Genomic DNA, 47,933 nt, shown 5'->3' on the forward strand with positions numbered 1-47,933 from the left:
CCATTCCAAGACCCAGCATACAGGAGGCGCTTTTTTCTTTCAAAGCTCAAATTTCTTCATTACAGGAATGGCTCCTCAATGGTGACAAGCTCTGGTACTGTGACTGTAGTTGTTGTCGTTACCGCTCTCATATATTCAAAGCGAATGGCAATATGTGAATCCTGAGTGTTATCGGGATAATCAGCGAGATTATCGCCTAAGATTGCTTGTTCCGAGTGATCGCCTTGTGCATCTGGTAATTTCCAACCACCATTTGTTGTCTCAATTTTGTTCGCCCACATTTCAGTGATTCCATCATAGCCTGAAAGTCCATTTAACCTTACACCAGTAATATTGTTCCCCGGGGTATAACCTTGTACGGGCCCATAAGCAGTCGTTTTGAATCCGTACCGGTAAATCTCAAACAGATATTTTTCTGTTGGTGAATCAGGTGGGCTCCATTCCACGGACATAGGTAAAGAGGTGAGCGGAATCGTAAGTTCATTCAAGCCTGTACTTCTCTCGTATATGGTAATACTGGTAGCCTTGGAAAGATCGATAACCTCTGGCACATATGTCGTTTCTGTTTTGGTAACAGTTTTCATGACCTCAATCGTTTTTGTGACCTTGCCGGAATCCGGCACATTCAATAACTTGATACCGTTAAACTCTGTATTGTTCGCTATTTCATCAATGGCTTTTTTGATCTGTTCGACCTCTTCCTGAATGCTTTGCCTATCTTCTTTTGTCAGCGTATCATTTGCGGCTTGTATTGCAAGCTCTCTCAATCGTTGTAGATTAGGATTGTGTATCTCAGCGAGGCCACCCTCTGCAGTTTGAATAAGTGAAATACCGTCCTGTATGTTTCGTTGCGCCTGATCCAGTCCCCTGATATGCGCCCTCATCTTCTCGGAGATCGCCAATCCTGCGGCATCATCAGCCGACTTGTTGATACGAAGCCCTGACGATAACTTTTCCAGCGTACTGGCTGTATTTTTATTGTTTTTCTGGAGTCTGTTCAACGCGTTCATTGCAGGTATATTCGACTTGATTATCATCTCTTACACCCTCTGCCCCCCTACTTGAACCAGAATCTTCCGATCATTGCCGCCTGCGGCGACACGATAACAGAACATCCCATGAAGTCGCCCGGTTTCTCACTCAAGAATCAGCGCCGATAATTTTTACACTCATGCATTGGGCTAAAGTTCGTATAAAAGACAGCTTTCTGGCGCAGTACCACAGTCAATGGAGTTTTCACCCAATACCGCCCATGTGACTTATATTTATCTTATCTTTCGAGTAATTGTAACCCTACATAATTAATTTTTTTAACATCAGAGCTATATCGTGTTGTACCATGATACCTCTGACTTCTAGTCAACGTTGCATCTTTAGCAGTATGGTTCCGACAATGTTAGGCATGACCATTTCTCCCAAGCATTGTCCATCGAATTAACCAAATACCGATTGCATATCTCCGTCACTACGTAAATCAGGTATAAATCTTGAATCCATAACCGATGCCCTCATCCCGCAAATCATCCCCATGAGGGCTATTGAAGGATAACAGATCATTCTGTTTCGGCTTGATCTTGAAGATTTTTTTATAGTATTCCTTCATGTTCGTGAACAGTGCTCGTACCTCGATGGAACTGTTACCCATGTAACCATTTGGATTGTAACAGTAAAACTCTTTTGGATTCCTGATGTCTGCGGGCATTGAATAGGGGAAGTAGTGATCTCCTCTGTAATAGACAGGTTCATCATTCGGTGATAAAAGTCTCTTCTTGCTAAAAATTCTTAGCTTTTTGACAGCGCCATGCCTGTCCCACTCATAGGAGATTCCCTCAAAATATCCTTCTCCTGCACCTTCGTTGAAAAACTTTTCTGCCCTGAACGAAATCTCAATAATTCCTGAATAACCTTCCATCGTAGCTGTCACCGCGTAATAACCATATTGATGATAACCATGTATCCCCATATCATCTGTCCTACTCTGATAAATGACAGAAAGACTGCTCTCCGGTTTCCGGTTTCTATTGATTGATAGCAGGCCCAGGCTCCTCAGTATTTCTTGTTGAAAATGAGGCAATGATTTTGTATCTACGCCCGCTTCAATCAGTAGTCTCAGTATAGCGACATTGTTTTTATCAAATGCAGATTTGATAACTGAATCACCGATCATGTCTTTGGAATTGGGATCGGCACCTGCGTTAAGAAGAAGCTTGACGATATTCTCCGATTCTTTTATGACAGCCCACCTCAGAGCAGTGTAATCATACTGCCCTTTATAGTTCGGGTCTGCTCCAGCACCGAGCAACTCTCTAACTTTGTTTTCGTCCTTTGCCTTTGTGGCAAGAATCAACTCTTCTCCAAGTGACATTTCTGATAGCACTCCAATCATGGGAAAAATTAGTTCTACGATACTAATAATAACCATAAAACGGATATTTTGAATACCCTTATTGCATTCTATCAATTCCGATAGGCTTGCATTAAAGGGGTGGTAATGATTGAATCCCATTGAAATCGGCAAGCGAATACAGGAGTTACGGAAAAAGAAATATCGTAACCGCGCTGAGTTTGCGGAAGCCTTGCAGACTTCAGAAGGTAATGTAAAACGGATAGAAAACGGACTGGGCCTGCCCAGTATTGATTTATTGGTAAGAGCCTCTATCCTGTTAAATACACCTACAGATGTTATTCTGTTTGGAGATGATACTTCACCTACAGAAGAGGACTGGGAGAGCTTGAATCGAATTTATCGAACGCTTAGTGAAACCGGACGCAAAACCCTGAACAATATTGGGCAAGAACTTCTGTCGCTGGAATACAGCCTGAAACACGGCAGGGAGTAAAAATCTTCCGGATTCCGAAAGCCTATACAAGCAAAAAACTGCATATATTTTTCCCCGGTTCCACAACACAAAATTAAAGGGGGGTGCCAGCCGTTTCATGCCCCACCCGGTTACACATGGACTGTGATCTACTGTTCGTCAGTAGATTGCAGTCCTTTTTTTGTTTAATTGCTCAATTGAGCGTGACAGTGAGCAGGGAAGGTGAAAGGCTTCCCAAATAGTGAGTAGGTGAATCAAAGATGATCAAGCAGTGTCGTTTTGAATAAAGGCTGGGTTGCAGTCTGTTGCTTGTCTTCGCTTATTGTTGTAAACAAATTCTTGCAAAATCGGAGGGAGTCTGTATGAAAGTTAAAATCTATGTTGCCAATCTGGCGAAGTACAACGAAGGGATATTGGTTGGCGAGTGGCTGACTCTGCCGATGAGGTAGTAAGTTTGTTGGAGAGCGGTGACTACAGTGTGTCTTTAGATGTGAACAGTTTATACGATGTCGCGGCGAATATGGTAGATGAATGTTACTTTGGCCCGATTCCCCCATCCCTAGCCAGCTACATCGATTATGAACAAATTGCGAGAGATTTGAAGATGGACGGATAGTATATGCACCATGAACTAAGGATTGCAATTCGTCCTCACTCATAATCTCCTGAAGAAGAAGCTTTTCTCTTCTCCAATTAAATCTGATATATCGTGCCTGCTTGCGTCAAAGCGGGTTATTTGTGTTGCCATTAAACCGCTAAAGGGCGTATGCCAGCAATGGAAGGAGGTGAAGTCACTTATGAGAGAGTTGCTAATAAATCTGGAATTGAAACTTGCCGATCTGCTCATTCAGGAGAAGATGCTACGCAACTGTGACACCAATCATCCAATCAATGCTCGTAATCTTGAGCAGATACGTAGTCGCATCAAGTCTTTGAAGATCCAGATTGATATGATTGACGTTTTGCGGTCGGTCGAACGCGAAGTTAGCAAGAAAGGAGTTGAGAGGCATGGAACAGAGCAAACAGAGCTTATCAGATGAGTTGGTGGTGCTTCTGAATCGTTTGGCCCTGAACGGTGACATTCACATTGCCGGGCACGTTCTGTACGCTTACGTCAGCCGCTTCTGGAGGCTTGAGAGGGATGTTGCCAAACAATACGTCATTCAGTATTTTCAGGAGAACCATCCCAAGCAGTTACAGTGGTATTTGAAAAACAGGAAGAAAATCAAATCATAGGCTCTTTTGCAGAACGATGCAGAAGGGCCATTTTTTATGCCCGAAAGGAGGTGAGGATGATGGAGAAGCATGTTGATTTGTGTGAGAAGAGAAAGTGGTTGCTGGCGGCGTTAAAGCATTTACGAGGTATCAAGCAGATGCGTCCCACTTGGGGGCGGCTTTATGCCAACACTCTCGTCAAGCTGGTGCTCGTTGAGATGAAGCTGGAGCAGTTAGAACAACAAAAAGGATGTGAACCAAGATAGGAATCACACCCAATTAACTTTGCTGATTGTATTGTACAGGATATCGCTTTACCAGCACAAGGAGGGTTTACCGCCCTCCTTATTTTCATTTCACGGAGGTAATGTATGACAGATAAATGCACCGCTCAAACAACTCTGGCGACCGTTCTGGCACATCTCATTGACGAGAAGCCGGAAGGAAGAGTCATCCATAACTTGCTTGCCTGCTTCCCTACCCTGCAAGAACTGCTGGACGCAACAGAAGAAGAACTGACAGCCATTTCGGGCATAGGGCCAGTCAAGGCCTACAAACTCATATCATCTCTGGATTTGGCACGTACCATATGCTCAATAACGTCGCGTCCATCTGTTGTCCGGTCTGCAAGAGATGTTTTTAATCATCTCAAGGTAGAGATGCAGTATTTACCCAAAGAGTATTTTGTCGTGATCGGCTTGGATAACAAGAGGCGCATTTTGTTTTCGGAAGTGGTCGCGATTGGATCACTGGATGCGGCCATCATCCATCCACGCGAGGCATTCCGCCCGGTATTGAAGAGAAATGCGGAAGCGGTGATCTTTGTCCATAATCATCCATCTGGCGATTCCTTTCCATCCCGAGAGGATATTGAAATAACCAAAAGACTGCAACAATCTGGAGAGATTCTAGGTATTCGGGTCGTCGACCACATAATTATAGGGTTCGAGAGATATTTCTCCTTGGCCGAACAAGGCTATCTATAACGCACAGGGGGTAGACAATATGAGAAAGCATCCATTAACGAGAAAGGCGCTCCATCAACATATCCTCAAAGAAGCTCAGCTTGTTGATGCCTTGGATACACTGATGACGCAGGTTTCCCGTCCCCAACCGCTTACTACGCTTGCCGACGAGGATATCCAACGTATCGCAGGCAGTAACGCTACTGCGACGAAACAATTGCGGGCTACCCTGCAACTGGCTCATCTGCTTGCTGTTCCACAAAGACGACAGCATTTTACTGTTCGCCTCCCCAGAGATGTTGTCCAGTATTGCCGGGACAGCATTAGGAGTTGTGGCGAGAGAAACACGTTCCTGATCGGTTTAAATACCAAGAACATGATCACGACAACAGAGTGTGTTCCCGAAGAGACGATGCAGAGCCTTACTACCTATCAGCGTGCCATATTCCGTCATCTGATCATTCATAAGTGTGCATCCGGTATTTTGATACACATGCGCAGTGCTGGAGATATTCATCCATCTCAGGAGGAGATTAGCTTATCCAAGCAGATTGCTGATGTAGGAGATACTGTCGGGATATCCATATTAGACGTAATTGAAGTGACCGAAACAGATTATTTAAGCTACAAGGAACGTGGATGGCTTTAGAATTGTCGTGTACGTTGAGAGCCAGCAATTCCAAGCGCTGGCTCTTTTCTCTTTTAGTCAGGTAGCGAGAATCTTATTATACCATTTTCCCCCGCTCTTGATTTAACATAGTTTTAGGCAAATTCATATGTAATCTGGAGGCATTATGAAATACATCGGAAAACTAAACAAACTCAATCAAAAAATCGTACAGATGAACCTCACCCCGGGAAGTAACTGCTTTAAGCTTTCAGAGCGCCCCTTTATGTTCCCGAGGAAAGTCATAAGCGATTTTTACCCTGATTTCCCTGACCATCCTCAGCTTGATAACACTACATTCAAGGTCTATCTGTATCTTTGTATGTCATGTAATGGTCTGACCGGTAATGTGAATTTATCCAGCAAACAAAAGATCGCCGAAATATTAAAAGTTCCTCCATACTCATCATATATCGATTGGTCTCTTGATTGGCTAGAAACCAATCACTTTATCCGTGATATCAGAACAAAAGATAAAGCGCGATTCCGAGCGCAGATAATGTCTGCTCCAGATTATTTGCCAGAGCTTAACACGTTCTACAGTTGTAAAGACGTCCCACGGAATCCTACTTCAATGAAGAACCACAATTACGGCTATATCTTGGTTCCTGCATCGGCTATTACAGACAAGATGTTAGATCAATCTTTAACAAGGACTGGATGGGATGAAAGAAAACTAAAAATCTTCCTTCTCATGTATCAATATAACTGGCTTCGTTATTATGGCGGCATTGATCCAGACATTATGCATATCACACAGAACGGAGAGTTAGAGCTTGATACACGTTTCTGCTACGACGTAAAAAGCACACCCTACAATACATTCCAAACAGTTCAATCGTTCATCAATGCTGACCTATTCAAACCTGTAAGATGTGTATTTCGGAAAAAGGATGGTGAACAATTCTTTGTCGGGGACGTTGGAAGGGTTACCCCTCAGAAGAATGACCACGAAATCATCATACTACGCCCTCAAGTTTTAATTGCAAAGCAAGTTGAGAAGCTAGTTGAATTACTCGGTAAAGGAAGCGTCGTTATATGAAAACACATCGTAAACTCTTCACAGATATCGCAACTATATTTAATCCATTTGGGAACGACGAGAAAGTACGCTTAACCTATGATTCAGTTTCTTACTATTGCATCCATGAGGAGCCGCGAGAGCTTCCTCATGACACATACTATGAGCCTGATGAAGATGAGGAAATACAACGCCAACAGAGTGTTCTTATGATGGCCTTTCAGGAAAAAGTGGCTATGCTACTTAGAGCCAAGTCAAAATCAGTGGGAATCCTTCTTCCCTTGCCGAAAGGAAAATACCGAGTGGACATCACAGTAACCACTCCTCGATATGCAGATGAGATTCCTTTGCTCCTTGTAATGAAATCGGTATTGGACGGCATCAACAAAGAGATCATCGAGAACGACCGGGAAATCTACGAATGCAACATCAGATACGATCAAAAACCAGTATATTCGAAATCTACGAAGCCCACATCTGATGAATCATTGAAGATTGAAATCTATGACATGGTTTCACTGGGGGCCCCGAAAATTGAAGTTAGCGGCGACTTTTATATCGTTCCAAAGCAATCACCGATACTGAGGGATGGCGGCGACAGGCTCATTATCACCGACTCTGATCGTCATTCTGATATCTTGGATTGTCAACACTAAATCAGACAATTTTTATAAGGGCTTCTTGGCGATACTGAACAGGCGTCATATAGCCTAAGGTGCCATGAATACGATGCTTGTTAAACCAGTTCACGTAATCGGATAATTCCAGCTCCAGATGACGAAGACTCTGGAAGTTCATCTGATTCACAAACTCTGTTTTCATGATCTTGTAGGTGGCTTCTGCCACAGCGTTGTCGTACGGACAGCCCTTCATACTTAGTGATCGGCCGATTCCAAACGTCTCCAAAAGCTCATCCATCTTTTGATTGTTGAACTCGCTACCACGGTCAGTATGAAACCACTGAATTTGGCGTAAATCACCTTGTACCGTCGCAAAAGCGCGGGAAATCAGTGCAGCGTCCTTGTTCGGACCTGCACTATGCCCAATAATTTCTCGATTGAATAAATCGACCAACACACAAATGTAATGCCATCGGTTCTGGACCTTCACATACGTTAGATCGCTGACGACGAAGCGTTTTGCCTCCTCCTGATCGAATTCTCGATCCAGAACATTTCCCGTCGTTGCTTCATTACAAGCGGTTTTATGGGGCTTATATTGAGCCACGGTATAGGTGGAAACGAGTCCTTGCTCTTTCATGATCCGACCAATCCGTCGTCTGGAGACGACGAGTCCGCGTTCCTGGAGCTTAACTTTGATCTTTCGTGTCCCGTAGGCCTTACGATTCTTTTGGAAAATCTCCACAATCGCTTCGGTTACTTCATCTTCCTTTGCTCGTTCTTTCGCTTCATAGTAGAACGTACTTCTTGCGATTTGCAGGACGTCGCACATTGCTGATACCGAGTATTTATCACGATTATTCTTTATGATAGCTACTTTCGTCCCATGATCAGCGCGGCTTGCTTTAAAATATCGACCTCCATTTTCAGGCGTTGGTTTTCTTTTCGCAAAGTAATCAATTCCTCTTCTTCTGATGAACGATTGTCCTTTTCCTTGAAAGAACCGGTTGTCTGTGCTTGCTTGATCCAGCGGTCCAGGGCAGAAGCTGTGAGGTCATATTCCTCCACAATTGCCGCTCTTGTTTTTCCGTTTTCATACAGCTTCACCATTTGAGTTTTAAACTCGGTTGTGAACGTGCGACGTTGTTTTTTAGGCATTGTAGAGATCCGCTCCTTAACATGATAGGTTTATTCTACAAGCCCTTATTTTTTCTGTCCAACTTAGTGTAGCCGATCCATCTCGGCGCGCCTCAAACGTAAGATGAAGATAGCGACATGTAAGAGCTACTCCATTGACATGTGCTTTACAGGCAACACCGATGACAAGGATATCGACAACATGGCACTCATCTATTACCCGATACTAGGAGACCTTGGTATCAATGAAGCACAGGTTCACTCTCTGCATCTTGAGAAACACAAGAGTACGACTTCTCCAAGTATCGAGACACACGTTAAGTGCAAGACCCCGTAATTGCACAAACCCTTGATATTACTACGTTTTCCCTACCCATTCATAGTACTAGAAGCTAACATATAGAGAGACCGTTCTATCAAGGGTTCATAGACTCTTAGTATATCTTCACCAATGCTAGATTCGCCATCCACCGTACTGACATTTTCGCAGTACGGTTATTTCTATTGAAGGGAGCATCCACAATGAATGTTATTACGTACCTTCGTGTCTCATCGAAACAGCAATCCGAACGCGAGCTATCCATCCCCGCTCAAAGAGAAGCCATCCAACGATACGCAGATCAGAAAGGATGGAGCATCGTCGAAGAGTTCGTCGATGAAAGCAAATCTGCAAAGACCGCAGATCGACCAGCTTTCCAGCGAATGATCGCCAAAGCAAAGCAACCGCAGAAAAACTTTCAAGCCATTCTCGTCCACAAGTTCGACCGTTTCAGCCGCAGTCGTGAAGATCATATCATCTACAAAGCCCTGCTCAAGAAGCAGGGTATTTTTGTATACTCTGTAACTGAACAAACAGAACCGGACACACCACACGGCGTTTTGCTGGAAGGCATGCTGGAGGTCATCTCTGAATTCTACAACCTGAATCTGAAGAACGAGACGATGAAGGGAATGAAAGAAAACGCATCTCGGGGATTTCACTGCGGAGGACGCATTCCATACGGATATCGTGCCGTCGTCGTAGACGGACATGTTACGCTGATCCCCGGCGAACGACATGAAGTGGAAGCTGTACAACTCATCTTCAAGTTGGCGGCGGAAGGAATGGGCGGCAAAAAAATTGCACGGATACTCAATGAATACAATCTGCAACATGCAATTGATCGTCGCTGGAGTCCATCGACCGTCCTCTCCATCCTTGACAATCAGGTGTATCTTGGACATCGCATCTGGAACAAGCGAACCAAAGGCATGACGCAGTTTAAGGATGCAGACGAATGGATCGTCACTCCCGGCAGTCATCCTCCCATCGTCAGCCAACAACAATGGGACGCCGCGCATTCAGAATTGCAACTGCGCAAGAAAAGTAAATAGCTTCATCATCACTCGTTTTCAAGAGGCAGGTATCGCTCATATCGGGCATACCTGCCTTTTTTGTTTTTCAACACTTACACCAAAACCCAAAGGAGATGTATCCACATGAAAGTTGTCATCTACGCTCGCGTATCCTCCGATCATCAAGCGGAAAAAGAGTTGTCCATCCCCGCTCAACTGAAGGCGATCCACAAATTCTGCCAAGAGAAAGGTTGGCTGGTCGTCGGTGAATATCTCGAAAAAGGCAAATCAGCGAAGACAGATGAGCGCCCTGAGTTCCAGAAGATGATTGCGATGGCGAAACGTCCGAATCGTCATTTCGATGCCATCGTCGTCCATAAGTTTGATCGTTTCTCACGCAAACGTGAAGATCACATCATCTACAAGGCATTACTGCAAAAACATGGAGTAAAAGTCATATCCGCAACGGAACAGACCGATCCAGAGACTCCACATGGCATGTTACTCGAAGGCATGCTAGAGGTCATTTCAGAGTTCTACAACGTCAACCTCGCCGCTGAAGTGAAAAAAGGCATGTCCCAGAACGCCAAGCTAGGCTACAGCAACGGCGGCAATGCCCCATATGGCTATCGTACAGAACACATCGCCCTTGGAGCCAACAAAACGAAATCAGTTTGGGTACTCGGCCCCCGAGAGGAAGTAGATACCGTCAGATGGATTTTCAATCAGTACGCTCATGAGGGTCTGGGTTACAAAGCAATCGCTACCCTGCTCAACCAAAAAGGCGTGCCAACGCTGAAAGGCGGCAAATGGTCAGCAAGCACCATCCGCGCAATCATCTTCAATGAATCCTATATCGGACGCAGAGTATGGAACAAGCAAGACTACCAGACAAAGGGCAAGAAGTGGAAGGATCGCTCTGAGTGGATCATCACGGAGAATGCCCATCCTTCGATCATCACCAAAGAACTGTTTGACAGATGCCAAGAGCTGGCGAAGAAACGCCACAATGGCGGTGGGCAGGCTCATAATCCATTTCAGATCAAACCACACTCCCCTTTCTGGTTGCGCGGCATCATGTACTGTGACAGATGCGGAAGCAAGATGGTCGGCAACTCCAATTCTTCACGGCAAAAAGGAGGTGGACAACGATACTACACATGCGGAGGTTATCAACGGCACGGGAAGGAGTATTGCAGTTATGTCGGATGGAGAAAAGAGCGTGTCGAGGAGATTGTATCAGCCAAGCTGAGAAATGCTCTCCTCCGCCTGTCGCTTGAAGACAATCATCTGGAGGAAGAAATCAGACGATACCACGAAGATCAACACAAACATGTCTACATGCAGATATCCTCACTCGAAACAGAGATCAGCTTTTTGCAGAAGCGTATCGAGACGATGGAACAGGATATCCAATCTGGAAGAGGCAAGCCATACTACGCTGACATGATCAGTGAGATGAAACAGGAGCTAGCAGACAAACAGAATGAGTACACCGCTCTTTCCGGTTCTGTGCAGTCCTTCGCTCTCCCAGAGCAATACATCGACTCCGTAAAATACGATGTACAGACGCTGATTGCTCTGTTGGACAGCGAAGTATCCAATCCTGAGAGCATCCATCAACTGGTCGCCAAATACGTCAGCAGGGTTTTCATTCAGCGAGAAACCAAGGTGATCCACATCGTCATGCAGTTCAAATCAGGCGATGCCATACTGTATGAAAAGACCGTCGTAGCTGAATACACGTCGTAACCATTGCGCTAACCGACTCGAATAGAACACGAGGTTCCTCGCTATACATTGGCATGCCGCTCATAAACGCAGTCATATCAGCAATGCTGAAACCGTCCTGTATAGCGAGGATACCAAAAACACAAAAAAAACACCCTCATCAGGTGGTATCCTCGCATATGTATGGTGGAGGCGGGGGGATTCGAACCCCCGTCCGAAAACAGCGATACATGAGCATCTCCGAGCGCAGTCACTCGTTTAGAGTTTCGGTGACAGATTCGCGGAGTGACGCGCTGACCTGGCACCTAGCCTGATTGGTCTTCTTCCTTTGGCTCCAGGCGGAAGCCTCCGGCGTAGCCCGTTAAAGTTGAGCCCTATCCACGGCACACGGGCCGATGCAGTGGGAGAGCCTCACTGGTTATTAAGCAGCGAGAGAAAGTTGTTTGTTGCCAGTTAATGGCGTTTGCGTTGGTGACGAGGTCCGCAACCCCCCGGCTCGCTTCTCATGCTCTACCATCCCCGTCGAATCCAGAACGCCCCCATGGTATAAGGTGAGAAAAAGCCTAGGTGAAGAGCCATTGATCCGCACCTAGACTGTTGTGTACAAAATGGTGTATTGCTTGCTGCCTATTTAATATAGCACAAGCGGCAGGCAAAACTCAACGTCGATTGCTGCCAGGCCTGCCAAAGCAAACCAGTTAGGCAGCGCTCAGGCCTTTTGGCGTTCGCGCAGGGCGCGCTCGACTTCGCGGGCAGCGTCCTTTTTCTTGAGGTCTTCGCGCTTGTCGTAGTTCTTCTTCCCTTTGACGAGTGCGAGCTCGACTTTGGCCCAGCCGCCTTTCAAATAAATGCTCAGCGGGACCAGCGAGTAGCCTCTTTCGCGAATCAGGCCGTTCAGCTTGAGGATTTCCAGCCGTCTCATCAACAGCTTGCGGGTACGCTCCGGCTCGTGGTTGAAACGGTTGCCCTGCTCGTACGGGCTGATGTGCACGTTGTACAGAAGCAGCTCGCCGTTTTGTACGCGAGCGAAGCTGTCCTTAAGCTGGACACGCGCGGCACGCACCGACTTGATCTCCGTACCGGTCAGGGCAATCCCTGCTTCGAATACTTGCTCGATGTGGTAATCGTGGCGCGCTTTTCGGTTTTGGGCGACTGTCTTGGTTCCGGCTTTATCTTTTGACATGGAGATCACCTCGCTTGTACGTACTGCGTTTCGTAACAGTTAGTCTAGCAAATTTTGCCCGCTGTGGCAAGACATTTGCCGGGTAACTGCCGCGTTTGCCGCATCTGCCCGATCGCAAACAGGAAACAGTCTCCCTGTTCAAGCTCGTCCCTGCCTGCTTGCCAGGGCCTCCCCTGTACGGAAAGCCCCCTTACACAACCGTTTAATTAACGCCGCTTCCGTTTCGCCTGGCTGACTACATTCTTGCGGCTTTTCTTTTTGGAGCGGACAAAATCTTCCCAGAAGCCCTTCTGCTGCTCTCCTTGGGCCTCTTCTCCACCCTGCCCAATCGGCAGGACGTCTTTGTTTCCAGTTGCTGGACCGGAAGCTGGGCCGCGCGAAGCTTTGCTCCCTTCGCCTTTGCGGCGATCCTTGTACTTCTGGCGGATTTCCGCCGGGTGCTTTTTGGCCTTTTGGCGATCTGGCCGCTCGGGACGGCCACCGCGGGAGCGATCCTGCTTGCCGCGAGTCGGCTTGCGACCTGTGCCCCGGCCGTCGATGACGCGCGGCGTGCGCTCGCGGCTGCCGCGGAATCCGGCTGCCTTGGTCATGCCGACGATCTCGAAGTCGATGGTGCGCTCATCCACGTTGACGTTCGCCACGCGGACCTGCACTACATCCCCGATGCGGTACTGCTTGCCCGTCCGCTCGCCTACCAGCGCGTACATTTTTTCGTGGTAATGATAGTAGTCGTCGGTCAGGAAGCTGATATGCACCAGGCCCTCGATCGTGTTGGGCAGCTCCACAAACAGCCCGAACGAGGTCACACTGGAAATGACGCCCTCGAACTCCTCTCCGACGCGTTCCTTCATGAACTCGGCTTTTTTCAGGTCGTCTGTCTCGCGCTCGGCATCTACCGCCAGCCGCTCGCGCTGGGAGGCGTGCTCGGCGATAATCGGCATCTGCTCGGCCCAGTACGCCAGGCGCTTCTCCGACAGGTTGTTGCCCTGCTCGATCCACTCGCGAATGCGGCGGTGGACGATGAGGTCGGGGTAGCGGCGAATCGGCGACGTAAAGTGCGTGTAAAACTCGGTGGACAAGCCGTAGTGACCCAGACTTTCCGCGTCGTAGCGCGCTTGCTTCATGGAACGTAGCATGACCGTGCTGATGATAATCTCTTCCGGCGTGCCTTTTACCTCTTCCAAAAGCTGCTGCAGGGCGCGCGGGTGGACAGAGTTGCCCTTGCCGCGGATCGAGTAGCCGAAGTTGGTGATGAACTCCATGAAGGCCATCAGCTTTTCGGCGTTCGGGTCTTCGTGAATCCGGTACATAAACGGCTGCTTCATCCAGTGGAAATGCTCGGCCACTGTTTCGTTGGCCGCCAGCATAAATTCCTCAATGATCTGCTCCGCGATGGAGCGCGTGCGGAACCCGATGTCTGTCGGGGTGCCCTCATCGTTGACGTAAATTTTCGCTTCGCGGAAATCGAAGTCGATTGCGCCGCGCTGCATCCGTTTGGAACGCAACTTCAACGCCAGCTTCTCCATCTCCTGGAACATCGGGACGAGCTCGCTGTACTTCTCGATCAAGGCTTCGTCCTTGTCTTCCAGGATGCTGCGCACATCGGCATACGTCATGCGTTCGTTCGTGCGAATCACGCTGAGAAAAATATCGTACTTCACGAGTTGCGCGTTTTGGTCCATCTCCATGTCGCAGGAGATCGTCAGTCGGTCTACCTTTGGATTCAGACTGCATATCCCGTTGGACAAACGGTGCGGCAGCATCGGGATGACGCGGTCGACCAGATAGACGCTCGTGCCCCGGCGATACGCTTCGTTATCCAGAGCCGATTTTTCGCGGACGTAATAGCTGACGTCGGCAATATGCACACCGAGCCTGACATTGCCGTTTTCCAGCACTTCGAGCGAAACGGCGTCGTCCAGGTCCTTGGCGTCTGCTCCGTCGATGGTGACCATCATCCGGTCGCGCAGGTCGCGGCGTCCCTTGATCTCCTCTTCCGAAATCTCGTCCGGCGCCGCTTCTGCCTCGGCCAGCACATCCTCCGGAAATGCTTCCGGCAGGTTGAACTTGCGGATAATGGACAAAATGTCCACACCCGGATCGTTTTTATGCCCCAGAATTTCTACGATCTCTCCCTCGGGATTGACCCGTCCTTCCGGGTAGCGGACGATGTTGGCGACGACCTTGTGGCCGTCTACCGCTCCGTTATATGCGTTTTTCGGGATAAAAATATCTTTGCCGATCCGTTTCTCATCCGGAATCACAAACGCGTAGTACGTCTCATCCTTGAACGTCCCCACAACCTGGGTCATGCCCCGTTCGACGACGCGAATAATTCGCCCTTCCAGGCGATTGCCGCCCGCTTCCTTCTCGACACGCACGAGCACGGTGTCGCCGTGAATCGCTCCATTCATGTCGTTGGCGTGGACGTATATATCTTCCATGTCAGGCGTTTCCGGAATAATAAATCCGAAGCCTTTTGGATGGCTTTGCAGACGCCCGCGCACCAGGTTCATTTTTTCCGGCACGCCGTATCGGTTCGCACGCGTGCGAATTACCTCGCCGCTCGCTTCCAGTGCGTTCAGCGTTTTCACCAGCTCCTTGAAGGAAGCCGAGTCCTTGAGCTCAAACGCTTCCTCCAGCTCCTTCACCGTCATAGGGTGATAAGCTTGCTCCCGCATGAACGCGAGTATCTTTTCTTGATCTGTCATTCACAAACCTCCTTTTTTCGCGTGGCTCTACCGCGCTCCTCCATTTATCCATTACTATGTAGTATTCACCGTTCATCTACATCGCAATCGGAATAGCGAAAAAGACAGCAAGTCGCACTCGCTGTCTTTCGGCTATTCGTCTATTACGCTCCTGTTTTCAAGAAATATCCGAGCAAAATCGCAAAAATCATGAAAGCAACCGCAAACACAACGGTCAGTTTCCCTAAAAGTGCGTCAATCCCACGGGCTTTTTGCTTGCCCATCAGTTGCTCTGCACCGCCACCAATCGCTCCCGAAAGGCCGGCACTTTTTCCAGATTGCAGCAACACGACGATAATTAAGCCAATACTTGCGATCACAAGTAAAATTTTCGCAGCCAATGCCATCTTCATTCACCTCAAAACGGATTTCCAAGGCGGTAAAAAACCAATATAAACACTTTATCATACTTGTCAGGTAACAGCAACCCGCTATCCCTTCCATTATATATAAACCAAACTACCATGAAATAATATTTGCCTGTTTTACGCACAATATAAGCGACAATACTAGAAAAGATTGTTTACACAAAATTGGCAAATTGTGTACTTTCTTTGTCTGTTTGGCCGTCGCCTTGCAACTGTCAAGATTTTGCCGTAAAATTGCAGTTGAACCTTTATTATTTGCTTCGGGAGGTCTTTGTCAATGGCTGGGTCCAACAAAAAAGACATGAATCAAAACGACGTAATTGATTCCGCGAAGGCCTTTTTCACTTCGTTTGGTATCTTGTTTCTAGTTTTTCTCATTGCACTCGTAGGATCGATTATTTTCCCACCAAAACATGGAGAAGAAGCGCAAGGTGGCGGTGCACCTACTGCCAACATTGATGCTGAAGCTATTTTCAAGCAAAACTGTGCTTCCTGTCATGGACAAAATCTGGAGGGGATCGCTGGTCCGAACCTGACTAAAGTCGGGGCAACTCTCAGCGCTGAAGACATCGCCAAAATTATCAAAGAAGGTAAAGGCGGCATGCCTCCAGGAATGCTGAAAAAACAACCGGAAATTCAAGCGGTTGCACAATGGCTGTCGGAGCATAAATAAGTACATAGATAGCCTGTATTGGAGAAACACCGGAGACTCGTCCTCTTCGGTGTTTTCCCGTTGATGGGAGGATTTTTGCATGAGTACCGTCATGGAGATTGAAGCTTTGGGCAAAAAAGTCCTCTCGCCCTCCGGCCACTGGCTTTTCCACGACCTGAACGCGATCATCCCGGAACCTGCCATTATCGGAATCCTTGGAAAATCGGGGCAGGGAAAAAGCACGCTGCTGCGCATTCTCGGTCGTCTTTTGCCGCCAGACAGCGGTACGGTCCGGCTCGCGCAAAAAGAAATGACCCAGTGGGATAGCGGCGCCTGGCGCATGAAAGTGAGCTACGTCGCTCAGCAGGCGATCATGCTGCCGGGCACAGTGGAAGACAATTTGCGTACCGTAAGTGTGCTGCATCAGCGCTCATTCGATGAAAAGCTCGCTCGCGCCCTGTGCGAGCAGCTTCATTTGGAGCAGGTCGACTGGTCAAAGCCGGCCGACCAGCTTTCTGGCGGAGAAAAGCAACGGCTTGCCCTTATCCGCACCTTGCTACTGCAGCCGGACGTCCTTTTGCTGGACGAAGTGACGGCCTCGCTCGATACGGCCAGCAAACAGGCCACGGAGCAGTTGCTCGTCGATTTGCATGAGCAGTCAGGCACGACCATTCTCTGGGTCACGCATGATCTGGAGGAGGCCCGCAGCCGTTGTCAGCGCATCTGGTTTCTGGCGGAGCACCAACTACAGGCTGACCTGCCCAGCCACTCCTTTTTCCACGCGCCGCCCACGATACAAGCCCGCGACTTTTTGCAAAGCGCGCATGCGCACACAGCGAGAGAGGTGCACTCATGACCTATACATCCATCTGGATCGCCTTTGCCTTCGTATTGATCGCCCTCCTCCTCTCTCTATGGCAAAGGCTTGGGCTGGAAAAAGAAATCGCCATCGGCACGGTCCGTTCCACCTTGCAGTTGCTGGTCATCGGCTACGTGCTGCAGTTTGTTTTCCACGCGGACAGCCTGCTGTTCATCCTCTTGATTATCGCCATGATGATTGCGGTCGCCTCCTGGAACGCCGCCAGCAAAGGGAAAAAGCTGCGCGGCATTTTTTGGCGGATCGCGATTTCGCTTTCGATCACGGAGCTGGTCACCATGGGACTACTGGTAACACTCGGACTGGTCACGCCTACACCCCAGTACCTCATTCCCATGAGCGGCATGATTATCGGTAGCTCCATGATCGTTTGCAGCTTGTTCCTCTCCCATATGAACCGTGAAGTGGAAACTTCCCGTGGCGAGATCGAGACGCTGCTCTGCCTGGGTGCGACTCCCCGCCAGGCCGTTCAAGCGGTATTGAAGCGCGCCGTCAAAGCGAGCATGATCCCTACGTTTGACACGATGAAAACAATCGGGCTCGTTCAGCTTCCCGGAATGATGACCGGCATGATTATCGCTGGCGCAAGCCCGGTCGAAGCCGTCCGCTACCAAATTCTCATCATGCTCAGCTTCAGCTCCTCTGCCGCTGTCTCTGCTGTCCTCATCAGCATGCTGAGCTATCGGCTCTGGTTTACCCGCGACGCCATGCTTCACCACTAACTAAAAAAACGAATTTCCAGAAACTGTCGGTCATAATTCCGGCAGTTTTTTTCGTCTTTTGTAATGAAAGCGCACCTTGGTCGTCAAATTACAAGTAGAAAGCAAAAAGGTGGTTCAGCTATGGACAAAAACAACATCATTGAGCAATGGTTTCTGCGCTATAGCGACGACATCTACAAGTTTCTCGTCTACTATACCGGAAACAAAGACGTGGAAGATCTCGTCCAGGATGTATTCCTCAAGGCGCTGCGGTCACTGGAAACGTTTGAAGGCAGATCGCAACCGAAGACATGGCTGCTCACCATCGCCAGGCATACGGCAATCGACTTCGCCAGAAAACAACGATTTCGCAACTGGCTGCCGGACAAATGGCTCGCCAAAGTTCAATCCGAAGAAAGGACGCCAGAGGAGATTTTGCATTTGCACGACGAACAGCAAGCGCTGTACCATGCGCTGCGGCAAATGAAGCCCACCTATCGCGAGGTACTGATCCTTCGCGGGATCAAGGGACTATCCTCCAAGGAAACCGCTGAAATATTGGATTGGTCGGAAAGCAAGGTCAACGTCACCATGCATCGGGCCATGAAGGCGGTAAAAGAGCAGCTTTTGCAGGAAAGAAAGGGGATGGTAGGCGATGCGATTTAAAACAGATGAACAACTTTTAGAAGAAATGAAAGGACTGCCTGACATGAAAATGACCGAAGGAAAAAAACAAGCGATTTTGTCTACGATTCGTTCCACCGACGCGCATTCGCGCACTCAATCCGAACCGGTTGTGTCTGCCCGCCGCTTTTCCGGGCTGGGAAAAGGCTTGGCGATCTGCTCCGTGCTTGCCGCGACGATCTGGATGGGAGCAACCCTCATCAGCAACAATCAGCAGAGCGCACTGCCAGATCCGACCAACCAGACGCCCGGCTCGACATCTGCTTCGCCAGGGCCTGAAGCCGGCAAAGGAAATGCCGTAAACCCTGCACCTGTCACGCCACAATCCGAGCAGTTGCTGCCGCTGATCCGCACGGAAGCGGAAAAAGGCAAAGGGTTTACCGCACCGTACACCGTGGAAAACACCGTCTTCGACCAAGTCGAAAAAGACTGGGGCAAGCCAGACTATACCGATCAAGCCAACGGACTCACCTACTCCACCTATACGAAGCGCGGCGTCGTGTTCGGCTACAACAAAGGCATGCAGCTTGTCGACATCCGCACGACCGATCCCCGCTTGCATCAAATCCATTTGTCCGAAGTGGAAAAAGCGTGGGGCAAACCAAACCGCGTCAGCGAATTTGGCAATCAGACCATTTACACCTACGACGTGACGAGCAAATACCAGGTGAAGTTCATCTTCCAGGGCTTGAAGAGCGCAGGTGACACGAACCTCGTTCTCGTGAGATACAACGTCTACTACCCGCAAGGCAACAAAAACCTGATGCTGTACGGAAGCAACATCGACATGCTGCAAGACTTGCGCGAGCTGGCCAAAAACGGGCAGACGCTCGGCAGCGAGTATCGGGTAGAAAAAGACGTCTTTGACGAAATCGAAAAACAAATCGGCAAGCCTGATGTCGTCTCCTACGTCAACGGACTCACATACAATACGTACCAGAATCGCGGACTGGTCTTCGCCTTTAACAAAGGCATGCAAGTCGTCGATATTCGTTCCTACGACCCTCGCCTGCAAGCGATCACGCAAGCAGAGGTTTTGCAAGCATTGGGCAAGCCAAACAGCACCGCGACCGCAGCCGGGCAAACCATTTACACGTACAAGGTCACGCCGGACTACGAGTTGAAAATCGTCTTTTCCGGAACTGCGGGCAAACCGGAGAGCCTCTACATCGATCACGTGAACATTTACTACCCGCGCGGCACCGTCAACAACATGGCAGCGTAACCTCACAGACCGCAGCAGCGCATGCAAACAGGCAAAAAGACAGGAGCAACTCGCCCCTGTCTTTTTTGTCTCTGCGCTTATTTGCCGATGATGTAGCCTTCCAGCTCATCCAGCACTTTGTTTGCCGCGATGACACCGCCGGAAGTGTTCCAGATCGTGTCATCCACTTTGAACGCTTTGCCTGCTTTTACTACGTTCAGGTTTTTCCACAATGGATCGTTCGTCCATTCTTGCTCGATCTTGGACGCTTCGCCTTTTCCTGTCTCATACGTGAAGTAGAACATGATGTCGCCGTCCATCTCTGGAATGCGCTCTTTGGTTACTTCTGCTGCAAACTCTTCTTTGTCTTGGGAAGCTGGACGAGCCAGACCCAGGTCTTTGAAGATCGCGCCAGTGAAGGTGTCTTTATAGTAGATGCGAACTTTACCAGGCATGAAACGCACGACGGATACTTGCGTTTTCAGCTTGTCGCCCGCTTTTTCCTTGAACTCGGCTACACGTTTTTCCCAGTCAGCGATGATTTTTTCGCCTTCCGCCTTTTTGTTTACCGCTTCTGCATACAGGCTGAAGTTTGCTTTCCAGTCGCCGCGCGGCTCTTCTACGAAGACGGTTGGAGCGATAGCGGACAGTTGTTGGTAAATTTTTTCGTGACGGAATTTCATCCCGAGAATCAGGTCTGGCTTAAGAGCAGCGATTGCTTCCAGGTTTGGCTGACCTTCTGTCCCAACCAGCTTGGTGCCTTCCAGGAAGGACTTGGTGAAATCGTAGAATTGAGTCGGATCATGAGCGGCACCAACAGCACCTACTGGCTTCACGCCAAGTGCCATCAAGGTTTCTGTCCCTTGGTTGGTCAGCATGACTACGCGCTGTGGTGTACCTTTAATGATGGTTTCGCCCATCGCGTGTTTGACTGTATAAGATTGCTCGGAACCTGCGGAATTGCCTGTAGCTTGTTCAGCAGGTTGTTGTTCTGCAGGTTTTTGCTCAGTCGCCTGTTGATTGCCGCAACCAGTGACAATCAGCAAAAGCGCCATCAGCACGGCGAAGAACACTTTACCGCCTGCCGTACGGTATGTACGAGAAAACATGGTGCAAGGACCCCCTTACCTATTTGGCTAATTGAGAATGTAAATCAATAACACTGACTATCCTACCTTCATGCGAGGGTGATCGTCAAGTATAAATTGATAATGACTCTCAAAATCATTGACACATAGTCAGGCTGGCTCTACACTTACTATAGGGCAGGGTACGAAATGCCTACAGAACAACATGCATAGATAAGGATGTAGCCCTCATGAATGCTTTACTAGCAAGCCGTTTTCGCAAAATTCTAGGAGTGGCTATCGCCATTCTGCTGCTGGTTTACCTCAGCTATGCCAGTCTTGTGTTTGGCGTGATTGATACGAGCTGGCAAACAGCCATTGACGCCTATACCCATTTTAACGGAACAAACGAACATATTGTCATTAAAGAAGTTCGGGTGCCGCGCGTGCTGAATGCGCTGACGGTCGGCTTTTGTCTCGGCCTTGCAGGTACCCTGCTGCAATCGCTGACGAGAAACCCTGTGGCAGATGTTGAGCTGTTTGGACTGAACGCAGGCGCTTCTCTCTTTGTCGTTTTCGCCGTTACGTTTGTCGGAATCAGCTCGCTTACGGAGTTTACGTGGATTTCCTTTTTCGGAGCTGCCGTAGCCGGGTTCATCGTCTACCTGCTCGGCTCATTCGGCAGAGATGGCCTTACTCCCGTCAAGCTGGTGCTTGCAGGGGCAGCGATTACTGCCTTGGCTGCTTCCATCCGCCACGCGATGATGGTACTCAACGAAAAAGCTGCCGACGAGGTGCTTTTCTGGCTTGCTGGCTCTGTCGGCGGAAGAAAGCTGGAGTATTTGGCTACAGTCTTTCCATATATGATCTTCGCCTGGATCGCCGCTTTCCTGCTGGCCCGCCCCATTCAAACGCTGCTCATGGGCGACGATGTGGCAAAAGGTCTCGGCCAGCGCACTTTGCTCGTCAAGCTCTCAATCGGTGTCGTGATCGTCCTGCTCTCCGGCTGCGCAGTAGCTGTCGCTGGCCCGATCGGCTTCGTCGGACTGGTCACGCCGCATCTGGCCCGTTATCTTGTCGGAATCGAAACGCATTGGGTGCTGTTGTACAGCGGACTGCTCGGTTCGATCCTTTTGCTTTTGGCCGATATCGGCGCACGCTTTATCGCCATGCCTGCCGAAGTGCCAATTGGCGTCATGACCGCCCTGATCGGTGTTCCGTTCTTCATCTATGTCGCACGAAAGGGGCTGGATAAATAATGAAGCCATACCTGCCTCTGCGCTTTGGCAAACGGTTTTCTTTTCAGCTACATAAAAAAACGCTGCTGTATACAACCATCGCGCTGCTGCTTGCCCTGGCTGTGGCAGTCGTCAGTCTCGGAATGGGCGAGATGAAAATTGCGCCGCTGGATGTCGTCAAAGTCCTGCTCGGAATCGGTTCGGAAGAAAATGCGTTGGTTGTCCAGCAATTCCGGCTTCCGCGCATCCTGATTGCCGTCCTGGTGGGAGCAGCTTTGGCAGCGGCGGGCGCGATCATGCAAGGGATTATTCGCAACCCGCTCGCTTCGCCTGACGTGCTTGGCGTAGCCGGAGGCGCTTCGGTTGCCGCCGTAGGCTTTTTGCTTCTCTTTGAAACAGCGAGCATCAAATGGCTGCCTCCTACTGCCTTTTTGGGAGCAATGCTGACGACGTTTCTGCTGTACGCCCTGTCGTGGAAAAAAGGCGTCACGCCGCTGCGTCTCGTCATGATCGGTGTCGGAATCAAGATCGCTGCGGGTGCGCTTGTCACCATTTTGATTATGTTCAGCCCGTTTTTGCTGCAAAACAAAGCCTTGCTCTGGTTGACGGGAAGCATCTACGGCGTCGACTGGAACGATGTGTTCATGATCTTGCCGTGGGTCGTCATCCTGATTGCAGTCGCTGCCGTTCTCGCCCGCAGAGTCAACATCCAGCAGCTCGGCGACGATGTCGCGACGAGCCTGGGCAGCGCGCTGCAATGGGATCGTTTCCTTCTGCTCATGATCTGCGCCGCGTTGACCGGAACAGCCGTGTCCGTCGGAGGAGACATCAGCTTCGTCGCTTTGCTCGCGCCGCACATCGCCAAACAGCTAATCGGCCCGTCCTTTGGCGGTGCGCTCCCGCTGTCGGCGTTTCTCGGCGCCATCATCGTGCTCGCTGCCGATTTGATCGCGCGCACGGCCTTTTCCCCGATCGAGGTGCCTGTCGGGGTCTTCACCTCTGCGATCGGTGCTCCGTTTTTCATCTATTTGCTGTACAAAAACCGAAATCGCTAGCGAAAGGAGTTCTGCCCTCATGCAAGCTTTGGAAACCCGCAACCTCACCTTGTCCTACGGGGAACGCAACATCATCGAAGCACTCAACCTGAATATCCCGCGTGGAAAAATCACGGTTTTCATCGGCAGCAACGGCAGCGGCAAATCGACACTGCTGCGCTCGCTGGCTCGCCTGCTGAAGCCGAAGGAAGGAGCCATTTTGCTAGAGGGTGAATCAATCGCCAAGCGGTCTACGAAGGAAGTAGCAAAACGTCTGGCTATCCTCCCGCAAGGCCCAACCGCCCCGGAAGGCTTGACGATTCAGCAACTGGTCAAGCAGGGACGCTACCCTTATCAAAACTGGCTTCAGCAATGGTCAGAGGAAGACGAGCAAATGGTCGCAAAAGCACTGGCCGCTACCCAGCTTACCGAGCTGGCCAACCGCTCTGTCGACAGCCTCTCCGGAGGTCAGCGCCAGCGGGCCTGGATCGCCATGACACTGGCGCAAGGGACCGAAACGATTCTGCTCGACGAACCGACGACGTATCTGGACATGTCGCACCAGATTGAAATATTGGACCTGTTGTATGAGCTGAATGAAATGGAACAACGCACCATCGTCATGGTCCTCCACGACTTGAATCTCGCTTGCCGCTACGCGCACCATATCGTCGCCGTGCACAACCAGACAGTCGTGGCCGAGGGCGCGCCGGAAGAAATCCTGACGACCGACCTCGTGCGCACCGTGTTTGATATGGACTGCCAGATCACCCTGGACCCGCTGTACGGCACGCCGATGTGCATTCCTTACAGCAAGTGCCGGATTGGCTCTGGCAGCGTGAAGACAAAAGAAAAAGCAGTCGCGATGTCGTAAAACGGCAGCCGCTCCACAAGGACGGAACCTCTCGCACAGGTTCCGTCCTTTTTTATGCCAAAAGCAAAACAGAGCCGCAAATGCCTGTTGCCCGCATCACCTTGCATAAGGAAGCCAGCATAGGATCTTTCTGCACATGAAAAAAGCGGCCCTACGCATCACCTGCGCAGGTACCGCTTCTTTTGGCTGGCCGATGGCCTTATTTTTTCAGGTTGTAGAATGCAGCGCGTCCGCCAAAACGGGAAGTGTCAGCCAGTTCGTCCTCGATGCGCAGCAATTGGTTGTACTTCGCTACGCGGTCGGTACGGGAAGGCGCACCTGTCTTGATTTGTCCCGCATTGGTAGCTACCGCGATATCGGAGATGGTGGAGTCTTCGGTTTCGCCGGAGCGGTGGGAAATAACCGCTGTGTAGCCTGCGCGCTTCGCCATTTCGATCGCTTCAAACGTCTCTGTCAGGGTACCGATCTGGTTTACTTTTACCAGGATGGAGTTGCCTGTGGAAGACTCGATACCGCGCGCCAGACGCTCGGTGTTGGTCACGAACAGGTCGTCGCCCACGAGCTGTACTTTGCTGCCCAGCTTGTCAGTCAGCGCTTTCCAGCCATCCCAGTCGTCTTCGGACAAGCCGTCTTCGATGGAGATGATCGGGTATTTGCTTACCAGGTCTTCGTAGAACGCGATCATTTCTTCGGTTGTTTTCACAACGCCTTCACCTTCGAAGTGGTATTTGCCGTCTTTGAACATTTCGGTCGCTGCTACGTCCAGCGCGAGGAACACGTCTTTGCCCGGCTCGTAGCCAGCAGCCTTGATCGCATCCAGAATGGTCGTGATCGCTTCTTCGTTGGACTTCAGGTTTGGAGCGAAGCCGCCCTCATCGCCTACTGCTGTGCTCAGACCTTTGTCATGCAGCACTTTTTTCAGGGAGTGGAAAATTTCCGCGCCCATGCGCAGCGCTTCCTTGAAAGACTCTGCGCCTACTGGCATAACCATAAATTCCTGGATGTCTACTGTGTTGTCTGCGTGCTTGCCGCCGTTTAAGATGTTCATCATCGGAACTGGCAATGTTCTTGCGTTGAAGCCGCCCAAGTAGTTGTAGAGAGGCACTCCGAGGGAGTCAGCAGCAGCGCGTGCTACCGCCATGGAGACGCCGAGGATCGCGTTTGCGCCCAGCTTGCCTTTGTTGTGCGTGCCGTCGAGCTGGATCATCGCCATGTCGATGCCTACCTGATCCAGAGCATCCATGCCGATCAGCTCAGGAGCAATGATTTCGTTGACGTTTTCTACGGCTTTCAGTACGCCTTTGCCCAGGTAGCGGGCTTTGTCGCCATCGCGAAGCTCAACCGCTTCATAGGCACCTGTGGACGCTCCGGATGGAACTGCTGCGCGGCCCATCGAGCCGTCTTCGAGATATACTTCCACTTCCACGGTTGGATTACCGCGGGAGTCCATAATTTCGCGTGCATAAATGTCAGTAATCATTGCCATTTCTCGATCCATCTCCTTTTAGTATGCGAGGTGCCCCGCAAGTATTTGTATGGCATCTAGTCACCTATCAGTGTGTCCTAGAGCGGGCTATTTTGCAAGTAACGATTTGCCTGTCATTTCCACTGGCTGCTCGGCTCCCAGCAGGTCGAGCAAGGTCGGAGCCAGATCGGCCAAAATACCGTCTTCTCGCAGCTTCTCTCCTGCTTTGGTCACAATCACAGGCACGGGATACGTGCTGTGCGAGGTGATCGGACGCCCTTCCTCATCCAGCATCAGATCGGCGTTGCCGTGGTCGGCTGTAATGACAGCCACGCCTCCTTTGGCGAGAATCGCGTCAACTACGCGGCCCAGGCATGCGTCAACGGTTTCGACGGCCTTGATCGTCGGCTCCATTTTCCCGGAGTGGCCGACCATGTCGCAGTTGGCGAAGTTGAGAATGATCGCGTCGAAGTTCTCCGCTTCAATCTCTGCGACAACCGCATCTGTCAGCTCGGGAGCGCTCATTTCCGGCTGAAGGTCGTAGGTTGCCACTTTTGGCGAAGGAATCAGGATGCGGGTCTCGCCTGGGAACTCCTGCTCGCGCCCGCCGCTAAAGAAGAAAGTCACGTGCGGATATTTCTCCGTCTCGGCGATGCGCAGTTGCTTCAATCCGTGCTGCGAAAGCACTTCTCCCAATGTGTTGTCCAGGTTGGAAGGCTTGTAGGCCACATACCCGTTCACCGTCTCGGAAAAATGGGTCAGGCAGACAAAGTGCAGATCGCGCGGGCGTCCCTCGCCGCGATCAAAGCCGCGGAAGTCCTCGTTCGTAAATGCTTGCGAAATTTGGATCGCCCGGTCAGGACGGAAGTTGTAAAAGATGATCGAGTCGCCGCTTTCGATCTTCGCCACCGGCTTGTCGTCGTCGCCGACAATCACTGTCGGCATGACAAATTCGTCCATGATCGACTTTTCGTAGGACTCTTTGACCGCCTGGATCGGATCGCGGTAAGCGGGAGCATCCGCATACACCATGGCGCGATACGCTTTTTCGATGCGCTCCCAGCGTTTGTCCCGGTCCATCGCGTAGTAGCGGCCCTGCACCGTTGCGATTTTGCCTACGCCGATTTCCGCAATCTTCGCTTGCAGTTGCTCAATGTAGCCAACGGCGCTGTCCGGCGATACGTCGCGGCCGTCGAGAAAGCCGTGAATGTAGACGCGGTCAAAATCTTGCCGCTTGGCCAGCTCCAAAATCGCGTACAAATGCTCGATATGGCTGTGCACGCCGCCGTCGGACAATAGCCCGAACAGGTGGAGCTGCTTGTTGTTTTGCTTCGCGTGCTCGAAGGCAGCTACCAATGTTTCGTTTTCAAAAAAGGCGCCTTCGCGAATCGACTTGGTGATGCGGGTCAAATCTTGATAGACGACACGGCCTGCACCGATGTTCAGATGTCCTACCTCGGAGTTCCCCATTTGCCCTTCCGGCAATCCGACAGCCAGTCCACTCGCTTCCAGCGTCGCATGGGGGTATTCGTTCCAGAAACGGTCAAAGTTCGGTTTGTTCGCTTGCGCTACCGCGTTGCCGTACGTTTCGCTGCGCAAGGCAAAGCCATCCAGAATCAACAGCGCTACCGGCTTTGGTCTTTGTGCCATCTGTTTCTCCTCCTCCTATCGCTTGGCCGCACCTGCCACAAGCTGCAAGTAGCTGTCCGCTGCCAGGCTCGCTCCGCCGACCAGCGCACCGTCGATATCCGGCTGCGCCATGTAGCTGGCGATGTTTTCCGGCTTGACGCTGCCGCCGTACTGAATACGCACGGCTTCCGCTGTCGCCTGGCCGAAGCGCTCCGCGACCACGCTGCGGATCAACGAAATCGTCTCGTTGGCATCCTCGGCAGTCGAGGACTTGCCTGTGCCAATCGCCCAGATCGGTTCGTAGGCGATGATGCTTTTTCCCACCTGCTCGGCTGTCAGGCCCGCAAACGCCCCTTCCGTCTGCGTGCGCACAACTTGAGCAGTTTCGCCTGCTTCCCGCTGCTCCAGGCTTTCGCCGACACACACGATCGGCACCAGACCTGCTGCAAGCGCAGCTACGACTTTTTGATTCACGCTCTCATCTGTTTCATTGAAGTATTGGCGACGCTCGGAATGGCCGAGAATCACGTACTCCACGCCGATTTCCTTCAGCATCGCCGCGCTGATTTCCCCGGTGTATGCACCCTGCTCGGCAAAATGCATGTTTTGCGCGCCAACGGCAATATCTGTGCCGGCAAACGCCTCTTTCAAGGCAGCCAAAGCTGTAAATGGCGCGCAAATGACTTTTTGTACCCCGGAAGTGCTGTTGCCAGCCTTGGCTTCTTCCGCAAACGCCTTCGCCTCGGCAATCGTCTTGAACATCTTCCAGTTCCCCGCGATAATTGGTGTCCGCATGCAAACTCCCCCCGCTTCGCTCTTATTCGTGATCTGCCAGCACAGCTACGCCTGGCAGCTCCTTGCCTTCCATAAATTCCAGCGACGCCCCGCCACCTGTAGAAATGTGGGTCATCTGCTCGGCTACGCCCGCTTTTTCCACCGCAGCCACGGAGTCTCCGCCGCCGATGATGGTCGTACCCGCGCACGCTTCCATCGCTTTGGCGACGCCGATTGTGCCTTCTGCAAAAGCGTCCATTTCAAACACGCCCATCGGTCCGTTCCAAACGACCGTTTTGGACTCGACAATCACGCTACGGTATTGTTCCACTGTTTTTGGCCCGATATCGAGCGCCATCCAGCCATCCGGAATCGCATCGATGGAAACGACTTTTTTCTTCGCGTCAGCCGCAAAGCGGTCTGCCACGACGACGTCGACTGGCATCAAAAGCTCGACGCCGCGCTCTTTTGCCTGCTCCATCAAGCTACGAGCCAGATCGAGCTTGTCATCCTCGCACAGCGATGCGCCGATGCCATAGCCTTGTGCCTTGAGGAATGTATTTGCCATGCCGCCGCCGATAATCAAGTGGTCAACCTTGGTCAACAAGTTCTCAATCACAGCAATTTTATCTTTTACTTTTGCGCCGCCGACGATTGCCGTAAATGGACGCTCTGGCTTGGACAAGGCTCCGCCCAGGAAGCGAATTTCCTTTTCCATCAACAGCCCCGCTACAGCCGGTATGTATTGGGCAATTCCCGCTGTGGAAGCGTGTGCCCGGTGTGCTGCCCCAAAAGCGTCATTGACAAACAGATCGGCCAGCGCCGCAAAGCTTTTTGCCAGTTCCGGATCGTTCTTTTCTTCTCCCGCATGGAAGCGCACGTTTTCGAGCAGGATCACGTCTCCGTTTTCCATGCGCCCGACTGCCGCTTCTACGTCTGCCCCTATGGAATCATCCAGCTTGCGCACTTCCTTGTCCAAAAGCGAAGACAGGTGGGAAGCGACAGGAGTAAGACGCATCTCTTCCACTACTTGCCCCTTCGGACGGCCAAAATGGCTTGCCAGAATTACTTTGGCCCCTTTTTCCATCAGGAAACGGATAGTTGGCACAGCAGCGCGAATGCGAGTATCATCGGTAATTTTCCCGTCCTGCATCGGCACGTTAAAGTCGACACGGCAAAATACGCGCTTGCCTGCCAGCTCAACATCGCGGATAGATTTCTTGTTCATGAACGATCCTCCCAAATCATTGGCTTTTTATTCGGAAAAAACATATGGGAAAAGGGAGATTGCTCTCCCTTTTTCACAACAGTTCTATTTTACGTGTTACAAGCCGCGCTGTGCAACAAAATGACACAAGTCTACGACACGATTGGAATAACCCCACTCGTTATCGTACCAGGAAACGACTTTCACCATGTTTCCTTCCAGGACCATCGTGGACAGCGCATCGATTGTGGAGGACGCCGGGTTGCCGTTGTAGTCGGAAGAGACGAGCGGAGCTTCGGAGTAGCCCAGGATGTTTTTCATCGGACCCTCTGCCGCTTCCTTCAGCGCGTTGTTGATCTCTTCTACCGTAACATCGGTTTTCAGCTCGGCTACCAGGTCGACAACCGACACGTTTGGAGTCGGTACGCGCATCGCGAAGCCGTTCAGCTTGCCTTTCAGCTCAGGCAGCACGAGTGCCACTGCTTTTGCTGCCCCTGTGGAGGTAGGGATAATGTTTTCCGCAGCAGCGCGGGCACGGCGCAAGTCTTTGTGCGGCAGGTCGAGAATTTGCTGGTCGTTGGTGTAGGAATGCACGGTGGTCATCAGACCGCGCACGATTCCGAACTTGTCGTTCAGCACTTTGGCAAACGGCGCCAGGCAGTTGGTTGTGCAGGACGCGTTGGAGATGACGGTGTGCTTCGCCGGATCGTATTTGTCCTCGTTTACGCCCATGACGATCGTAATGTCTTCATTCGTAGCAGGAGCAGAAATGATGACTTTTTTCGCTCCGCCCTCCAGGTGCTTCGCCGCATCTTCGCGCTTGGTGAATCGGCCTGTAGACTCAACGACGATCTCTACTCCGTAGTCGGCCCATTTCAGTTGGGCAGGATCGCGTTCAGCGAGAACCTTGATTTCTTTTCCGCCCACGATCAGCGTGTTTTCGCCCGCTTCTACAGGCAGGTCCAGCACACCGTGCACGGAATCGTATTTGAGCAGATGAGCGAGCGTTTGCGCGTCAGTCAAATCGTTTACGGCTACGATTTCTACATTCGGATTGCTGAGTGCTGCGCGGAACACGTTGCGACCAATTCGTCCAAAACCGTTAATCCCTACTTTTACCATGAGAAAAAACCTCCTGCTCGTTAGCTAGCTTTATTCTTTGTGGCTATAAACCCACCTTCCGGCGAAAAGCCTCGGGTGGAGAGAATCGTGACAATCGGCAATACAATGCTGAAAAACACGAAGGGCAACGTCTGTACAGTAGGAACGCCGAGCGTCAAAGCCATCACCATCGACAGGCCGTTCCACGGGATCAGCACAGGCATGACAACCGTGGAGTCCAGCATCGTTTTGCCCAGCAGCTCGCGTCCGCCGGTCCATTGCGAGAACCGTTCGAGAAGCGTCGAGCCAAGCACCAGAATCGGAATGGTCTGGTTGCAACTGATAATGACGACCAAAAGTGACAACGCTGCCGCTTTTGCTACCAGTACGGTCGGATTTTTCGTATTGCCCATCAATTTGTCGACAATCGGAGTAAGTATGTTGGCCTGGTTCAAAATGCCGTTCAAAAAGCCTGCCAGGACAATCAGCAGCAGAACGTTCAAAATGGCAACCATCCCGCCGCCGTGCACAAGCTGATCGAGCGGTGTGCCCGAGTGCAGCTCGTATCCGTACAGCATGGCGGAAAAAAACGTCTTGGCGTCAAGCTGTCCGTGAATGCCCACCATGACGGCGCTGACCACGATTCCGTACAAAAGCGCGGTCACGGCCTTTACTCGCAGGGCGAAAGACCCGATCAGGACAATCAGCGGCAGCATGAGCAACCCATTTAGCGAAAAGTGGCTGGACAACAGCCCTTGATACAACGAAATCATCTCGCCGGAACCGGTCTGTGTGCGAAACAGATCCATGAGGAGAAACAGCACGGCGCATATGCCTGTCGCGAGCATGGCAGGACGCCTGGTTCGCCTGTCCTGTTCTTCTGTCATTCCGACATTGGACAGGACGAGCAGCCGGCTGCTGGAAATCGGCGAAAACCGCTCTCCCACCATCGCTCCGGAGATCAACGCGCCACCGACAATCGCTGGCGAAATGCCTGCCGCATGGGCAATCCCCATCAGCGACAGGCCGATGGTACTCAAGGTGCCAACAGAGGTCCCCAGCAGATAACTGACCGCTCCTGTCAGCAAAAAGGAGAGAACAAACAAATAGTCGACGTTGACGATGGACAACCCGTAGTAAATGATCGCGGGTATGGTTCCTCCCATCATCAAAAGCGGAATCAACACGCCCACCAAGAAGAGGATCATGAGAACCGGCTTCGTCTTCTTGACGCCTTCCCAGCCAAACGAGAATTGCTGCTTCAAGGAATAGCCCAGTTTGCTCACACTAACCAGTGTGACCAGGATCGCAAAAACAATCCCCAGCGCAATCGGAAAACCGAGTGACAAACTGAACACAATTCCTGCAATCATCGCCAGGATGGGCATAACCTGCGCCATAGACATACGATCAGCTTCCTTCCGTTACAATCGTGCGGACAACAAGGCTCTTGCAGCCCCTTCATCCGTAATGAGTACATTCTGACACGATTGTTTGGCAAAGGAAAGAATCGCTTTTGCCTTGCTTTCGCCCCCCGCTATGGAGAGTACCGTTTCAGCTTTGTGCACTTCCTCCAGTTGCAGCCCGATCGTCGGCATCCGGTGGACGATTTCGCCCGCTTCATTAAAGTAGTAGCCGAAGGACTCAGACACCGCCCCGGCTTCTGCCAAATCAGCGAGCTCCTCTTCCGAATAATTGCGGCGGCGAGCCATTGCGAGGGCGTCGCCGATGCCGTGCAGCACGATGCGCGTATCCCGCAAAAGCGAGAGCACATCTTGCACCTGCGGCTCCTTGAGCAGCGTCTGCAAGGCTTCCGGATGCAGGCGATCCGGCACGTGAAGCAGCCGGTAAGTAGCGCCAGTCTTTGCAGCCATGGCAGCGGCAAGCGAGTTGGCTTGCAGCTCCACTCTCTCGCCCAGGCCGCCGCGTGCGGGCACAAACTGCACATTTTTGAACGAAGCGGAAGGCGTCAAGTGGTTGGCTACGCTTGCGATGGAGGTGCCGCCTGTCACGGCGACAATATCTCCCTCCTGAACGACCTGCTTCAGCACTCTCGCTCCTACGCGCCCCAGCTCATCCTTGACCCACGGCGACTGGTCTGCGTCGCCCTGCACCACGATCACTTCCGGGATGCCGAGCTTCTTTTGCAGACCTTCTGCCAAGTCTGTAAGGCCAAACAGTTCGCCTACGAGCGGCTCCATGTCATCCAGCACCTGCTGCCCCTCTCCGCTCAGGTGCATCCCTGCGGCGGTAACCGTCAACAGCCCTGTCTCCTTCAACAGCTCGACTTCCGCCCGCAAAATACGCTCTGTCGTATTCATCGCTTGCGCAAGCCCTCTGCGTCCGATCGGCTGCAAGTGGTAGATCGACCGGAGCAGCATATACCTCTCGCGCAAGACCTGAGTCAGATCAGGCAGCAGCTTTTGCTGCAGTTCCAGTAATCGTCGCATGTGCTTACATCCTTGGCTGTAAAATTGATCGGGACATTTTTTGTCCCTGTATATACATTTTTTGTCCCGATTGGTGCAAAAAAAAGATCACTTGCTTCACCTTGAATGTAGCATATCGGCGAAAAACATGCAAGCTCCCCCTAGCCCAATCTTGGCAGGGGGAGCTTTTCTTCCATTCAACTGGTCAACTGGCGCTTCCGAAACTCAGCCCGCAGCTCCTCGATCGTCACTACATGCGTAATCGAACGGAACACTACTTCTCCGTCGATCGCCACTACCGGAATCACCAGCATCATTTCTTCGTGAAGCTGTGCGTCGCTCTCAATGTCCACGATGTGCAGTTGCAACGGAAACTCCTCCGCCAGACTGCGGATGGCAAGCTCCACATCGTCGCACAAATGGCATTTTTTCCGTCCGTACAGGACGACCTCAAGCTGCTTGTTGTTCATTGTCGTTTAAAACCTCTTTCGTTTTGCAGAGGACGGGATCAGCATTTCTTCGCGGTACTTGGCGACCGTGCGGCGAGAAATTTCGATTCCTTCCGCAAGCAGCATTTCCCCCAGCTTCTGGTCAGACAGCGGCGCCTTGCGATCCTCCTGCTCAATCAACGCCTTGATTCTGCGTTTGACGCTCTCCGAGGATGTCGCAGACCCGCTGGAAGTGGTGAGGGCGGAAGTAAAGAAGTATTTCAGCTCAAAAATGCCCCGCGGAGTCTGCACGTATTTGTTGCTGGTCGCACGGCTGATCGTCGATTCGTGCAAGCCGACCCGCTCGGCGATCTCCTTTTGCGTCATCGGCTTCAAGTAATGGATGCCGCGGTCGAAAAAGTCGCGCTGCATGTCCACGATCGCCTGGGTGACGCGCATCAGCGTCAGACGGCGCTGTTCCAGGCTTTTCGCCAGCCACATCGCAGCGTTAAGCTTGTCGTGGATAAACTGCTTCGCCTCTTCCTGGCTTTTTTGCTGACTAAGCATTTTCTCATAAAAGCTGTTGATTTTCAAACGCGGCGCCGCCACATCGTTGACGAGCACGACGTACTCGCTCCCGACCTTTTCCACCGTCACGTCCGGGATGACGTATCTCGTCTCCGCCTGGGAAAACTGGGCGCCGGGCCTTGGATTCAGCGTGCGGACCAAATCCGCCATCGTCTGCACTTCCTGCGGCGTGCAGCCCACTTTGTCGGCAATGCGCTGGTAGCGGTTGTCGGCGAGGTCTTGCAGATGGTTGCGCACGACCAGGACGATCTTTTCGTCGTCGAGGGCCAGGTGCTCCAACTGCAAGAGCAAACATTCCTCCAGACTACGCGCCGCCACGCCTACCGGATCAAAATGCTGCAACACCGACAGCACATCCTCAATCTCCGGCACGTCTACCCCGAGATTGCGGCTCGCTTCCTCCAGCGTAATTTCCAGATAGCCTTTTTCGTCCAAATTTCCGATCAAAAACAGTGCGATTCGCTTTTGCAGAGGCGAGAAGCCTTTTACATAGCCAAGCTGCCGCTCCAGATGCTCATACAAGTTTTCGTTGCCTTGCTGCACGTAATCCAGCGGGTTGTAAGTGCTTTCATTTTTTGCCGGAGAATAATCGCCTGTCGCGCGGTTTCCGACGATTTCCTTCCAGTCGATTTCCGGCGCCGGCTTTTCTGCTTTTGCCGTAGCCACTTCCGCTGCCACTTCCAGGTCAAATACAGGATTTTCGTTGGCCTGATCCTGCAAATAGGAGATCAGATCAACAGCAGAGTATTGCAATATAGTAATGGCCTGACGCAACTCCGGCGTCATCACAAGTTTCAGCGTCTGTTCCTGATACAAACCCAATCCCATGTTCATGAAGCTCGCCCCCTTCCCACTGCTTCTTGCGAATGTCTCTTTAATTTTCATTATATTCGTTCTCTCTTGCAATTTTCCTGCCAATTTTTGAAGAGCGTACACAAAAAATTGAGATTGCTTCCTGTTCACACTCATGAAAAAAAATCACACAAAATCTCGTTTTTCGTTTGCATTTTTCCCCGTGGATGACTTATAATTAATTAGTGTCACCCATTATATTGCACGCCTGTAGCTCAGTGGATAGAGCAATGGTCTCCGGAACCATGTGCGGGGGTTCGATTCCCTTCAGGCGTACCATACGAAAAAGACTGGATGCATTCCAGTCTTTTTTCTGTTTACAGCCCTGTTTTTCGCGCCAAAAAAGCCTGCGCAGCGCCATCCTCGCCGCAGGCTTGATTTTTTCCGCTCTACTGATCCAGCTCTTTGCTCGCCGCGTCTTTCCCCGGCAGCGGATCAATCTGCTCCGGTTTCCGGGAATAAGCTTTATTCGTAACCAAAATCGTGGCCCCGATGATAAGAACAAACGTCAGGACAAGAACGATGATAAACCCCGTGCTCATGCATACACCCCCGCCAGTTTTTGCTCCCTACATTATAGCCTATTTTTTCGGCGCTTTTGAACCTTCAACCGTTTACCAACGATAAAGTACCAGCCAATCCCACTATATTCTAATTTTGGCGATAGGAAAACACCGTCAACAACACGAATACTATCTCGACACGACTATCCAAATAATTGAACCGCAAGGCAGGATATTTATGACAGATCAGCTAAAGCCCACGTTTACGTGGAAAAAGAAGCATGTTCCGCGCCAGATGACGAGTCTCCTCTTTCCCGACCAGATTTTGAAAGCGTTTTTTCACTATACGACAGATGCCATCTCCATCAGCAACATGGACAACCGCATCGTGCTGGTCAATCAAGCGTTTGAGCAATATTACGGGTGGTCGCTGGAGGAGCTTGACGCTTCTCCGTACTGTTTTATCCCGGACGAGCTCGTCAACGAAACGAGACAACTGTTTGACGCCGTCAGGAGCATGGGCGTTCATTTGACCAACTACGAGACGGTGCGAAAGCGCAAAGACGGGACACTCGTAGAAGTTACGCTGTCCGCAACCCCCATCCGGGACGAAAATGGCACCATTATCGCGGCCTCCTGCGTCACGCGCGATATCTCCGACCGCAAGCGGATCGAAAAAGCGCTGCGCCAGACCGAAACCAAGTATCGGCTGTTGATTGACCATACCCAGGACCTTGTGACGATTTTCGACGAGACGCTGCAGCGGATATACGTCTCTCCATCCATCGAGCAGCAGCTCGGCTACTCGCCTGCCGAGCTCGTCTCTCCGGGCAGCCTGGAAATCACTCATCCCGAAGACTTCCCTCTGCTCCTGGCCAAACAGCGGGAAATTTTCCAAACCAAACAGCCCGTCTTCCTCGAGCTTCGTTCCCGGCATAAAAACGGCGCGTGGATCTCCTTCGAGACGCGCGGCATTCCCATGGTCCAGGAAGACGGGACCGTCAAAAACATCATGTTTGTGTCCCGCAACGTCACGGAACGCAAAGTTTCCGAGGCGGCTTTGTCCCGCATCAAAAAGGAAAGCAAAATCATTGCCGAGCATACCGACGATTTGATTTTGATTACCGACAAGCATGGCGAGATCGTGCACCTCTCGCCTTCCTATGAGCGGGTCACAGGGACGAGCCAGCACGCCGGGCCAATGTGCTTCCAATGCGTTCACCCGGAAGACGTCGAGCGTGTCCGCGAGCAATTTCACGATCTGGTCCGGACGCTGGAGCCTCGCACCTGCGAATTTCGCTACCGGAGCGCGCATGGCGACTGGATCGTTCTGGAGGCAAAAGGCGCGCCGATTTTGACCGACTGCGGCGAGTGCGACGGCTTTATCATCGTGTCCCGCGACATTACCGAGCGCCGCAACAACGAGCTGCTGCTCCGCCAGGCCGAGAAGCTCTCGGTGATCGGCGAGCTGGCCGCGGGCATCGCGCACGAGATTCGCAATCCGCTCACTTCGCTGAAAGGCTTTATCCAGCTTTTGAAGCCGACGCTGAGCGAGCAACAAATGTACGCGGACATCATGCTCTCGGAGCTGGACCGGATCAACTTCATCGTCAGCGAGCTGCTCGTGCTTTCCAAGCCGCACAACGTCCAGATCAAGTCGCTTTCCCTTGTCTCCTTGCTGGAAAACGTCTTGACCTTGCTGGCATCGGAATCGAACCTGAAAAACATTCCGATTCACACGTCTTTTGAGTATGCCCCCGTTATTTCCGGCGAAGAAAACCAGTTGAAGCAAGTGTTTATCAACATCGTCAAAAATGCGCTCGAAGCGATTGACGGACACGGCGAGATCATGCTTGCCACCAGCGCAAAGGCCGATCAGGAGGTACTGATTACGATCGCGGACAACGGCTGCGGAATACCGGAAGAGCTGATTCCGAAGCTGGGCGATCCTTTTTTCACTACAAAGGAAAACGGAACCGGCCTGGGCCTGATGATTAGCAGCAAAATCATCAAAGACCACGGAGGCCACCTGGAAATCGCCAGCAAACGCAATGAGGGCACGACTGTAAAAATTACGCTCCCGATTGCGCACGAGCAAAAAGGGCCATCCTAAAAAGGCGTCAAGCCAAACAGCGTGGAAGATGGAGGTGCCCTATGGACTTTACCAAAATGAGCACGAGCGAGTTCGTCGCCAAAATTCGCGAATCGCAGGCGAAAAATCTGAGAAGCCGCAAGCACCAAGGCTACGGCCACCCGGAAAAACGGCTGCCGAGCAAGCAAGGAATCTGGTAAGATCGCAAAAGCCCACCCAGGAGCGTCAAGCTCGCTTGGGTGGGCTTTTTGCTTTTCGCTTATTGCGGGTCTTGCTTGTTCAGGTTGCGATCTCGTTCGGACTTTTGCTTCTGGGTATCCTGGGTCTTGCTGCTGTGCCCTTGATTGCCGCCGTTTTTCGTATTGCGATTGTTTGACATGCGAATGCCTCCTTCTAGCTGGTCTTCGTGCCAAACGTAGTATGTCCCAAACGGCTCGTTCCTACCGACCGATTACTTCGCTTCGCCGATGTAAACTTTTTTCCCGTCTTCGTATTTGTACACGTAGACGGACGCGAACTCGTTGTCGCCTTTTTCGTTGAAGGTCACGTTTACGAATTTGCCTTTGTAGTCTTTTGTTTTGTGCACGGCTTCCAGCACTTGCTCACGGGTTGGCTTTTTGCCGCCGTTCGCTTTGATCGCTTCTTCCAGACCGTTGAGCATTACGCCCATGGAATCATAACCGAAAGATGTGAAGATCCCCACTTTGTTGCCAGTCGATTTTTCGAAGTCTTCGATCCATTTCTTGCCTTCTTCTGTAGCGCCTACGTCACCGACAGTCGAGGTGAAGACGACGTTGTTCGCATTTTCAGCGCCGGCGATTTTCACCAGGTCAGCGGAGTCGTAGCCGTCTCCACCCATGAAGATGCCTTTGAAGCCTTTTTCGCGCGCCTGCTTGACGATGATACCAGCATCGGAGTAGTAGCCGCCGAAGTAGATCATTTCCGGATTTTTCGACACGATCTGGTTGATGACCGCGCTGTAATCTTTCTCGCCTGCGGTTACGCCTTCGAAGCCGACGATTTGCACGCCGTCTGCTTCAAACTGCTTTTTCACTTCTTCCGCAAGACCTTGGCCGTAAGCAGCCTTGTCGTGCATGATGAACGCCGATTTTACACCGAGCTGGTTTTTCGCGTAGATGGCTGCCTTGGAGCCTTGCTGGTCATCACGCGCACAGATGCGGTGTACGATCTTTTTGCCTTGCTCAGTCAGGTCAGAACCTGTTGCGGATGGAGATACCATCACGAGCTTTTCTTGATCGTATTGGGCAGCGGCAGTAATCGAGGCACCAGTTGTTGCGTGGCCGACGACACCTACCACATCAGGGTTGGAAATCAACATTTGGGCGACGGCTACCCCTTGTTTCGGGTCAGCCTGGTCGTCTTGTGCGGAAAGCTGTACGTCAAAGCCGAGCGCCTTGAACGCCTCCTGCTTTTCCTTCAGGGCGTATTCCGCACCTGCTTTGGCTGTGCTTCCATAATCGGAATATTGGCCGGACATCGGACCGACTACGGCGATAACCAGCTTCTCCCCTGCTCCGCCGCCACTGGTGCTTCCGCCTCCGCTGTTCGATTGTGGGGCGCTGGATTGACCGCCGCCGCAACCTGCAAGCAATGTCCCCAGTGCTACCGTAGCAGCCAGAATTGACAGTGATTTCTGTTTTTTCATAGCAAAACATCCCCCTCTTTATTTACGAACAAACTATGATGCACTCTTTCATTGTAGGATATTTTAGAAAATTTGCAATAGAAATGATAATATTTCTCCTGTTTTATTGCCTTGGTTTATATTTCCGTGCAGTATATTTTCAGAAAATTAAATAAAAACAACCACATCCCGCAAGAGTGGTCGTTTTTATGGAAAAATATTATTACTCTTTGTATTTTTGGGAATACGCTTTGCACGTAACGTATATGGCCAATACTACAAAGCCAACCAGCATCGCTACACTGGCAAACGTGGTTCCTTGCATGAGTGTAAGTCCCCTCTCGATTGCGCCTGCTTTTTCTCTATTATACGAGAAGCGCGAAGGCAATCACAACGGAGGAATCATCCAAAAGGTTACGAATTGATCTCGGTTGTCAGCTTGTAGGTGAGTGTTTTCGCATCGTAAGTCACTTTGGCACCCAGCTCTTGTGCGATGTACACCAATGGTACCAGCACAGCTCCGGTAGTTGCACGCGGCGGGTTCGGCACGCGGATTTCCTTGCCGTTTTTGTAAGCAAACGTGCTGTTTTCATACATGCGCAGGCCGTACTTGTTATCTTTGGAAACCAGAAGCGATTTGGTCATGGTATCCCATGCTGCTGCGCCTCCGAGTGCCAATGCCAACGTACTTGCGTTTACATAAGCCACTCCGTTTTCAGTTACGATGTCTTGAGGAAACGGCAGCTCTTTGCCATTCAGCTCAACTTTGATTTTCAGTTGTTGCTGTGCAGGTGCCTGTTGGGCAAAAGCAGCAGTCGCTGCAACACTTCCTGTCAGCAAAGCGGCTGTAAGCATCAATGTGGAAAACTTGCGAAGCATACTAAACACCCCTCGATTTTTATGAAATGAATTCCAATTTTATCATTTTCGACACATATCTGCTTTTTCCTCTTTTTCATTCCATACTTTTCCTATGTTAACGAGACGCCAAATATGCCAAAACTATGGAAATCAGGCGTGCTATCCCGCGAACAAATGTTTTTGTGCACAACCTGTTGATAAAACTGTGGATAACTTTGTTTGAACGGAGGAAGCTCTCATGGCGAGCGATCGTTTTTTTCTGATTTACCAGGAAGCCAGCGATGAAGAATGTTTGCTGACCATCCAGCCGTACAAAAATCAGCAGGAACTGGCAGAGGCCATCAATCAGCTTTCGGCCAAGCAGGTGGAGGAATATACGATCATCAAGGGGAAAAAGATGAAGGCGACGCTCAAGCTGGCTGTCGACCTGACGGAAGCAGACGACGCGGAAGAAGAATGAATGCTTTCCTTTTGCCATAGGTTTAGGGAGAGGCAAAATGGCAAACATGGTAGTGAGGGCGTGCACTTATGTGTTTGACCTTCATTGACCTTTTGTGTATGATAATCTTACAAAGAGAGGAGGAAGACGAGATGCACATGAATTTGATTCCAACTGTCATTGAACAGACCAACCGCGGTGAACGTGCTTACGATATTTATTCGCGCCTGCTCAAAGACCGCATCATCTTTCTGGGAACCCCCATCAATGACACGGTAGCCAACATTGTGGTGGCCCAACTGTTGTTCCTTCAGGCGGAAGATCCGGAGAAAGACATTCATCTGTACATAAACAGTCCTGGCGGTTCCATCACTGCCGGAATGGCGATTTACGATACGATGCACTTCATCAAGCCAGACGTCTCCACCATTTGTATCGGAATGGCCGCTTCGATGGGCGCTTTCCTGCTCGCTGCCGGAACAAAAGGCAAACGCTATGCGCTGCCAAACAGCGAAGTGATGATTCACCAGCCATTGGGCGGTGCACAAGGTCAGGCAAGCGATATCGAAATCGCGGCGAAACGCATTTTGAAAATGCGCGACCACCTGAACACCATCCTGGCTGAGCGTACAGGACAGCCGCTGGAGCGCATCCAGAAGGATACGGATCGCGACAACTTCCTCTCTGCCCAAGAAGCAGTAGAGTACGGATTGATCGACAAAGTCATTACTTCCGAGCCTTCTTCGAAAAAGTAACGTCTGCGTCAAAAAACACTCGTGCCCATCGAATTGTTGGCACGAGTGTTTTTTTATAGGGCGCTGTATGTACCTCGGTGGTCCCCTGTCGGCACGCCCTTATCATTCGCTGACAAAGCAGCCGTGAAAACGCCAGGACGTCCCGCGCTCGGCTTGCCAGCTACGCTTTTGTTTCGTTTGCGAGGGTAGACTTAGACTTCTTCCAACTGACTGACGTACACAGTCAAGCTGTTGCCGGGGTTTCTTTCCTGATGAATGCGCGCGGTAGACGTCCTCTCGTCGACTGCATCGATCCACACCGACTCGCCTTGGTATTCTACCTTGATTTTTTCAGGAGAATAAAGAATAGCCTGCGCTCTTGTCAGATCCATAGGTTCTTCCCTCTTATCGCTCGTCGTCTAAGGCTTGCTGCGCGGAGCTTGCCCCTGTCATCGTATCCACGCTCGTTTCCTCGATCAAGCCGTTCTGATCGGAAACGATTCCGCCTCCAAGTCCTTCATTTATCATCCGGTCGATGTCCATGTCGTATGCATCCCGACCTTCGTTGCAGCTATCCCGACACGTGTCACGATTGCTCATGAGTCATTCCTCCTTTATTGCGCTCTACATTGTTTAGCAATACCCTGCGCCACGCAAAATGATGCATGGACGCAAAAAAAGACACCCCCGATTAAGGGACAGTGTCTTTCGTCCATCGTTTTCTACTCTTCTTTGCTTACCAGATTGGAAAGGCTCGAAACTGCCTGGGAGGCATCCGGCCCTTCTGCCAAGATGGTAATCTCCGTTCCCGAGCTGATGGCGAGGCTCATGATACCCATGATGCTTTTCGCGTTGACCTTTTTGTTGCCTTTTTCTACGAATACTTCCGATACAAAACGGTTGGCCTCTTGTACGAAAAAGGCAGCCGGACGAGCCTGCAAACCGGTCTTCAACTGAACCACAACCTGCTGTTGAACCATGAATGGACCTCCTAACCTTGTAGACTATTATCCTTTAGTATATCATGCATCTACAACGAAAGATTTTGTTTTTCACGTATTTTGTCAGCGATTTCGTTAATTTTTCGCAAGCGGTGATTAATTCCCGATTTGCTGACAACTCCGCTTGGGACCATTTCCCCCAGTTCTTTCAAATTGATGTCGGGGTGTGCCACACGAAGTTCGGCTACCTCACGCAGACGTCTGGGCAAGTTCTCCAGCCCGATTTCCTGGTCGATGAGCTGAATGTTTTCCATTTGTCTTGTGGCAGCGTTTACCGTTTTGTTGATGTTGGCAATCTCGCAATTGTGCAAACGGTTCACAGAGTTGCGCATGTCCTTTACGATCCGGACGTCCTCAAAATACAACAGAGCCTGGTGTGCTCCGATCAGGCTCAAAAACTCCGTGATTTTCTCGCCTTCTTTAATGTAGAGGACGTACCCCTTTTTCCGCTCGATGCACTTGGCATTTAGTTTATACCGATTGGCGATCTTGGTCAATGCTTCGCAAAAATCCTGATAGGAGGTGAATATCTCCAGATGATAGCTGGATGCCTCCGGATGGTTGACCGAACCGCCTGCCAGAAAAGCACCGCGCAGGTAGGCAGCCCGGCAGCACGACTTTTTCACAATCTCGGGAGCGATCCCGGGTACGAACGACAGGCTGCTGTCCATGATCGCCAGGTCTTGCAAAATTTCATTGGCCTGGTTAGGTATTCGCACGATGTAGACGTTGTTCTTTTTCAGCCGCATCTTTTTGCGAACGAGCAGCTCGCAGTGCGTCTGAAACAGCTTTTTAATCAAGGTGTAAATCCTTCTGGCAATCGCCGCATTTTCCGTCGTCACATCCAGCACCAGGCGTCCTGCTCCGAACTGCAAGCTCCCGTTCATACGGATCAAGGCAGACAATTCGGCCTTGCTACAGCAGTCGGCGCCCTCCATCATGGTCAGTTCTTTTTTGGTATGCGCGGCGAATGACATCGAACCTCACTACTCCTTCTCTATCTTCAGCACCCTCCGTCTGCGCTTGACGAGTGAAACGACTTGCTTGCTCACGGCATGCGCATCGTGACGCAGGTAACCATCCTCAAATGTAACCAACGGCTTTGCGACAATATGCAAGCCGAGCTGACGCAGCTTTTTCAGGTCACAGGGGACAGGAGCCGCTCCTTTCTCCGCGTATTTTTCCAACACGTGGTTCGGCAGCTCGGCTGAATTGACAATGATCGTATCCAGAAATGATTCTTTTACATGATCGTACATGACCTGCACATGCTTCGAGGCGGTGAAACCGTCCGTCTCTCCTGGCTGTGTCATTACGTTGCAAATATAAATCTTCGGGGCCGTTGAGCGCTTGATCTCAGCAAACAGACCGCGCACCAGCAAATTGGGCAGTATGCTCGTGTACAAACTGCCCGGTCCAATCAAAATGGCATCCGCCTCAGCAATGGCCAAAAGCGCCTCGCTCAGCGGCACAGCGTCTGCCGGATCAAGGAAAACCCGTCTGATTTCCTTGCCTGTCAGCGGTATTTGGGATTCTCCGATCACGATTGAGCCATCCGTCATTTCGGCTTTCAGACGAATGGATTGCGTGGACGCAGGCAGCACATCTCCACGCACCGCCAAAACTCCGCTCAATGTTTTGACTGCGGTGACAAAATCTCCCGTGATTTCGTTCATTGCGGCAAGTAATAGATTTCCCAAATTATGCCCTGCTAATCCCGTGCCTGAGGAAAAACGGTACTGCATGACTTTTTCCATCAACGGCTCCGTATCGGCCAAAGCAGTCAGCACATTGCGAATATCTCCGGGCGGCAGCATATCCATTTCCTCGCGCAGACGTCCCGAGCTTCCCCCATCGTCTGCTACGGTTACAATCGCTGTAATATGCACCGGCTCATGCTTCAAACCGCGCAAAAGGACGGACAGACCCGTTCCTCCGCCAATGACGACAATTCGTAATGGCCTTGACTGCAGCCTCCCCATTCCCTTAGTAGGCATATGTCACCTCATTATTTCTGATACAAATAAACAGGTGGCGTTCTCTTGCGGATGACCTAACGTTTTTCTTCCTGCCATCCTATGCTCACTTGTTCTTTTCCATGTCTCGATGACTGACGCGGATGGTAAAATCTTTTCCGAAGGTCTGGCCCAGATGCTCTGCAATCGCGACCGAGCGGTGTTTTCCGCCCGTACAGCCGATTCCGATCACAAGCTGGCTTTTGCCTTCGCGCTGGTAATGAGGCAAGGTGTACGCCAAAAAGTCCGTCAGCTTCTCGATGAACTCTTTGGTTTCCTTGTGCTTCATCACGTAATCAGCCACCTCTGGATCGCATCCGGTCTTGGGCCGCAACTCGTCTACATAATGCGGATTCGGCAAAAACCGGACATCAAACATCAAGTCCGCGTCAATCGGCGTACCGTATTTAAAGCCAAACGACAATACATTGATCGTAAGGGGTGATCCTTGTTGTGCGTATTGGTTGATGATTTTTTCCCGAAGCTGCGCTGGCTTCATTTGACTCGTATCGATAATCTGATGCGCCCAGCCCTTCATTTCCTGCAACAGACGGCGCTCAGCATGAATTCCTTCCAGAGGGGAACCGTTCGGTGAAAGCGGATGTCTGCGACGAGTTTCCTTGTAACGGGAAACCAGCGTTTGGTCGTTCGCATCGAGGTAGAGGATGTGATACGACAATCCCTCCATCTGATCCAGGCTCTCGATCGTCACGGAGAGACTTTCGAAAAACTCCCGTCCACGCAAGTCGATCACCAAAGCGACACGCTCAATACTCCCGCCAGACTGTTTGACCAACTCGGCAAATTTGGGAATCAGTACTGGGGGCAGGTTGTCAACGCAAAAATAACCCAGGTCCTCCAAGCTTTGTACAGCAACTGTTTTTCCCGCACCTGACATTCCGGTAATAATCAGGAGATTAATGGCCTTGTCGTTTCCCAATTCCGTCACGCAACTCGCCTCCTACGATTCTGACAATAGCATACCATACTCGCGCCCCTATTCGCACCTTTTTGGGCGCTTCCCCACTTTTCCCAGCTTTCGTTTCCGCTCGCGAACAAGCTGTTTTTGGACAAAAAAAGATGCGCGACTGAAATGCCAGCCACGCAACAATGTTTATATAGATAAGGGGGTCAATTCATTGTCTTTATCTTACCCTTGAATTATTTCACTCATGTTACAAGCACGTTAAGAGATTGTGACATTTTGTTCCTTTAGCTTTTCGTTCAGCTCTTCCACGTAGTGTTGAGCCGATTGGGCCGCAATGGAACCGTCTCCGGTTGCTGTCACGACCTGGCGCAGCATTTTTTCCCGAACGTCACCGGCTGCGAACACGCCTTTTACTTTGGTGTGCATTTTTTCGTCGGTGAGGATGTACCCTGCGTCATTGGTAATGCCCAACGAACGCACGCTTTCGGTCAACGGGTCCATACCTACGTAGATGAACACGCCGTCTGTCGCAAACTCTCGCTGCTCGCCAGTCTTGGTGTTTTCCAGGAGGACGGACTGCACTTTGCCTTCTCCGCGAATTTCTTTTACAGCGGAATCCCAGATCACTTCGATCTTTTCGTTTTCAAAAGCGCGTTTTTGCAAGATTTTTTGCGCGCGGAACTGATCGCGACGGTGGACGATCGTCACTTTGGAAGCGAAGCGGGTAAGGAAAACGGCTTCCTCTACCGCGGAGTCGCCGCCGCCTACGACAACCAGCTCTTTGTTGCGGAAGAAAGCGCCATCGCACACAGCGCAGTAGGAAACGCCGCGGCCGGACAGCTCTTTTTCCCCTGGCACTCCGAGCAAGCGATGCTCGGCACCTGTTGCGACGATTACCGCTTTGGCCAAGTATTCCTTGTCCCCAGTGATTACGCGTTTGTACGGTTCTTCATCGCGAATTTCCTTGATCTCGCCGTAGGCGTACTCTGCACCGAACTGCTGCGCATGCTCGAACATTTTGGTGGAGAGGTCAGGACCGAGAATGGAAGTGAAGCCTGGATAGTTTTCGATTTCCTCCGTATTGGCCATCTGGCCGCCAGGAATACCTCTCTCCAGCATCAGAGTGCTCATGTTGGCGCGGGAAGTATATACAGCAGCCGTCATACCAGCAGGGCCGGCTCCGGCGATGATAACGTCATAAACTTTTTGCTCGCTCATATCTGTTGCCTCCTCGTCTGACACGCTTCTTTTATTTAAAATTATTATAATGTAATAATCTATTTAAAATCAAGTGTCGACAATACTTTGACGCATTTTGCTACGGTTGCCGTGGAGATCCCGTATTTCTCGGCCAGATACGCTTGCGATTTTTTGTTGTTCCCTATTGTTCCGTATACATATTCTAATGCAGCGATCCATGCAACTGCTTTCCGCACTTGTACTTGGCTTTGTGCGTATTTCTGATGCTTTTCCCAGACGCGCAGGCACCATTCTCCGGCCTCTTGCTGTCCTTCTGCGAGCAGGTAGCGGTGAATCCCTTCTTCTACGCTCATCTCAGCCTGAACGGCACTGCTTTGGTGCCCTTTTACAGCCGATTTGGGCGCATCCTCGGGCATGGCCGCTCCCATGTCTGCCAGCGCCAGCAGAGCCAGCTTTTGCAGTTGGGGATTGTCGGTCTGGTAGTAAAATTGGCGAACAGCGTGCTCAGCCTCATCATCGCCAATCAACGACAAAGTTTGCAGAACGGCAAATTTGACTTCGTCGCGTCCATGCTGCAAGGCCCACAAAAGCGATGCGCGAATCATCGGATCGTTTTTGAAGTCCTCTACTCCGGTAAACGGCGCCTTTTCCCAGGACACGTCGCGTTGCGGCGGGTTGTACTGGTACGGAATCGGCTTTATAGTTTCCCCTTCTTGCTCGTTTTTTACCATCTGGATGTACTGGTCGGCAATTCCGGATTCCGGGTCCATCTGCTTGGCTTTTTGCCACCAGCGCAAAGCCTGGTCTTTTCGCCCGCTCAAGTACGCGGAGATCGCCGCATAGTGGTAGGTGCAGGCTTCGTGCGGACGGCCCGCCCGCAGCATCCGCTGGTAGTGGAAGTACGCCTCGTCATGCTGTCCAAGCACTCCCATGGTCGTTGCCAGCTTGTACGTGTTTTCCGGGTGAAACGGAACGACCTTTTTTAGCATGTCCATCAACGCCAGCAGTTCTACTGTATGGTTGTGATGGGAGAGCAAAACGGCGAGGTTGCACAGCGCATGCAAGTTGCCGTGCTCCTTCTCCAGCGTCTTGTCGATCGTCTCCATCGCTTTTTGGAAATCGCCCACATAGTAATAGGCGAGCGACAAGTTGTTCCAGGCCGGCAAAAAGTCGGGGTCGGCTTCCACGATTTCTTTCAATATATCCAGCGCTTCCAGGAAGCGGCCTTCCTCCAGACTGCGGCGTGCACGCTCATGCTTGCTGTACACATCCTCGTTTTCACTCGGCTGGAAGTGGCGCGGCGGCAAGTCCAGCTCGAAGTAAATGTAATCGAGCAGTTCTTCCGCTTCCTCGCGGTAATGCCCGTTGCCCGCCTCTTGCAGATAACGGACGGCCATTTCTTCTGCCATCTGGTAGTCTTCCAGATTGGCGTAGTTGTTCGCCATATAGAAGTACACTTCTACCATGGACGGGTCCCATTTTTCTATAATCTCGTACAGGACTTCATTCGATGCTTCAAACTGTCCGGTTTCGGCGAGGGCACTGGCCAGGTGGCAATGGCATTCCACATTGGCAGGCTCCATCTCAACGGCGCGCCGAAACGACCGCAGTGCTTTTTCATAGTCGTACCGGTTCAAAAAGCGCATTCCCCGGTCGACAAAAAAAGCGGCATCTTGCTTGAAGTCGACGACAGTTGTTTTTTTCAAAATACTTTTGTTATGTTTCATAAAACCTCCAACATCATAGGAGCAGCACTTCAAGTATCGTACCAGAAGCGGTGCCAGCCTACAAGCTGACTCGTCTTTTAAAGTGTGTATTTTACAGTTGAGACTCCCACGGCTAAAGCCGCAAGCCTTCCACCTTGCGGTGTACGGGTGGGATTCTTGAATGACTAAGCGTT

The 47,933-nt window shown here is 51.1% G+C and carries 51 protein-coding genes, 1 tRNA gene and 1 other RNA gene; 25 read left to right on the forward strand and 28 right to left on the reverse strand.

The window, feature by feature from the left end:
• Positions 1-59: 59 nt before the first annotated feature.
• Both AC3WJN_RS18860 and AC3WJN_RS18865 read right to left on the reverse strand, forming a co-directional pair.
• Positions 60-1,037, reverse strand: coding sequence for a flagellin (locus AC3WJN_RS18860; protein ID WP_007779049.1), 978 nt, complete (start codon positions 1,035-1,037; stop codon positions 60-62).
• 437 nt (positions 1,038-1,474) lie between these two features.
• Entirely contained in the window at positions 1,475-2,365 is an 891-nt protein-coding gene (locus AC3WJN_RS18865) for an ankyrin repeat domain-containing protein (protein ID WP_007779045.1), read from the reverse strand.
• 130 nt (positions 2,366-2,495) lie between these two features.
• Here AC3WJN_RS18865 and AC3WJN_RS18870 point away from each other — a divergent pair, with 130 nt between their 5' ends.
• The 10 genes from AC3WJN_RS18870 to AC3WJN_RS18915 all read left to right on the forward strand — a co-directional run bounded on the left by AC3WJN_RS18870 (position 2,496) and on the right by AC3WJN_RS18915 (position 7,343).
• Positions 2,496-2,840, forward strand: coding sequence for a helix-turn-helix domain-containing protein (locus tag AC3WJN_RS18870; RefSeq protein WP_007779043.1), 345 nt, complete (start codon positions 2,496-2,498; stop codon positions 2,838-2,840).
• A 341-nt stretch (positions 2,841-3,181) separates the two neighbouring features.
• Positions 3,182-3,268, forward strand: a complete 87-nt coding sequence (locus AC3WJN_RS18875; RefSeq protein ID WP_081494681.1) for an antirestriction protein ArdA — start codon at positions 3,182-3,184, stop codon at positions 3,266-3,268.
• A gap of 41 nt (positions 3,269-3,309) precedes the next feature.
• Positions 3,310-3,435 (forward strand): antirestriction protein ArdA, encoded by a 126-nt coding sequence (locus AC3WJN_RS18880; protein WP_237716589.1) that lies wholly within the window; start codon positions 3,310-3,312, stop codon positions 3,433-3,435.
• A gap of 181 nt (positions 3,436-3,616) precedes the next feature.
• Positions 3,617-3,859, forward strand: a complete 243-nt coding sequence (locus AC3WJN_RS18885) for a hypothetical protein (RefSeq protein WP_007779040.1) — start codon at positions 3,617-3,619, stop codon at positions 3,857-3,859.
• Complete coding sequence (locus AC3WJN_RS18890) at positions 3,828-4,055, forward strand: hypothetical protein (protein ID WP_007779038.1); 228 nt, start codon at positions 3,828-3,830, stop codon at positions 4,053-4,055. Before AC3WJN_RS18885 ends, AC3WJN_RS18890 begins: the two co-directional genes overlap by 32 nt.
• 56 nt (positions 4,056-4,111) lie before the next feature.
• Positions 4,112-4,300 carry a hypothetical protein gene (locus tag AC3WJN_RS18895; protein WP_007779035.1) on the forward strand — a complete coding sequence of 63 codons (189 nt, stop codon included), beginning with the start codon at positions 4,112-4,114 and terminating at the stop codon, positions 4,298-4,300.
• Between the two features lie 105 nt (positions 4,301-4,405).
• Complete coding sequence (gene radC / locus AC3WJN_RS18900; RefSeq protein WP_007779032.1) at positions 4,406-5,020, forward strand: RadC family protein; 615 nt, start codon at positions 4,406-4,408, stop codon at positions 5,018-5,020.
• Between the two features lie 19 nt (positions 5,021-5,039).
• On the forward strand, positions 5,040-5,648 hold the full coding sequence (locus tag AC3WJN_RS18905; protein ID WP_007779030.1) for a JAB domain-containing protein: 609 nt from the start codon (positions 5,040-5,042) through the stop codon (positions 5,646-5,648).
• 145 nt (positions 5,649-5,793) lie between these two features.
• Complete coding sequence (locus tag AC3WJN_RS18910) at positions 5,794-6,708, forward strand: hypothetical protein (RefSeq protein WP_007779028.1); 915 nt, start codon at positions 5,794-5,796, stop codon at positions 6,706-6,708.
• Positions 6,705-7,343: a hypothetical protein gene (locus AC3WJN_RS18915; protein ID WP_007779026.1), complete on the forward strand. Its 639-nt coding sequence runs from the start codon at positions 6,705-6,707 to the stop codon at positions 7,341-7,343. The genes AC3WJN_RS18910 and AC3WJN_RS18915 overlap by 4 nt, the downstream gene beginning before the upstream one ends.
• A gap of 1 nt (position 7,344) precedes the next feature.
• Here AC3WJN_RS18915 and AC3WJN_RS18920 read toward each other — a convergent pair.
• Positions 7,345-8,465 (reverse strand): IS3 family transposase gene (locus AC3WJN_RS18920; RefSeq protein ID WP_197186389.1). Its coding sequence is split into 2 segments (ribosomal slippage): positions 7,345-8,216 and positions 8,216-8,465, totalling 1,122 coding nucleotides; the frame shifts between segments, so codons are not numbered across the junction.
• Positions 8,466-8,966: 501 nt separating this feature from the next.
• On the opposite strand from AC3WJN_RS18920, the gene AC3WJN_RS18925 reads away from it, so the two are divergent.
• Together AC3WJN_RS18925 and AC3WJN_RS18930 are read left to right on the forward strand one after the other, a co-directional pair.
• Positions 8,967-9,818 (forward strand): recombinase family protein, encoded by an 852-nt coding sequence (locus AC3WJN_RS18925; RefSeq protein WP_007779018.1) that lies wholly within the window; start codon positions 8,967-8,969, stop codon positions 9,816-9,818.
• Positions 9,819-9,923: 105 nt separating this feature from the next.
• A complete protein-coding gene (locus AC3WJN_RS18930; RefSeq protein ID WP_007779015.1) occupies positions 9,924-11,531 on the forward strand; it encodes a recombinase family protein in 1,608 nt (535 codons plus the stop codon).
• A 163-nt stretch (positions 11,532-11,694) separates the two neighbouring features.
• Here the strand turns inward: AC3WJN_RS18930 and ssrA are convergent.
• The 4 genes from ssrA to secG all read right to left on the reverse strand — a co-directional run bounded on the left by ssrA (position 11,695) and on the right by secG (position 15,790).
• Positions 11,695-12,051: a transfer-messenger RNA gene (gene ssrA, locus AC3WJN_RS18935) on the reverse strand.
• 168 nt (positions 12,052-12,219) lie between these two features.
• Entirely contained in the window at positions 12,220-12,693 is a 474-nt protein-coding gene (gene smpB, locus AC3WJN_RS18940; protein ID WP_005826964.1) for an SsrA-binding protein SmpB, read from the reverse strand.
• Positions 12,694-12,899: 206 nt separating this feature from the next.
• A complete protein-coding gene (rnr, locus tag AC3WJN_RS18945; RefSeq protein WP_007782231.1) occupies positions 12,900-15,404 on the reverse strand; it encodes a ribonuclease R in 2,505 nt (834 codons plus the stop codon).
• 143 nt (positions 15,405-15,547) lie between these two features.
• Positions 15,548-15,790, reverse strand: coding sequence for a preprotein translocase subunit SecG (secG, locus tag AC3WJN_RS18950; RefSeq protein ID WP_003843341.1), 243 nt, complete (start codon positions 15,788-15,790; stop codon positions 15,548-15,550).
• Positions 15,791-16,088: 298 nt separating this feature from the next.
• Here secG and AC3WJN_RS18955 point away from each other — a divergent pair, with 298 nt between their 5' ends.
• From AC3WJN_RS18955 to AC3WJN_RS18975, 5 genes are all read left to right on the forward strand, one after another.
• The gene (locus tag AC3WJN_RS18955; protein WP_005826958.1) at positions 16,089-16,484 is read left to right on the forward strand and encodes a YqzM family protein; all 396 of its coding nucleotides are present in this window, start codon (positions 16,089-16,091) and stop codon (positions 16,482-16,484) included.
• A 79-nt stretch (positions 16,485-16,563) separates the two neighbouring features.
• Positions 16,564-17,319: an ABC transporter ATP-binding protein gene (locus AC3WJN_RS18960; protein ID WP_007782223.1), complete on the forward strand. Its 756-nt coding sequence runs from the start codon at positions 16,564-16,566 to the stop codon at positions 17,317-17,319.
• Positions 17,316-18,062, forward strand: coding sequence for an ABC transporter permease (locus AC3WJN_RS18965; protein WP_005826954.1), 747 nt, complete (start codon positions 17,316-17,318; stop codon positions 18,060-18,062). The genes AC3WJN_RS18960 and AC3WJN_RS18965 overlap by 4 nt, the downstream gene beginning before the upstream one ends.
• 120 nt (positions 18,063-18,182) lie before the next feature.
• A complete protein-coding gene (locus tag AC3WJN_RS18970) occupies positions 18,183-18,707 on the forward strand; it encodes an RNA polymerase sigma factor (RefSeq protein ID WP_007782221.1) in 525 nt (174 codons plus the stop codon).
• Complete coding sequence (locus AC3WJN_RS18975; protein ID WP_035317155.1) at positions 18,697-19,950, forward strand: YjgB family protein; 1,254 nt, start codon at positions 18,697-18,699, stop codon at positions 19,948-19,950. The genes AC3WJN_RS18970 and AC3WJN_RS18975 overlap by 11 nt, the downstream gene beginning before the upstream one ends.
• 77 nt (positions 19,951-20,027) lie before the next feature.
• On the opposite strand, the gene AC3WJN_RS18980 is transcribed toward AC3WJN_RS18975, so the two are convergent.
• Entirely contained in the window at positions 20,028-21,038 is a 1,011-nt protein-coding gene (locus AC3WJN_RS18980) for an ABC transporter substrate-binding protein (RefSeq protein WP_007782215.1), read from the reverse strand.
• Between the two features lie 209 nt (positions 21,039-21,247).
• Here AC3WJN_RS18980 and AC3WJN_RS18985 point away from each other — a divergent pair, with 209 nt between their 5' ends.
• The 3 genes from AC3WJN_RS18985 to AC3WJN_RS18995 are packed head-to-tail and all read left to right on the forward strand — an operon-like array spanning position 21,248 to position 24,142.
• Entirely contained in the window at positions 21,248-22,255 is a 1,008-nt protein-coding gene (locus AC3WJN_RS18985) for a FecCD family ABC transporter permease (protein WP_005826946.1), read from the forward strand.
• Positions 22,255-23,289 (forward strand): FecCD family ABC transporter permease, encoded by a 1,035-nt coding sequence (locus AC3WJN_RS18990; RefSeq protein ID WP_005826945.1) that lies wholly within the window; start codon positions 22,255-22,257, stop codon positions 23,287-23,289. Before AC3WJN_RS18985 ends, AC3WJN_RS18990 begins: the two co-directional genes overlap by 1 nt.
• Before the next feature lie 19 nt (positions 23,290-23,308).
• The gene (locus AC3WJN_RS18995) at positions 23,309-24,142 is read left to right on the forward strand and encodes an ABC transporter ATP-binding protein (RefSeq protein WP_007782211.1); all 834 of its coding nucleotides are present in this window, start codon (positions 23,309-23,311) and stop codon (positions 24,140-24,142) included.
• Between the two features lie 199 nt (positions 24,143-24,341).
• Here the strand turns inward: AC3WJN_RS18995 and eno are convergent, their stop codons facing one another.
• The 9 genes from eno to rpoN all read right to left on the reverse strand — a co-directional run bounded on the left by eno (position 24,342) and on the right by rpoN (position 34,597).
• Positions 24,342-25,628 carry a phosphopyruvate hydratase gene (eno, locus tag AC3WJN_RS19000; protein WP_221843252.1) on the reverse strand — a complete coding sequence of 429 codons (1,287 nt, stop codon included), beginning with the start codon at positions 25,626-25,628 and terminating at the stop codon, positions 24,342-24,344.
• Positions 25,629-25,715: 87 nt separating this feature from the next.
• The gene (gpmI, locus tag AC3WJN_RS19005; RefSeq protein WP_238503861.1) at positions 25,716-27,257 is read right to left on the reverse strand and encodes a 2,3-bisphosphoglycerate-independent phosphoglycerate mutase; all 1,542 of its coding nucleotides are present in this window, start codon (positions 27,255-27,257) and stop codon (positions 25,716-25,718) included.
• Between the two features lie 15 nt (positions 27,258-27,272).
• The gene (gene tpiA, locus AC3WJN_RS19010; RefSeq protein ID WP_005826937.1) at positions 27,273-28,031 is read right to left on the reverse strand and encodes a triose-phosphate isomerase; all 759 of its coding nucleotides are present in this window, start codon (positions 28,029-28,031) and stop codon (positions 27,273-27,275) included.
• 22 nt (positions 28,032-28,053) lie between these two features.
• The gene (locus tag AC3WJN_RS19015) at positions 28,054-29,238 is read right to left on the reverse strand and encodes a phosphoglycerate kinase (RefSeq protein WP_007782199.1); all 1,185 of its coding nucleotides are present in this window, start codon (positions 29,236-29,238) and stop codon (positions 28,054-28,056) included.
• A 96-nt stretch (positions 29,239-29,334) separates the two neighbouring features.
• Complete coding sequence (gene gap, locus AC3WJN_RS19020; protein WP_005826932.1) at positions 29,335-30,339, reverse strand: type I glyceraldehyde-3-phosphate dehydrogenase; 1,005 nt, start codon at positions 30,337-30,339, stop codon at positions 29,335-29,337.
• 20 nt (positions 30,340-30,359) lie between these two features.
• Positions 30,360-31,724 carry a Na+/H+ antiporter NhaC family protein gene (locus AC3WJN_RS19025; protein ID WP_005826930.1) on the reverse strand — a complete coding sequence of 455 codons (1,365 nt, stop codon included), beginning with the start codon at positions 31,722-31,724 and terminating at the stop codon, positions 30,360-30,362.
• 18 nt (positions 31,725-31,742) lie between these two features.
• Positions 31,743-32,768: a sugar-binding transcriptional regulator gene (locus AC3WJN_RS19030; RefSeq protein WP_005826928.1), complete on the reverse strand. Its 1,026-nt coding sequence runs from the start codon at positions 32,766-32,768 to the stop codon at positions 31,743-31,745.
• A gap of 176 nt (positions 32,769-32,944) precedes the next feature.
• Positions 32,945-33,217 (reverse strand): glutaredoxin family protein, encoded by a 273-nt coding sequence (locus AC3WJN_RS19035; protein WP_005826926.1) that lies wholly within the window; start codon positions 33,215-33,217, stop codon positions 32,945-32,947.
• A 6-nt stretch (positions 33,218-33,223) separates the two neighbouring features.
• Positions 33,224-34,597, reverse strand: a complete 1,374-nt coding sequence (gene rpoN / locus AC3WJN_RS19040; protein WP_007782190.1) for an RNA polymerase factor sigma-54 — start codon at positions 34,595-34,597, stop codon at positions 33,224-33,226.
• Positions 34,598-34,819: 222 nt separating this feature from the next.
• Here rpoN and AC3WJN_RS19045 point away from each other — a divergent pair.
• Positions 34,820-34,894, forward strand: a tRNA-Arg gene (locus tag AC3WJN_RS19045).
• A gap of 110 nt (positions 34,895-35,004) precedes the next feature.
• Here the strand turns inward: AC3WJN_RS19045 and AC3WJN_RS19050 are convergent.
• On the reverse strand, positions 35,005-35,157 hold the full coding sequence (locus AC3WJN_RS19050) for a hypothetical protein (RefSeq protein ID WP_005826922.1): 153 nt from the start codon (positions 35,155-35,157) through the stop codon (positions 35,005-35,007).
• Positions 35,158-35,356: 199 nt separating this feature from the next.
• Here AC3WJN_RS19050 and AC3WJN_RS19055 point away from each other — a divergent pair, with 199 nt between their 5' ends.
• Positions 35,357-37,231: a PAS domain-containing sensor histidine kinase gene (locus AC3WJN_RS19055; protein WP_005826920.1), complete on the forward strand. Its 1,875-nt coding sequence runs from the start codon at positions 35,357-35,359 to the stop codon at positions 37,229-37,231.
• Positions 37,232-37,272: 41 nt separating this feature from the next.
• Positions 37,273-37,410 (forward strand): DUF4023 domain-containing protein, encoded by a 138-nt coding sequence (locus AC3WJN_RS19060; RefSeq protein ID WP_005826919.1) that lies wholly within the window; start codon positions 37,273-37,275, stop codon positions 37,408-37,410.
• 251 nt (positions 37,411-37,661) lie between these two features.
• On the opposite strand, the gene AC3WJN_RS19065 is transcribed toward AC3WJN_RS19060, so the two are convergent.
• Positions 37,662-38,876: a branched-chain amino acid ABC transporter substrate-binding protein gene (locus AC3WJN_RS19065; protein WP_007782179.1), complete on the reverse strand. Its 1,215-nt coding sequence runs from the start codon at positions 38,874-38,876 to the stop codon at positions 37,662-37,664.
• A 393-nt stretch (positions 38,877-39,269) separates the two neighbouring features.
• Positions 39,270-39,734: a copper amine oxidase N-terminal domain-containing protein gene (locus AC3WJN_RS19070; protein WP_005826915.1), complete on the reverse strand. Its 465-nt coding sequence runs from the start codon at positions 39,732-39,734 to the stop codon at positions 39,270-39,272.
• A 220-nt stretch (positions 39,735-39,954) separates the two neighbouring features.
• On the opposite strand from AC3WJN_RS19070, the gene AC3WJN_RS19075 reads away from it, so the two are divergent.
• Positions 39,955-40,176 (forward strand): hypothetical protein, encoded by a 222-nt coding sequence (locus AC3WJN_RS19075; RefSeq protein WP_005826913.1) that lies wholly within the window; start codon positions 39,955-39,957, stop codon positions 40,174-40,176.
• Positions 40,177-40,274: 98 nt separating this feature from the next.
• Complete coding sequence (clpP, locus tag AC3WJN_RS19080) at positions 40,275-40,910, forward strand: ATP-dependent Clp endopeptidase proteolytic subunit ClpP (RefSeq protein ID WP_255320479.1); 636 nt, start codon at positions 40,275-40,277, stop codon at positions 40,908-40,910.
• A 191-nt stretch (positions 40,911-41,101) separates the two neighbouring features.
• Here clpP and AC3WJN_RS19085 read toward each other — a convergent pair whose 3' ends face one another.
• The 8 genes from AC3WJN_RS19085 to AC3WJN_RS19120 all read right to left on the reverse strand — a co-directional run bounded on the left by AC3WJN_RS19085 (position 41,102) and on the right by AC3WJN_RS19120 (position 47,760).
• Complete coding sequence (locus tag AC3WJN_RS19085; RefSeq protein ID WP_007782170.1) at positions 41,102-41,281, reverse strand: H-type small acid-soluble spore protein; 180 nt, start codon at positions 41,279-41,281, stop codon at positions 41,102-41,104.
• Positions 41,282-41,294: 13 nt separating this feature from the next.
• Positions 41,295-41,489: a hypothetical protein gene (locus AC3WJN_RS19090; protein ID WP_005826908.1), complete on the reverse strand. Its 195-nt coding sequence runs from the start codon at positions 41,487-41,489 to the stop codon at positions 41,295-41,297.
• Between the two features lie 122 nt (positions 41,490-41,611).
• The gene (locus AC3WJN_RS19095) at positions 41,612-41,869 is read right to left on the reverse strand and encodes an HPr family phosphocarrier protein (protein WP_005826907.1); all 258 of its coding nucleotides are present in this window, start codon (positions 41,867-41,869) and stop codon (positions 41,612-41,614) included.
• Positions 41,870-41,919: 50 nt separating this feature from the next.
• Complete coding sequence (gene whiA, locus AC3WJN_RS19100; protein WP_005826906.1) at positions 41,920-42,867, reverse strand: DNA-binding protein WhiA; 948 nt, start codon at positions 42,865-42,867, stop codon at positions 41,920-41,922.
• 9 nt (positions 42,868-42,876) lie between these two features.
• Positions 42,877-43,887, reverse strand: a complete 1,011-nt coding sequence (locus AC3WJN_RS19105; RefSeq protein WP_007782165.1) for a gluconeogenesis factor YvcK family protein — start codon at positions 43,885-43,887, stop codon at positions 42,877-42,879.
• Between the two features lie 85 nt (positions 43,888-43,972).
• Positions 43,973-44,854: an RNase adapter RapZ gene (rapZ, locus tag AC3WJN_RS19110; RefSeq protein WP_007782163.1), complete on the reverse strand. Its 882-nt coding sequence runs from the start codon at positions 44,852-44,854 to the stop codon at positions 43,973-43,975.
• Positions 44,855-45,091: 237 nt separating this feature from the next.
• The gene (gene trxB / locus AC3WJN_RS19115) at positions 45,092-46,075 is read right to left on the reverse strand and encodes a thioredoxin-disulfide reductase (RefSeq protein WP_255344297.1); all 984 of its coding nucleotides are present in this window, start codon (positions 46,073-46,075) and stop codon (positions 45,092-45,094) included.
• A gap of 35 nt (positions 46,076-46,110) precedes the next feature.
• Positions 46,111-47,760, reverse strand: a complete 1,650-nt coding sequence (locus tag AC3WJN_RS19120; protein ID WP_005826902.1) for a tetratricopeptide repeat protein — start codon at positions 47,758-47,760, stop codon at positions 46,111-46,113.
• Positions 47,761-47,933 lie beyond the last annotated feature (173 nt).

This window comes from Brevibacillus sp. FW306-2-1A-C05A, assembly GCF_058781555.1.

Bases quoted from the DNA above. Each gene is read 5' to 3' on its own strand.
- AC3WJN_RS19015 (WP_007782199.1), bottom strand. From the start codon at position 29,238: ATGAACAAGAAATCTATCCGCGATGTTGAGCTGGCAGGCAAGCGCGTA.
- AC3WJN_RS19090 (WP_005826908.1), bottom strand. From the start codon at position 41,489: ATGAGCAATCGTGACACGTGTCGGGATAGCTGCAACGAAGGTCGGGAT.
- AC3WJN_RS18980 (WP_007782215.1), bottom strand. From the start codon at position 21,038: ATGTTTTCTCGTACATACCGTACGGCAGGCGGTAAAGTGTTCTTCGCC.
- rnr (WP_007782231.1), bottom strand. From the start codon at position 15,404: ATGACAGATCAAGAAAAGATACTCGCGTTCATGCGGGAGCAAGCTTAT.
- AC3WJN_RS19120 (WP_005826902.1), bottom strand. From the start codon at position 47,760: ATGAAACATAACAAAAGTATTTTGAAAAAAACAACTGTCGTCGACTTC.
- AC3WJN_RS19030 (WP_005826928.1), bottom strand. From the start codon at position 32,768: ATGCGACGATTACTGGAACTGCAGCAAAAGCTGCTGCCTGATCTGACT.
- radC (WP_007779032.1), top strand. From the start codon at position 4,406: ATGACAGATAAATGCACCGCTCAAACAACTCTGGCGACCGTTCTGGCA.
- AC3WJN_RS18960 (WP_007782223.1), top strand. From the start codon at position 16,564: ATGAGTACCGTCATGGAGATTGAAGCTTTGGGCAAAAAAGTCCTCTCG.
- AC3WJN_RS18930 (WP_007779015.1), top strand. From the start codon at position 9,924: ATGAAAGTTGTCATCTACGCTCGCGTATCCTCCGATCATCAAGCGGAA.
- AC3WJN_RS18890 (WP_007779038.1), top strand. From the start codon at position 3,828: ATGGAACAGAGCAAACAGAGCTTATCAGATGAGTTGGTGGTGCTTCTG.
- AC3WJN_RS19085 (WP_007782170.1), bottom strand. From the start codon at position 41,281: ATGGATCTGACAAGAGCGCAGGCTATTCTTTATTCTCCTGAAAAAATC.
- rpoN (WP_007782190.1), bottom strand. From the start codon at position 34,597: ATGAACATGGGATTGGGTTTGTATCAGGAACAGACGCTGAAACTTGTG.
- AC3WJN_RS19105 (WP_007782165.1), bottom strand. From the start codon at position 43,887: ATGCCTACTAAGGGAATGGGGAGGCTGCAGTCAAGGCCATTACGAATT.
- AC3WJN_RS18915 (WP_007779026.1), top strand. From the start codon at position 6,705: ATGAAAACACATCGTAAACTCTTCACAGATATCGCAACTATATTTAAT.
- AC3WJN_RS18975 (WP_035317155.1), top strand. From the start codon at position 18,697: ATGCGATTTAAAACAGATGAACAACTTTTAGAAGAAATGAAAGGACTG.
- AC3WJN_RS18995 (WP_007782211.1), top strand. From the start codon at position 23,309: ATGCAAGCTTTGGAAACCCGCAACCTCACCTTGTCCTACGGGGAACGC.
- AC3WJN_RS18910 (WP_007779028.1), top strand. From the start codon at position 5,794: ATGAAATACATCGGAAAACTAAACAAACTCAATCAAAAAATCGTACAG.
- AC3WJN_RS18965 (WP_005826954.1), top strand. From the start codon at position 17,316: ATGACCTATACATCCATCTGGATCGCCTTTGCCTTCGTATTGATCGCC.
- AC3WJN_RS18925 (WP_007779018.1), top strand. From the start codon at position 8,967: ATGAATGTTATTACGTACCTTCGTGTCTCATCGAAACAGCAATCCGAA.
- AC3WJN_RS18990 (WP_005826945.1), top strand. From the start codon at position 22,255: ATGAAGCCATACCTGCCTCTGCGCTTTGGCAAACGGTTTTCTTTTCAG.
- AC3WJN_RS19035 (WP_005826926.1), bottom strand. From the start codon at position 33,217: ATGAACAACAAGCAGCTTGAGGTCGTCCTGTACGGACGGAAAAAATGC.
- AC3WJN_RS18985 (WP_005826946.1), top strand. From the start codon at position 21,248: ATGAATGCTTTACTAGCAAGCCGTTTTCGCAAAATTCTAGGAGTGGCT.
- gpmI (WP_238503861.1), bottom strand. From the start codon at position 27,257: ATGGCACAAAGACCAAAGCCGGTAGCGCTGTTGATTCTGGATGGCTTT.
- AC3WJN_RS19075 (WP_005826913.1), top strand. From the start codon at position 39,955: ATGGCGAGCGATCGTTTTTTTCTGATTTACCAGGAAGCCAGCGATGAA.
- AC3WJN_RS19025 (WP_005826930.1), bottom strand. From the start codon at position 31,724: ATGTCTATGGCGCAGGTTATGCCCATCCTGGCGATGATTGCAGGAATT.
- AC3WJN_RS18955 (WP_005826958.1), top strand. From the start codon at position 16,089: ATGGCTGGGTCCAACAAAAAAGACATGAATCAAAACGACGTAATTGAT.
- AC3WJN_RS18905 (WP_007779030.1), top strand. From the start codon at position 5,040: ATGAGAAAGCATCCATTAACGAGAAAGGCGCTCCATCAACATATCCTC.
- AC3WJN_RS19055 (WP_005826920.1), top strand. From the start codon at position 35,357: ATGACAGATCAGCTAAAGCCCACGTTTACGTGGAAAAAGAAGCATGTT.
- eno (WP_221843252.1), bottom strand. From the start codon at position 25,628: ATGGCAATGATTACTGACATTTATGCACGCGAAATTATGGACTCCCGC.
- AC3WJN_RS19050 (WP_005826922.1), bottom strand. From the start codon at position 35,157: ATGAGCACGGGGTTTATCATCGTTCTTGTCCTGACGTTTGTTCTTATC.
- AC3WJN_RS18885 (WP_007779040.1), top strand. From the start codon at position 3,617: ATGAGAGAGTTGCTAATAAATCTGGAATTGAAACTTGCCGATCTGCTC.
- tpiA (WP_005826937.1), bottom strand. From the start codon at position 28,031: ATGCGGACACCAATTATCGCGGGGAACTGGAAGATGTTCAAGACGATT.
- clpP (WP_255320479.1), top strand. From the start codon at position 40,275: ATGATAATCTTACAAAGAGAGGAGGAAGACGAGATGCACATGAATTTG.
- AC3WJN_RS18970 (WP_007782221.1), top strand. From the start codon at position 18,183: ATGGACAAAAACAACATCATTGAGCAATGGTTTCTGCGCTATAGCGAC.
- secG (WP_003843341.1), bottom strand. From the start codon at position 15,790: ATGGCATTGGCTGCGAAAATTTTACTTGTGATCGCAAGTATTGGCTTA.
- AC3WJN_RS19095 (WP_005826907.1), bottom strand. From the start codon at position 41,869: ATGGTTCAACAGCAGGTTGTGGTTCAGTTGAAGACCGGTTTGCAGGCT.
- AC3WJN_RS18875 (WP_081494681.1), top strand. From the start codon at position 3,182: ATGAAAGTTAAAATCTATGTTGCCAATCTGGCGAAGTACAACGAAGGG.
- gap (WP_005826932.1), bottom strand. From the start codon at position 30,339: ATGGTAAAAGTAGGGATTAACGGTTTTGGACGAATTGGTCGCAACGTG.
- AC3WJN_RS18895 (WP_007779035.1), top strand. From the start codon at position 4,112: ATGATGGAGAAGCATGTTGATTTGTGTGAGAAGAGAAAGTGGTTGCTG.
- whiA (WP_005826906.1), bottom strand. From the start codon at position 42,867: ATGTCATTCGCCGCGCATACCAAAAAAGAACTGACCATGATGGAGGGC.
- AC3WJN_RS18860 (WP_007779049.1), bottom strand. From the start codon at position 1,037: ATGATAATCAAGTCGAATATACCTGCAATGAACGCGTTGAACAGACTC.
- AC3WJN_RS19070 (WP_005826915.1), bottom strand. From the start codon at position 39,734: ATGCTTCGCAAGTTTTCCACATTGATGCTTACAGCCGCTTTGCTGACA.
- AC3WJN_RS19060 (WP_005826919.1), top strand. From the start codon at position 37,273: ATGGACTTTACCAAAATGAGCACGAGCGAGTTCGTCGCCAAAATTCGC.
- AC3WJN_RS18865 (WP_007779045.1), bottom strand. From the start codon at position 2,365: ATGTCACTTGGAGAAGAGTTGATTCTTGCCACAAAGGCAAAGGACGAA.
- AC3WJN_RS19065 (WP_007782179.1), bottom strand. From the start codon at position 38,876: ATGAAAAAACAGAAATCACTGTCAATTCTGGCTGCTACGGTAGCACTG.
- smpB (WP_005826964.1), bottom strand. From the start codon at position 12,693: ATGTCAAAAGATAAAGCCGGAACCAAGACAGTCGCCCAAAACCGAAAA.